Raw genomic sequence first — 40,516 nt, forward strand, 5'->3', positions numbered from 1 at the left:
TTGTATCTAAATTTTCATGTGCATGCAAGTAGTCGTAGCTGCCTCGCAGTTCAACACCGCTTGGAACATTTAATGTTGTTGAGATTTTGTACGAACCTGGAGGTAGAAATACGGTTCCTCCTCCGGCATTGCCTGCGTCAGTTAGCGCAGTCTGAATCGCTGTGCGGTCATCGGTGATTCCGTTCCCCGCAGCATTGTAGGGCGCATTTTTTACATTATAAAAATTCGTATCGCTTGTGGGCTTTTTGGCGGGAGCAAACGTATAATGCTGTCCACGAGCTTGCCACACCTGGTCGAGGTTGAGAAACTCGCCAACCTCCGGACGCAAATAATCCTGCTGCACGGAAGCGTTTATTTTCGACATTGCTCCATAAGAACCGTTAGAGGTGGGTGGACCCTGCTCCATCAAAATCCCCATTTTGGCATCATTAACGCTAATATCGTACATCGTTAAACCATCGTTTTTCCACAGCTTCATCCCATACAAATATGAATTTGTGTAAGTTTTAATATATCCAGCTTGTGTGCTGTCCGGTTTATTGGTGATCGCTGAAGGCGCATTTTTCCATATTCCCGTGTCCATAAACACATTCGTCACATACGAATATTCATAATTGCCATCCATCGTAATGCCTTGAAACAGAAAGGTACCATAAATATTACTGATATTCGTGCCGCTAGCTGATGCAAAATTGATACCTTTAAAAGAATTATAGAACGTCACATTCGCCACATTCGCCGCAAAAGAATTCGAATCAATCGTGTACGGATAAGTGGTAGGCGTAAACACGCCGCCCGCATAACTGCCTTGATTCGGATACCAAATACTGAGATTGCGCACGGTCGTATTCGGCGCATTCAAAGAAATCGCGGATGTTGTTGTGCTGTAAGCAGCCAGTATCGTACCTGCTGCAGGTGTGCCGTCCAGAGGACTTTTCCAATCACCGCGCAATGTTACATTGGTTGGAATCGTTAAGCCTCCGTTCAATCGATACGTCCCTGCAGGTAGGAAAACAACACCGCCGCCCATTTCCCGCGCTTGATCAAGAGCCGCCTGAATCGTTGCTGTCGCATCGTTCGTCCCCGTAGTATCCGCGCTTACCGTCACATTGGCTACAACCACCTCGTCAGAGGTTAGCAAGCCGGTTTTAATCGCTGGAGATGGATACGTCGGCGCAGTCCCTCGCTTCGTAAACGTAATGCTGTCCAAGTATGTCGCCGGATCCGGACCACTGAATTCAATCGTCAGCACATGTGTGCCTGTGCTCAAATTAATAGGCATCGGCACCGTATAGTCTTGGAAGGTTGTACCCGTTATCGCAGACGTCGAACCAAGCTGAATCCCATCTACAAGAGCAGTTATCGTCGATTTCGTTGTCCCGCTGCCCATTTTGGCACGGAATTTAATATCGTGCCAGCCAGCATTCGCGCTGCTGACATTCACCGTATATTTCAGATATTCGCTTACATACCCCGCTGTTGGCGACCCGCTGACCTGATCATTGGAACTCACTACGTAGCGGTAGGTTACTGAATTAATCACTTCTTTAAAAAGATCGACATTCTGCACATCCCGATAGGTCGTATCGCGAGTAATTTGCGTGGACGGATGCGCATAATAAACATCATTTATTGCGCCACTATTAAAATCCTCCGCCTCGAACGTCCCAGGTACATTGATCGTCGAAAATGGCGTTCCATCCGAAGCATGCGCGACTTGCGGCATCATCCATGGAAACAAACTCAAAACCAAAAAGAAACTCAAAACAACAAGACAAATTCTATATTTCTGACTAAACATGATATCAATTCCTTTCGACATTTTATGGTTCATTATTCATGAATTAAGTTGCAGCAAGAAGATCAGATTTAACGCTAAGAGAAATTTGGGTCTAATTACCTATGAATATATTACCACAAACAAACGGGATGTTTAATAAAAAACTACAAATTTCGCATTTAATCTAAATAGGGTTGTGGGCTTTGAATATTTCTTGTCGTACAGATATTCCTAATAAACAAGACTATCCCCTAATAGATAGTCTTGTTTACTCGTCATTTTCATCGGTGATATAAAATGGATATTAATGTCATTAATTCGATTCCTTGTCATTTATGTTTAACACTAAATTGCCCTCATATGTCTTTGACAACTCTTTTTTGAACCCAAACTCTAAATTGAATACGCTCTCCGCTGGAACCGGTCTACTTACCAGATATCCTTGAATACGATCACATTGGTGCTCATGAAGAAATTTTAATTGTTCTGTGGTTTCCACACCTTCTGCGACTACGATTAAATCAAGACTATGAGCCAAATCGATCATTGCCGAAAGAATAACTCGATTTCTACTATTATCGCTTAAATGATCTATAAGTGATTTATCAATCTTCATAATCTGTATCGGAAGCTGACACAAATATTTCAACGATGAATATCCTTCTCCAAAGTCATCGATAGAGATCGTAAAACCCATGCAGCGCAACTCTGTCAAGATATCGATCACCTCATCAAAATTAGTGATCGCGACACTTTCTGTTACTTCGAATTCAAAATGAACCGGGTCAATCTTTTCTTCCTCAAATATAAGGCGGACTCGTTCTAAGAAATCAGAATGCAACAATTGTGCTCCCGATATATTAATAGATACGCTCAGCGTGTTTTCAACATTCTCTTTCTTCCACTGAAGGTATTGATGGCAAACCGTGCGGATGATCCATTCCCCGATATCATTGATGATACCTGAACTTTCTGCGATGGGGATGAACTCAGCAGGAGAAATATTCCCTAATTGAGGGCTGTTCCAACGTAACAGTGCCTCAACCCCCGTCATCATATTGCGTTTTAAGTCCCATTTAGGCTGATATAGTATCAGTAATTCATCACGCTCAATAACTTTGTGAAGCAAATCTTCCAAAATCATTCGTCTTTTTCTTTCCATATTGATGGCTTCTGAGTACCAACGATAATTTCCTCTACCCAAATCTTTTACATCAAGCATAGCTGCATCGGAATGCTGCAGCAAATTCTCACTATCAGTACCATGATCCGGATATTTGCTAACTCCTATGCTAGCTGATAAAGCTACAATGTGCCCTTCTAGCTCAAATGGACCTTTAAGTGAGATTAAAATATCTCGAACCATCCTATCAGTTTGACTCTGATCATGAACATTTGAAGAAATGATACAAAATTCATCGCCACCTAGCCTACATAAGAAATCCCTCTCGCTCAAACAGCTTTGTATTTTACTCGCTGCCTCTATCAGGAGCAAATCTCCTATATGATGACCAAGTGTATCATTCACTAACTTAAAGCGATCCAAATCAATGAATAATACGACAAAGCTAGAATTATCACTCCTGCTATTCTTGATCTGGTTATCTAATTTCGTAAAGAATGCTTTACGGTTAGCCAATCCAGTCAATACGTCATGATTTGCTTGATGTACAACTTCTTTTTGCGCCTTATCCAGGGAAATCATCATCCGGTTAAAAGATTTTTCCAATTCCGTCAGTTCGTCATCACCTGACTCTAAGATCCGTAAGGAAAAGTCTTTTTCCATTTCAATATTTTTCATCCCAGTAATCGCCTTGTTCAACCTTCTAAAAATCGTTTTCTGTAGAAACAGACTGATCAGGACAAAAAAGGCTAATCCAGAAACACCAAGATATAGCAAATAAAACTGGATACTTTTCCGTGTTTGCCTCGAAAAATCTCGCGGCATGGTATATTCCAGCATAAGCGCAGGATGATTATCGATGTCCTTAATCAAAGCAAAACTGTGAATGCTTGAAGAATCGATATTTGTCCAAAAGGGCAATACCTGATCTCCAAAAGATATTGTTGTCGCTTGAGACGGAAGCGAGAAGGTTGAATTGACGACTTTATATGACACAGACGCGTCCGCTTTTTCTGATACATATCGAACGAAATCATCATCCACAAAGCGAGCAAATACCAACGTACCGTGTATAGGGCCTTCATTGTTACTTGTTAGAATCGGATAAGATGTGGCAATAATTGGTTGATTACCAATAACAAGTAAACCTTTATTTCTCGATGACGGATCAGAATGTTTAATAAAGGAACTATGCTTAAGAAATCCATTGATCAGGTTGGACGGATCATCTATCCTTTTTTTATGGATAAAATCATAGGCTTTACCAAAGTAGACTTGACTTTGATTGTTTAACAAAAGGGTCAAATTAACCCTGCTGGATTCATATAAGGAATCAGTGTAATTCACCTTTAAATAAGGATCATCTTTTGGAGGGATAATTGATCTATCTATAAAATTGTATGTATCGTCCCAGCCTGCATAATTAATTGTGATTGCACCGAGATTTTTATACTCATCAAAAAACGAGAGTAGTATCCGCTTTAATCCTTCCCTTGAGTAATTTAGTTCTAATGATTTATCGTTATTAATAAGTGCCCTCTCGGAAATTAGATAAAGGATCGAGAGCAGAATAAATGTGGTTATTCCCACATAAATTATAATTTTTTTACGAAGTGTCATTGAATGTCGACTCCCTTTAGAGCAAGCAAGGCCATCAGAGTTGAGTGTTATTTAACGGATTTTATACTTAAATTATCATCCTGTAATTCGACAACATCATGCACGTCCCCTTTTTTTAAAATGATATAATGGTAATCATTTATTTACCTGAATCCGTGACGCGACTTCTTTCAGGGGTTATAGAATCCCGTCCTTCATTGATTTGTACACAAGCTGGGAGAACAAGCTGTTCGACCACGCAAACCAATGGCGAGTGAAGTTCGTTGGATCATCTGCATGAAAGCCTTCATGCATGTAACCCGTATCCCCATCCGTTGCTTCCAGCTTCGCGAGCATAGCAAGCTTCTCTTCTTTCGTCGTAGCCGTTAGCCCCTGCATCGAGTACTTAAAAATGAGAAAGTACAATAGGCCAGGGAGAACCATGAAATAAAGCCATCGGTATTTGAAAAAGCAGCGATTTGAAACTCGCTGCTTTGTTTTATCGTTTTTGTTTGTACCATTCATGAAACAATTTCATTACCCGATTTGAGTATATCTATGGGTGTAATTTCGTTTCCTTCTTTCGATTTAATAACCCCAAATGTTTCTTCTTTGAAATTCAACATAACTGCCTTTTACTCCAGCAAACCCAAAAAGGAGCTGCTAATAAGCAACTCCTCAACTATCGGTTCCCGTTAGTAGTTTTAATTAAACAAGTGGTGCTTGAATCAATGTTGCGAAGTTAAATTCATGTATATGACCATCATTAAGTGTAGTTTGACCTGTAACAAAATGTACATGTTTTCCATTTCCTACTGAAATAGCCGGTCCCGTTCTAATTTTCTTCAGATTATGAAAATGGTTTAAGAAATCAGTTTTCGTGAGATCAATTTCATGGACATGACTTTTTCCCACCCGAATCGCTTGACCTGTAACACCTGCAAAGCGATGGTTATGTCGATCTGCGCCTTCTTCAGCCAGTTTAGTGCTACCTTCAAATTCATGTACGTGCCTTTGTGCCTGAGATGGTGTGTTCTTCTTTAACGTAGGTCTTTTCTTCTGCATCCGTTACATTACCTCCTTATGATTATGTGATTTCACAACATCCTATTAAGGCATACTTATATAAGTTCTAGGCAAATCATAAACGGTCCTAATAATATTTTTTTGTGTTTATACAAGTACATACCCGATAAGGTAAGTTTCATCTCACAACAGCATCAAGGCTTGCCAGTACAACGATGCTACCATTACTGCTTTGTTTGTTCTGTTTTACGGAACTTTAAATCTAAGCGTACTGCTCCGGTAAAGCTTTAATAATCTCTTCATATTTTAGAGCGATAGTAATTTCCAAAATATGAACTGGATTTTGATGAGCGTAGGCTAACAGCAGTTCTTTATTGAACTCATCATCGTTCATTTTCAAGCTTTTTCGGATTAACTCCATCATTGCTTTTTGACTTCTCGTATTCAATTGCTCAATTTTCTCCACAGCCAATTCAATTTCACTCTCCATAGTTACTCTCCTAAGTCAGATTCGTTTGAGTTCTAGCATAGTAATTCGGCGTTGTTCCGCGCTTTGTGGCGAGGGGCACCGTCGAATCCACTTATCAGTTTACATGTAATCCCTTCTATCATATTGGATGAAATATTGCTTCAATAAGCGTCCCTTGTCATTTAAAATTACTGCCCATTAACACAGTAGGTTGCCGATCCGTTGCTGTCGGCAGTCTCCTCAAGATGTTTATTGAGTTCTACTTTTCATTTGAATCATTCATATCATTAATAACAAAAAAAGCCGCGATTTACGCGACTTTTGTCATTGTATCTACGCTTAAAGGGTGAATACGTGATTACCAATGGTAATCTTGGCGGGTCTTTTTTTGCTCCAAGATGCCTGGGCAATATCAGGATTGTAAAAATAAAGGGCTCCAGTTGTTGGATCCAAACCATTCAAAGCGGCTTTGGCCGCGCGGTAGGCTGACAAATTTGGTTTAAGGTTAAACTGGCCATCATCAACGGCTGAAAATTGACCTGGTTGATGAATAACCTCAGTGATGGAATCAGGAAATTTTTCGGACTGCACTCGATTAAGTACGACAGCTCCCACGGCAACTTGTCCTAAAAAGGACTCCCCTCGGGCTTCGGAATGAATTATTCGCGCCATTTCGTCCAGCACCGACTGTTTGGGTGAAATCGTATTTTTTAGTTTAGACAGAGTTAAGGAATCGGCTTCACCATCAACTGACAAGCCATAGCTGGCTTGAAATTTCTTTACCGCATTCTTAGTCTGGTTACCGTAATAACCGGTAATTCCTGTGTTAAAGTAACCAAGTGCGCTTAATCGTTCTTGCAAATCCAGTACTTGGTCACTTTGTGTGCCCTGTCCTAACGATTGAGCACCGACCGGTGCGGCCATCCCCATTACACCAAGGGAACAGACACAGATAAGAGCTTGTAGTTTCTTCTTCATGTTTCAAGATAACCTCCTCTTCCTTTTACGCGCCGCACATAGCAACGAATGCAGCATTACAAATTTAAGGGTGTTGATCCGACTCAAGATGTCGTCTTACACGCTGGAATAATAGGGAACAGCACCAAGCTGTCCCTATAAACTTCGGGAGAAACCCCAATTAAGGGTCGCAAATCACAAAAAGGAGCTTTGCAAATATGCTAGCTCCATTTATCAAGATTTGCTTGCCCGCCATAAAATTGCCCATTGATTTTACCATTGATTAGTTATTTCAGTTTAGACAATAATGTTGTTGTTGTTTATCCTGTTTTACTTACTTCTTTTTTGTCTGCTGGTGACATAATTACTAACCCTCAACAATGGTGCCATTATTATTTTACTTCCGAGCTGGGCGGCTATTTTTTCTTGATTTTTTCAAGAGGATTTACATTTCCAAAAACAGGTGCGGCTCCATGACCAGATGCTGCCCAATGTACAGCGTTTGCAATGACTCTCAAAATATTTTTATCATAGAAGATGGGATAGGTTTCATGTCCTGGTTCAAAATAGAATATTTTTCCTTGTCTGCGATGATAGGCGCACCCGCTGCGGAATACTTCCCCGCCTTCGAACCAACTAATAAATACGAGTTCTTCAGGAGCAGGAATATCAAAAAACTCTCCGTATGTTTCGGATTGTGTCAATTCAAAGTATTGGCCTAGACCTTCCGTGATCGGATGCGCAGGATCTACAACCCAGATTCTTTCCTTTTCACCGCCTTCTCTCCATTTGATATTACAGCTTGTGCCCATTAATTTTCTGAATATTTTTGATCCCTGTCCTGAATGCAGCACAATGAGTCCCATCCCTTGTAATACCTTGCTATATACTTTGTCGACAATCGCATCCGCTACTTTCTCATGGGCCGTATGCGCCCACCAAATTAAGACATCGGTCCGATTCAATACTTTTTCCGTTAAGCCATGCTCCGGTTGTTCAAGTGTTGCGGTTTGAATCTCGAACCCATAAGGCTGAATACCTTGCGCAATAGCAGCATGTATGCCGTTTGGATAAATTCGGGCTGCAACCGGATTCGTCTTCTCATTTTCATACTCATTCCAAATTGTTACTTTTATCTTGTTCATCTCAAAATTTTTATTACCAAGGAATACTTTTATCAATACAGCCTCTCCCTTTTAATTTCCTGATTTTTTAAACACGGTTTTCTTACTTGTGTTAACGGAAAACTTGTTGCTATATCCATGGGAAGAATCCCACGCTAATCCTCGCGATATCCATGAATGGAATCGTTAATTGCTGCCTGTTAACAGTATAGATGTGATCAAGGAGAAGTTGTGCTACATTCAAGCCTTTTAACTATTGATAATTTTATTTCAGTTGCTCGATAATATAGTCCGCCGTTCGAATGGCCATGGCAACCGTAGTCAGTGTGGGATTGGATGCTCCGATGGGAGGCAGCATACTGTTATCGGCAACATAGAGACCGTGAACGCCATGGACTTGACCATACCGATTGCTTCCGGAGGTTGAAGGATCATCCCCCATGCGGCATGTTCCGGTTTCGTGGATGCTGCGTCCCGGAATCCAAGTGCATATGTCGGGCCGACCGTCCTTGACCAATATGGGGGCTTTCATTGCTATGGAAGCCTGATGCAGAGCCGACGCCATTTGTTGAATCACCGCTACATCCTTGTGGCTATAGGAGTAATTCACCTGCATCATCGGTACACCATACGAGTCCCTAAGGCGGGTATTCAGACTGACCCTGTTTTCAAACCGCGATTCAACTTTGCCGAAGGCGAGCATGAGGTATGTCCACATATCTTTCGCGGCAGGTTTATTTTCGTAATGATACGCAAAATATTTCCAATCTTCCGGTCCGTGCATCTGTATCATATAAGGACTGTTTTCCGCAGAAGGGACAAATAGGCCGAGCGCGCCGACCGCCTCGGGAAATTGATTGGTGCTTACAGCGCCTCTTGCCGTCACGCCGGAATGGTCCGTAAGATAATGACCGATCGCCTGTCCCTGAATTCCTGAGTTCAGCAAAATTCTCGGCGTCTCGAAAGCGCCTGTCGATAAAACGACGGTCTTCGCTTTGAGAGAATACGATTTCATCTCGGGACTCATCACCTGAATGCCAACGGCTTTTCCGTTTTCGGTGATCACCTGAACGGCCCGGGCCTTCACAGCTAAATCGAAGGGTCGTACATTCAAAGCCCTGGCAAGAAAAATGATGGAGCTGAAGACAACGTTGGAATGGAGTTCTCCATACTTCGTCAGGTTCAAATCGACAGCCATCGGAAGATAGGTCGCTTCGGAAAAGCCGCCTTCCCAAAGTCGGTTAAGCATCTTTTCCGCCAGGGAAGACCCTTTTGCATAGGCATTGTTCACGTACATCGCCTCTTCAGCGATATTGTAATATGCTTCGATTTCTTTGAGAGGAACAGGCCACGCCTAAATAATGTTCTTCCTCCTAGCGCCAAAAGCTGTCTCCACGCAGGGTATTCGGGCAAGATTTGCCCAATCAGATACGATACGCTCACATAATAATTCCAAACGCGATCTATATTCATGGTCGGAATGTTCCAAGTATGGGTCGGCAGTAAAAGATCTCCCGCTTCAATGACACCGACTCGCTTTCCATTTTGTCTCCAAATGTCGCATAATCTCCAGAGAACGGCTCCTCCCCCCGCCCCTGTTCCGACAATAAGTACATCATAATCCGTTTGCGCCATTTGATCCAAAAGCGTAAGTGGAATCCAGTGGTCCATTCTCAACCTAGGAGCATCCGGAGGACAAAAAGGAGGGATCAGCGGTCGGTTTCCGGACTCTCTATCAGCGATATAAACTCTCATGATTTCGCCCCATTTCAAAAAGAATGCATAGCATTCATATCTCACATGCTATCAAATCACTGATGAGATAGTGTTCGACATTGCGGTTAAATTGCTCTTGCACATATTTCTGATGGAGGGGATGAACCTGGTTTTAACGAAAATAACACCTTCGTTTATAATTGCCGGATTAAATGATCTGCAGTGCGAATCGCTAGAGCTACAGTAGTCAGCGTTGGATTGGCTGCTCCGAGAGAAGGCAGAACACTGTTGTCGGCGACATAGAGGCCGGAAACGCCATGGACTTGACCATACTGGTTGGTTGTTGAAGTCGCAGGATCATCCCCCATACGGCACGTTCCGGATTCATGGTAATCGCGACCCGGAAGCCAGGTACACAAGTCAAGATGACCATCCTTCACATTTAGGGGTGCTTTCATTGCCTCCGAAACCTTAATGAGAGCTGGCGCCAGTTCCTGCATCACCGCAAGGTCTCGATCGCTATAGGAGAAATTGACTTGTATCATAGGCACGCCATACTGATCCCGAAGGTGGGGATTTAAGCTGACCCTGTTTTCAAAACGCGATTCAACTTTGCCGAATGCCCACATAATGTAATTCGAGTGATCGCGTATGGGTTGTTCTACACTATATTGATACACCGATGGATAGGAGGGATACCATCCTCCATCAGCCCAAGACTGAATCTGTATCTGATAAGGACGGATCTCCTTAGATGGAACTAAAAGGGAGAGAGTGCCTGCGATCTCGGGAAAACCGCCAGTGTCGATAAGACCCTTCGCTTCTACGCCGGAATGATTCGTAAGGTAATGGCCAATCGCTTGTCCCTGAATACCTGAATTTAGCAAAATCCTCGGGCTCTCCAAAGTGCTTGTCGATAAAATGACTGACCTTGCTTTGAGAACATAGCATGTTTTGTCGGGACTTACCACCTTAACGCCAACTGCTTTCCCGTTTTCAGTAAGGACCTGAACGGCTCGGGCCCTAACCGCTAAATCATAAGCACGCAGATTCAAGGCCCTGGTTAGAAAAATTAAGGAACTGAAATAGACGTTGGAATGGAGCTCGCCATACTTCGTAGGAGTCAGATCTGCTGCCATTGGAAGATGTGTGGAGTCGGGGAAACCGCCTTGCCAAAGGCGGTTGAGCATGATTTCCTGGAGGGAACCCCCTTTTGAAACGGCATTGCTGACGTACATGGCCTGTTCCGCAATATTGTAATATTTTTCCATTTCATCGACCGGAACAGGCCAATGCACACATAGGAACTCTCCCCGTTAAAATCCAACCCCTCGCCATTCAGCCAAGTTACCCCTGTTCCGATCAAAGTGCCGTTCCTATTGTTGCCTGATGAACAAGATTGGAAGTATTCTTTTTTCCAATATTTTTCTATTCCTCTTTTCTCCAAAAATAGTGTAAGAGTTCCTTATACTGCCAATATAGTATAATTTTAAAACGCTTACACTATTTAATAAATAGAATTTCTTGCGTATTTAGTTTGAATTTTTAATATTTTCGATTTATAATCTCCCTCTCTGCGTTTTCTTTTGTAAAAATATGATATTTAGTCAAATTCTAAGCCTTTTCGAGTTCCATCAACCTTATGATGATAATATCTTTCCCAGCACTCATCATTCCTTCATATAAACCAAAAACAAAAAAAATAAAACCATCACTAGTGCGATGGTTTTACATGGTTAACTTTGAAACGTATAAATCAACGTAATCCTAAATTGCTTTAACGAGCTGCTCCCCAAAATATCGGCGTCAAGAATCGGATCGCGCAGCGTGCCGCCAAGCCTGTTGATGCTCTGCAATTCCCTAATACAGCTGGAAATCAAAAGCGGATCAACGGCCTTAATGAGCGTGTCCAACGGAAAATTCAACTGCTCAAGGAATTCCAGGATTTCATTGCCTTCACAATGGAACCAGTCATTGACGAAAAGTTTCTCCAATTCCCGGTAGAGATTAGGGGTTGCAGGGCGAAATAAGATATAGGAATTTTTTCTGCTGTAAGCAGCCTTCCGTCCAAAACAATCTCCGAATTGCTTCTAAAAAAAACAAAGGCATAATTCCCAGCCCCTGTCGGACGATTAATCGTGATCCCGTCCCTATGGATAAAATGATATCCGCAGCAATCAAATGAATCATATTGTATCTCCATAAAAAGCACGATAGGTAAGTTTTTAGCCATTATAAATGATTGTTTCCGAATGAACAAGCACTTAAAATATAATAATAAAGAAGTAAAGGAGACGAAAAAGCGATGAAAGAACAAGCAACGTTACATATATATACACAAGAGCGGGGGGCAGAATTAGGCGACTTGTTTGGCATTTTTTTCGAGGATTTGAATCATGCAGCGGACGGAGGGCTTTATGCAGAGCTCGTTCAAAACCGTTCTTTCGAATTTGACCCGATCGATCGTGCAGAGTACCATGACTTAACGGCCTGGGAGAAAGTCGAACGAGGCAACGGCACGGCAGAAATCACTGTAGAAGACAGCTATCCTTTAAACACGCGCAACCCGCATTATGTTGCCATTGATATCTTATCGGAGGGCGATGGCGTCGGGATTATGAATTTGGGATTTAATAGCGGAATTCCTGTAAAACAAGGAGAAAAATATCAGTTTTCGGTTTATGCCAGGCGGGATGCCAGTTTTGACGAGCCAGTTAAAGTAACTGTTGAGAGTGTGGATGGTACCGTTCATGCCGAAGCATCGATCACGGTACATTCATCCGAATGGGCCAAATACGAAGCGACATTTATAGCAATTGCCACAGATAACAGCAGTCGTCTTGTGATAGCTGCCAAAGGAAAAGGAAAACTTTATCTTGATATGGTATCGCTTTTTCCGGAAAAGACATATCATAACCGGCCAAACGGCATGCGGGAAGACATTGCAACGCTGCTCGCGGACTTGAAGCCGAAGTTTATGCGTTTCCCTGGCGGCTGTCTGATCCATGACGGTTCTTTAAATCCTGATGATAGAGATTCGATGTACCGATGGAAAAACACATTAGGCGATATTGCGCAAAGACCGGCGAGACGAAACAATTGGAGCTACAATCAGACATTAGGTTTGGGTTATTATGAATACTTTCTATTCTGTGAGGATATTGGCGCAAAACCGATTCCAATCCTGCCGGGCGGATATGACCCGCATCATAAACGTATCGTACCCCTTGAGGAACTGGGTCCCTGGATTGATGACGCGCTGGATTTGATCGAATTTGCGGTCGGCGACCCTTCAACACGGTGGGGGGCAATACGAGCTGAACTGGGTCACCCAGAACCGTTTGGCCTGGAATATATCGGCATCGGAAACGAAGAAGTGGGAGAACCGTTTTTTGAGCGTTATCCTTATTTCCACAGAGCAATCAAAGAGAAATACCCTGACATCAAAGTCATCAATTCTAGTGGTCCCTTTGCAGCTGGAGGGGAATATGAGCGCGGCTGGAATTCCGCAAAAGAACATAAATCGGATCTTGTGGACGAGCACTATTATCAATCGCCGGAATGGTTTCTGGCAAATTATAACCGATACGATTCATTTAAAGCCGATGAGCCAAAAGTCTTTTTGGGCGAATATGCTTCATGGGGAAACACGTATTATAACGCACTTGTAGAAGCTGCTTTTATGACGGGCTTAGAAAAAAATGCCCATGCGGTTGGATTGGCATGTTATGCGCCGATGCTTTGCAATGTCGATTATGTCAACTGGAAACCGGACATGATTTGGTTCAACAATCACGAAGTATTCGGAACGCCAAACTACTATGTGCAAAAGCTGTTTATGCATCACCAGGGAGATGACATTTTAAAAATTGATGCAAATGGATTTGAGAAAAAACAGGAAAAAACGATAAAGCCGATTAACGGCGCATTTGCGCTTGGGACAGACCGTTGTTCCATTCAATTTTGGGATATTCAGATTGTTAACAATGATACTGGAGAAGTGCAAGATTTGAACATCTCGTCTGCTGAGCTTTCAGATACGCAGGAGGATCGTCTGGCCGGAACGGCAAAGCAAACGCTGGAACTGGGAGAAACCGATTGGGAGAACTATACGCTGAGTCTGAAAGCAAGGAAAATCAGCGGGCCAAAAGGTTTCAATCTATATTTTGGAAAACGTGACGATAACAATCAGTTGATCTGGGAAATTGGTGGGTGGCAGAACCAGGATTCCATGCTGTGCTCCAGCGTGAATGGCAGGACCTCTTGCCTGACTCAAAGCATATTTAATTTGGATCCCGACATTGAATACGAATTTACATTAGAAGTGTCCGGAAGACAGCTCCGTACCTACATCGACAACGTGTTATTCAATGAAACGGAAGACAAGCTTCCGGTAATCGAACCTTTGTACTATTCAGCAAGTTTCGAACGTTCCACAGGGGATATCATCGTCAAGGTTGTAAATGTGCAGGAGAATAGCGTTCATGCACAGGTTGTTTTGGCGGATTTGCAAAAAACGTCTTTGACAGCTGATATATACGAGATGTCCAGCCATGCGCTGGATGACGAAAATAGTTTTTCGTCGCCTGAGCGGGTGTTGCCGAAACAGAAGAAATTCAGTGCAGAAGGCTGCAGTTTTTCTTACGATTTTCCAAAGCATTCGATTACTATATTTAGAATAAATAAGTGAAGTGAAAGTGAAGATGTGATAATGAAGAGTTTTACGAAAAACAAGAAATCTCAAACGATGATCAATGACATGATCGAAGGCGAGATCAGGAGTATGCCACGTTAATCCGGTACTGCAGCCAGACCAGATCGACGAGTATTTAAGCGGAAAATAGACCTATGGGTCTAAACAGTTTGAGCCCGGTAATTAACCGGGCTCAAACTGTTTAGACGGTTATTTCGATCATTTTCATCTTATCAATAAGTTAAAAAACGTTTCGCCGTTAATGAACGTATAATCGCTACCGACCACACGAGCCGTCGTTATCGTGACCTTATCAAAATATAACCGCTTAATCTATTGCAATATCATTCAATGATTTCCTGATTGATCATGAGATGCCTATTGTATTGCGGCTATCTCGCCGGCAGTAAGAGCTTTGCTATAAATACGGAAGTCATCCACTCGTCCATTGAGATATGGATCGGCGTATTGGGAGCGGCCGATCCAATTTTGCGTAGTGGCACCCAGATCGGATGGTTTAATGGTCATGGCGCTATTTTGCCCTGCTACAGCACCGTCAACGTAGAGGATGCCTGTTGCGCCACTTAACGTGACGGCTACATGATGCCAACCTCCTGTTGCCAGCGCGGACCCCCCATCAATGATTTGTTCACTCGAACCATTGTTCTTGATGGCAAATCTGATTTTGCCGTTAGCTCCATTTTTCGGTGTGAGGAACATATAGGTAGCAGTTCCGGAACCAAAATCAAATATACGTGTCCAGTTACTCACGGCATCCAGATACACCCAAGCTGCAACAGTGCAAGTGGAAGCACTAGAGACAATACTAGCAGGAAGAGCAACATAGTCGTTTGTTCCGTCAAAATCCACCGCGTTGCCGCTCTTACCGGCAACCCATAATGGGCCGCCCACAAGAGTAGCGTTCCAACCACTGCCTGTGGCATCGGTTGCCGTTGTTCCGCTTGTCTCGTCAAATTTAAGCTGCGCTATAGGCAATGTTGCCATGACTTCCGTAGAATTAGCACTTTCATGACCAGGATTAACAGCGCTCACGACGTAATAATACACTGCACCGGCGGTTAGACCTGTATCCGTATAGCTGGTTCCAATTACGCCTGTGGCAATGGTTGTATACGGACCTCCGCTGGCAGAAGCGCGCTTGACGTTATAGCTGGTGGCATTAGAAGTAGCCGTCCAGTTCAAGCTGATTGTCAAACCGCTTACGACCTTGGCTGACAAACCTGTCGGTACTGTCGGTAGTGCTACTGTTTTCCCATTCATAACACTGGCAACTTCTGACAAGCTTAAAGCACGGTTATAGATTCTGAAATCATCAACCTGCCCTTTCAGATATTTATCTCCTGTCCATTCCGATTTCCCTATAAAGTTTCCGCCGGTAGTTGGGGCCAAATCGGAAGGTTTAAACGTCATACCTGTATTTCTTGCTGCCTCCATACCGTCTATATATAAGATACCCGTGTTGCCGGATAACGTAACTGCAATGTGCTTCCAGGTGTTGGCCGTTAAATTGCTGCCCTGTGTAATATTCTGTTCTGCTGAAGATCCATTCGCGGTAATCGTAAATCGGCTTCCCTTAAGAATCATCATCATGTAATCAGTTGGAGTAACGGCAGCTGCCGGACCGGCCGTAAATAAGCTAATTTGATCAGATGTATTACTGCAATTAACCCAAGCAGAAACGGTCATGCTAGTTAAATTATCTACGATATTGCCTGGCAACGCTACATAAGTCGCAGTAGTATTAGCTCCTCCAAAGTTAATGGCATTTCCGTATTTACCTGTTGTCCATGTTGCATTGCTGCCGCCATTAATAGTCCCGCTATTGCCATATCCAGATGAGTCTGCAGCTGTAGTCCCGCTTGTTTCGTCAAATTTATACCAGGTTATTAGATTAGCATCCGGCATTCCATTCGGTGTTGCTGCTGAAGCAATGACCGATATACCTGATTCTCCTAATGCATTTACTGCTGTTACTTTATAATAGTAGGTTGTATTAGCCTTTAACCCCTTGCTGCTAAAAGTTGTTCCGGTAATAGCATCCGTATTTACCTTTGTATAGATAGCGTTCACTGCGGAAGAAGTAGACACGTATACCTGATAACCGGTTGCTCCCGTTACGGCTGACCAACTTAGGTTGATCGAACTGTAGTCTGCTGTTGTTGCCGTTACTCCTGTTGGAGCCGTCGGCACGGTTCCTATCGTTTGCCCATTCATCACACTGGTAATTTCAGACGAGCTTAAAGCGCGGTTATAGATTCGGAAATCATCAACCAGCCCTTTTAAATATTTATCCCCTGTCCATTCGGATTTGCCTATAAAGTTTCCACTGGTAGTCGGCGCTAAATCGGAAGGTTTAAACGTCATGCTTGTATTTTGTGCTACTTGCACTCCGTCTATATATAGAGTGCCGGTGCTGCCGGATAACGTTACAGCAACGTGCTTCCATGTGTTGGCCGTTAAATTGCTGCCCTGTGTAATATTCTGTTCGGAAGAAGCCCCACTGGCAGTAATCGTAAATCGGCTTCCCTTAAGAATCATCATCATATAATCCGTTGGAGTTGCGGCAGCTGCCGGACCGGCCGAAAATAAGCTGATTTGATCAGAAGTATTGCTGGAGTTCACCCAGGCAGCCATTGTCATACTGGTCATATTATCTACGAGATTGCCTGGCAGCGCCACATAAGCGGCCGTGGTATTCGTTCCCGAAAAGTTAATGGCGTTGCCATATTTGCCTGTCGTCCATGTTGCATTCGTACCTCCATTGATCGTACCGCTATTCCCATATCCGGATGAGTCTGCGGCTGTAGTCCCGCTTGTTTCGTCAAATTTATACCAGATATTTAAACTGGCATCAATGATTACTTTTACTGTGGCATTATAAGTTTGTCCGTTATATGTGGCAGTAATCGTAGTTGTACCTACACTTATCCCCTTAATTATACCTGCTGGATTCACTGTTGCCATGGCCGGGTTTGATGAAGTGTAGCTAGCTTGAGATGAAAGATCCTGACTGATCCTGTCCGGATACATGACCGTTAATACCGTATTATGCGTATCATTGACCATAAGGGTATAACTGGTTGCATCCAAAGCTGGAATGCCCGTTCCTCCTGTTGATGCCGAACCAACACCTGACGTCGATCCTCCAGCTACGCCTACCTGATAATAGTAAATCGTATTCGGATCTAACCCTGTATTGCTATAAGATGCAGCTGTAATGGGCGCACTGTTAATCTTGGTATAAACTCCATCTGCTGCTGTGGATCGATAGATGTTATACCCCAGTGCTCCTGATACCCCCGTCCAGCTTAAGTTGATCGTATTCGAGCCTGCCGCCGTTGCTGTCAACCCTGTTATTCCGCCCAAAGTTTTCTGGTTGCTCAAGCCTACATTCTTTGCAGCATCAGGTGTGTACAACAAAGTAGCAAGCGGATAATCCTTTCCTGCAACTTCCGGCATTCTCGTTTCATAGGCATAGGCCAAGTATTTATATTTTTCCTGGGTCATGTCCTTTTGTTCGATATATTTATAATAGTTATATAAAACACTTAAGAAAGAATCGATCCTGCCTCTGCCATCTGCGTTGATCGTATTATAATATTGATGAGTACTATCTTGGTTTGCCCATGCAGGTGTCCATAAAACATCATAACCCAGATGATACTTTAGAACATATGTGGTACCTGCTAACAGCCGGTCATCCAAGAAATTGAATGCATTCACCGCATTGGCAGCAGATGACATCGTGCCATTTACCGGGTCAATTTTCGTGCCTTGGGCATTGATCATTTGCGCCAATGTAGACAATCCGGCGACATCGTCATAAGAATGACCCACATCGCGCCCCATTTCTACTTCCTGCACATGATAATCAGCTGGATCCAAGGCTGCTCCTGTTACTTCATTTGTTGTCATCATTCGCATCTGATACTTAATCGAACCATTTCTTCCGCCTTGATCACCTGCGGAATTAACAGTCGCTGCTTCTACGGCCTCTGCATAAAGCTGCAAGTCATTGGTAAAGATCGCTCTTGCCATCGTTCCCCCAGCCGTAAATTGATGCTGATTCATAAAAAAGGTATGAGCATTATAAGTAACCGTAAAAAGGTTCATCACATTGGTAAGATTCGTCGTATCCGTAGTCGTCCAATCCAAACTGGACGTTGGCGTATCGGCATAGCGTAAAATTTCTGCCGCTGCCCCCAGCAAATAAGTCATCGTGGCAAAACGGAAGCTCGTATGTGTAACAACATCCTGTATGGCAGAATAATCTCTGATGATCGTCATGGCATTGGAACGATACGTTTCATCGCCGGTAATATACCACATAATGGCCTGCATAAAAGCGGTTTCGGAATCCGTATTGCCACGCGTTCCTACATAATCACTAGGGTTACTGTAAAAGACACCCGTGTTAGGGTCGGTAAACCCCCAAGGTCCTTGAATATGTACAAAGATGTAATTCCCTTCGTAATAAATTCTTGGCGTTTTACTGGATCGGGAATCACTGGCAAAAGCATTAAAAGCCGTATTCCAAGGCTCATCCCCTGCTCTTACATGATCACGCATATTGTCTAAATCAGCCATCGACATGACAATGCCCGGATGGTGAATGGTTCCTGAAATCGTGTTCCCATTAGAATCCGTATAGGAAACATTGGCATCCGCATTTACTACCTGTGGTTTGTATGAAGTAATCAGCGGTGAAATAGCCGCTGTCGCTGTCTGGCTGCCAAAACCGATAACGCTCGTCATTGCCAGCATAAAACAAAGAATACTAGAAACAATCCTTTGAAAGCGATCGCAGTTCTTAAAGAGATTCATTTCATTTTCCTCCTTTTTTTTGAACACTCATAACTGTTTTTAGCCGCTGCGGTTTTACCCGCGTTTACACAGTCACATCCCCCCCCCTGCATAATATAAATATCACCTTACAGCGATCCTGTAACTATAAAAAATCCCCTCTCATGCATTAGGAAAATTTATTTCCATACGATCTGCAAAAGAGGGGTTAATGGACAAATGGCTGTTAAATTACGCAGCTTGATACGTCATTGGCAAATACCATCTTACTGTTTGGACAACAAATACTGGACATCCCGAAGCAAGTAGCCTGCGGCTTTCGCAGAGATATGCTTGCCGCTTTGCGCCTGCACTTCGTTTACAAAAGCGGACAGATTGTTATTTGCCAATTTGTTTTGCAAGCTGTTTGCGATGCCAGCGTTATCGATCCATCCGGCAGTCTTAAATCGTGTGACCAAGTCCTGCAAGGAGTGGATACTGGTCGTAGTCTGGAGCATGATCGTCTTGCTGCTCGTATTCCCTGCAAGGTCGCTTGCCGTCACGATCAGCGTGTGCGAGCCGAGAGGCAGCGTATAGAGCGGAATAGTCGCTCCTTGCTGTACGCCATACGTATCCAGCGTAACCGTCGTCTTGCTGCTGTCAATCCCGGAAATGTTATCCCTCAGCTCTATGTTCGGAGTCATATCCCCGGAATCGTTGAACGTTCCGTACACCACGCCGGATACCGTAATCGTCGGTGCAGTCGTATCCAGATTGAAGCTAATTGTTTTGGCCTCTTCCGCATTGCCGGCATTGTCCGTCGAACGGTAGCTAATCGTATACTTGCTGTCCTGACTCAACGTTAACGGCGTCGTGTAGGCTAGCCAAGTGCTGCCGCCGTCCAGACTGTACTCGGTTGTGGCTGCGCCCGACAGATTGTCATAAACGCTAAGGCTAACTGTTACAGCGTGTACATACCATCCATTCTGACCATCCAGCTGAGACTGTGTAACGACAGCCGTCGTCACAGGCGGCGTCTTGTCGATCTGCAGCGCCTTCAGCGCAGCAATCACATCTGCGGTAGCCGCATCAATGATCTCCTGAGACGCATCAACCGGAACAGCATTCATTGTGTCGAGTGCTCTCTGTAGGGCTTTCCATTGATCCGCCGCATACTGCGTGCCGTTCAACGCTTTGGCTTCCGAACTCAAGACATCGATCAAGGTTCGGTCGATCGGCTTCTCGTAGAACTCGAGCTCAGCGACGTTCGAGTTCCCGCTCGGAGAATAGAAGCGCAGATAACGGAAGGCCGTCGTATTCGTGATCGCGCCTGAATTCCATGCCAACGCACTGATGCCGTTAATCGTATAAATATCGGTCCAGTTCGTTCCATCGCCCGAACCTTGAATGATCGAGCCGTTGATCCGAGACACATAATTGCTTCTCGGATAGAACCTGACGCTGCCGATGAACTTGGCATTGCCTTCACCCAAATCGACGAGAATCCAGCTTGGGTTGACCGTGGTATCGGTATTGGTGCCCGTATTGCCATCAAACGCCCGCCATCCGTTCACTGCGGCCGACCCTGCGCTGGCGTTAGGCCAGGCTACAGTGGAAGCAGCGACCATCGAAGACGTCACGTCAACTTTCGGCGCAGTGAGCGTGATTGTTGACACCAGCGCCGCTTCGGCTTGAGCGAGCTGCGCGACAAGCGCCGCTTTATCGGCACCCGGCAAAGCGAGCGCAGTTTGGATCCGGTCGAATTCCTTCTGATACCGGTAATAGCTGCCCTTGGTGAAGCCGTCCGGCTTCAACATGCCGAGTTTGACCTTAAAATCAACCGTTTGGCTGACCGTAAACAATCCGTTGCTCACTCTAAAGGTGACAAAGTTGTCGCCGTAATTCGCATGAGCCGGAGTCCATGTGAAGATACCCGTGACCGAGTCGAGCGCCGCGCCCGAAGGCAGCTTGGCAGCGCTGTAAGTCAGCGTCGCACCCGTCGGATCCGCCCCTTTCACCTGATACGTAAACGGTTGCCTTGACGTAAGCTCCACAGTTTCACCCGAGGCGATGACCGGTTGACCTTTTACGGTGAGCTTTACGGTACGGGAAGTTGCCCCTCCGTTCGCTGCAGCGGTTAAGGTTACGGTATAGACACCTCCCTGCGTTTTGTCCGGCGTCCATACGACCGTACGCTTATCCGCATCGAAAACCGCTCCTTGCGGCAGTCCGCTGGCACTGAATACAGTGCCGGCAACGGAGTTCAATTGATGAAGCTTGAAGGTGAGCTGATTACCAGCTATAACGGTTTTGTCCGCTACAGGAGCGATCGCCGGAACGCCCGGCAGATAGACCAGACCCTCGTAGGCCGCTCGTAAGCTATCGGCTGCGGCATCAACCTGAGCCTGACTTGCGCCGGTGTCGGAGGCGACAACCTGCGCTGCGGGTATTGCCTGCTGTAAAGCTTGCACACTATCAGCCGTATAAATGCCGGCATTGCCTGCTGCAGCAGCTTGATCCAGCAAGTACGTAAGCAAGCTTTTGTCAGTCCCATATCCAGTTTGGTTATACACGGCCCCAATCTCGGCATCACTTAAGACGCGATTGTACACGCGGAAATCATCGATCATGCCGTTAAACAGCGGATCGGCAAACTGGCTTTTGCCGATGTAGTTCAAGCTAGGCTGGAAATCGCTCGGTTTGATCGTGACACCGCTCGCCGTTGCCTTCAGCGCGCCACCCACATACAGCTTCGCCGTACCGTTCCCCAGCGTTACCGCTACATGCACCCATTGATTGGCCGGCAATTGCGCAGTTTCTACGGATTTTTCGCTGCTGCCGTTCTTGATATCGAAAAGAAGCTTATTACTGCCCGATCTCGGCGTAAGGAACATGTATTGACTGGTGTTGTTGCCAAAGTCGAAGATCCGCTGCCACTGGCTGCTTCCCTTCCAATATACCCAGGTTGAGAGGGTGATCTCGTTGTAAGCGGACATAGGATGCGAGGCCGGCAGCATAACGTAGCTATCCGTGCCGTTCAGACTGATCCCTTGCCCGACCTTTCCTGGTGCGTAAGCTGCGGTTCCAAAGACGGTTCCGTCCGTTGACGAAGAAAACCCGAACGTATTCTTTGCGTTTCCTTCGAACGAATACAGCGACGTGGTGTACGGTACCAACAAACTGCGGGCATCATAAATTTCGTTAATCAGCTCTTGCTCGGTATAATCAGGATTGCCGACGGCGTTCTTCACATATCCCAATTCTTTCTGGAACAGATAATAGCTTTGTTTCGTATAATTTTCGGCAGGCAGCGTCGCCGCTTCCGCCAACGCATCAGCGATAGTGCTTGCTTTTTTGATTACAGATTCGTGGCGCTCTCCAAAGATTCTAACTTCGGATAATTCAATCATGGTGCTTGACGGCTGAATCATTTGAATTTTCAGGTAGCGAAACTGCTGATTTTTGAGATCATCTTGTACCTCAAGTGTTTGCATATCTTCTGTAACCGTTGTCAGGCCTGGCGTTAACCGGGTCCAATTCACTCTATCATTGGATCCAAAAATGGCAGTACCGCCAATCCGTTCGGGGAAACTGGCTCTTACCTGAAGCCCGAAAGCATTGGCCGACACTTTGAAGCTAGGCCCTAAGTCCATGAAATAACTCAAATTCTGAGCTAAGTAATATCCTGCAAAACTGCCTGCATAATTATCCAGAAGGTTAGGTAATTGAGTTCCAAAGGTTGAACTAACAAACATATTGGCATAGTTCATGCTTCCGTCGCTTAACAATGGCGTCAATAATTGAAGACCTTGGGCTGCATTGTTCAAGTCCGATAATTTCTGATAGAAATCATCATCGGATGCGCTGGAGATCAGATTCATAACGTCTGCATACGCTCTTGTATAATTATCAAGGGTTGACGAAATATAACTAATATTGGCATTATACGGAGCGATTACTGCGCTTACTGCCGATTGCCTGTCATTGGTTACTACAACTGTAACATCCTTCGCTGTAACCGTGGTTCCGTCCGACGCCCCCACTACGAAGGAATAGGTTCCGGCTTGTGTCGGCTTCCACGAAAATGCGCCGGTGCTCTCATCGAACACTGCACCCTCAGGTTTATTATCAATCTGATATGTAACTACATCGGTAGCACTCGCGTCTGTTGCAGAGAAATCGTAATTGATCGTTGCCTGAGACCCGGCATAGGTAAATAAGTGTAAAGTTTTATTTCCTGCCGAAAATACCGGAGGCGTCAGCAATGTTCCTGCTTGATAATTAAGGTGGTCAATGTCAACCGTAGTGCCGGCTCCAATTACTTTGAAATACGCAAGGTCACCCAAGCCCTGGAAATCATTCATCGTATAAGTCACATATCTCCACTGCCCCTTCGTATCCGGCAGCGTCAACGTGTCGTTAATACTATAGCTCATTTCCAGTTTAGCTACCCCATTGGTCCGAATCTTGAAGCCAATCGTTTTCTGGCCGGTGCCGGAACCAACAAGCGCAATTTTGCTTCCCGCTTCCGTCGCCTTGATCTGGACGAAGGAAGTATCTCCCTCTTGCTTTGTCGTAGAATTACTGTCAAACGCCGTGTAGCGATCTTCAATTTCTCTCAATGGTTCTGTTATTGTTTTTACAAGATACTTTGTACCCTCAGCCTCAGCTGCTTTAGGTATGAAGAGCCAGAAATCTCCTCCTCCATCTACGCCATCCCAATTGTAAAACACTCGGTCAGCGAACATTTGGGTAAAGTATGGGGCTCTTTCTTCCATATTGATTCCCTTGACATACTTATAGTAATAGAACAGCTCCCACGTATTTTGAGTCAATCTTCCTCTGTATTGCTGTGATAGTTCTTTATAAATGATCGTTGGATTTCCATTGGCATCGGTATGTGCCGCCACAGGAATCCATGGAGTATCATAACCGATCATGAACTTGGCAAAATACTCGGCAGCGTCCAGGATTCGATCATTCAGAAATTCGTATGGGCTTACAGCATTCGGCGCTGTGGAAACCGTCCCCTCTACCGGATCGACTTTGGTTTCCTGGGCAAGCAATAAACGTGCTAATATTTCCATATTGGTGACGTCTCCGGCGCCGTGCGCCTGATCCCGGCCCATTTCCACTTGCTGTACTACCGGAGGATCAACAACCTCACCTGTCAAGTCATTTTTCGTCACCAATCTGAATAATTGCTTGATGGAGCCATTTTGCCCCTGGTCTACAGCGGTCTTGTTAACGGTAAACCACTCTACTCCCTCATTGTAGCGTTCTCTGTTGCCTGTGAAGATATAACCTGCCATAGCTCCAAGCAGCGGATAGAGATGCTGGTTCATAAAATAGTCATTACGATGCTGAAGCGTTTCTATGACCGGGGTAATCAGGTTCGTCGTAAAATCGGCCGTATCTTTGTTCGTCCACTGCAGTCCTTCTGTTTGATAACTGGAATATCTCAAGATTTCCGCAGCGGTAACCATACGGTTGAGAGGTATCCCCGAGTGAATATGCGCATCGGTATAATACGCGTATTGTGCAGGGTCCATTTGGGACCAAATGCGGATCATATGCATGGCATTTGCCCGATAAGTCTCATCACCGGTTACAACATACAAAATAGCTTGCGTATAAGCCTTCAAAGCATCTGCAATAAATTTCGATTCAACGCCTTGACTATTAAAAGCAACCGTGGCCGGTTTCGCCCAATCGGTGCCGCTCTGATTGCTGGACGTGATAGTCTTTGAAGCGGCAGAAGATAATAGCATTTGATTAAAATAGGTATTCCAAGGCTCCTTTTGCGCCCGTACCTCTGTCCTCACATTTTCAAGCATATCCTTGGTAAGTCCGACACCAGGATGTTTGAATCCACTTGCATCGATGACCTCATTGATCATTGGTTGATAATCCGTAATCATGGATTGAGCTGTTGTATCCGCTGCAGCTACTCTCGCAGCTAAAGGCAGGATCGTTGCCATTAAACAAATGGAAACAAGAATAGCCATCTTACGCTTAAGACTATTTCCAAATCTAAGCCTTTTCCGAAGCTTCATTATGTACTCCTCCATTTAATTAGAACACCAACGGGAAACTGAAATTCAGTTGCGTTGTGCCGACATACCACCTTTCGATGATGTAGGACCTGCAGTAGAGGAGGTTTCTCATGCCGTAAGAAATGTTCTTCATAAGCCTGATTTTGATGAAGATTTATTGAAACCGAGAGGAAGACATGAATGCCTTCCTTCCGGTTTCATGTGATTCTTCTTATTAATGGCTGGATTGATCGTTAGGCACGGTGACAGTTACCGTCCTAACCGTTTTGTTGCCCGCTTTATCAGTAGCCGTGTACGTGATGTTGTAGATATGTCCTTTTTCCGCACGCACGCTGAAAGAAGTTGCGGCTGTACCGAAATTGGCTAGAATATCGCCTTGACCACTATCCGGCTGATTGCTCGTGATGGAGGTCAACACCACAGATTCAACGCCTGAACCGTCGTCACTCGAAGTCAGAGCGGCATTGATAGGTACCATCTTATGATTCGGCGGCCAAATCGACGTTTTATCCAACTGGACAGATAATACAGGGGCTGTCTTGTCTACTTTGAACTCAATCGTTTTGAGTTGTTCTATATTGCCGGCTTCATCCGTACTGCGGTAACCCAGCTTATAAGCTCCATCACCAAAGGCAGGAATGGAACCGTTGTAATTGATCCAAGCACCGTCATTCACTTGATATTCCGTTTTCACTGCTCCTCCATATACACTAGCGTATACAGATAAGCTAACGGTAACATCCGCCCAATACCAACTATTCTTACCGTCAGGTGAAACAGGGCTTAATGTTGCGGTGGTGACAGGAGCAATCTTATAGATGTTGCTGACAATAAGGCTAGTTACATTTGATACATTACCTACAGCATCCATTCCTCTTGCATATACGGTGTCATTGTCTGAGACAACAACGGGATACGTATAGGCTGTCCACGGGCCGCTTTCGCCCACTTTGTATTCCTTCACCACCGCATCGGCCGGATAGGTGATCGTTACGGTGACACCTTGATTGGTTGGAGCTGTGGTATCTATGGCCAAGATTGCGTCAGCTGGTGCAATACGGTCGATATTGACGACCACATATTGCGTGACGTTCGAGACGTTGCCCGCAGCATCCGTACCTTTTGCATACACCGTGCTATTTTCGGAGATAACCACAGGAGCGCCGTACGCGGTCCAAACGCCGCTTTCGCCCACTTTGTACTCCTTCACCGCAGCATCGTCCGGATAGGTGACCGCTACAGTGACATCCTGGTTAGTCGGCGCTGTCATGTCGGCGGACAAAACAGCATCCACAGGCGGCATCCTGTCGATATTGTTGACGGTATAGTGGGTCACATTCGATAGATTGCCTACAATGTCCTTGCTTTGTGCATAGACGGTAACATTCTCCGATATGTTCACAGGCGAAGCATATGCTGTCCATGTACCGTTATCTCCTACTTTGTACTCCTTGACCGCCACGTTGTCCGGATAGCTGATCGTCAAGATGACATTACCATTGGTCGGATCTGTCATATCAGCTGTGAAGATTGCGTCCGAAGGTGCTGTCTTGTAAATGTTGCTGACCGTGTAGCTCGCAACGTCCGAGACATTGCCGGCAGCATCCGCACTTCTTGCATACACCGTTACGTTGTCGGAAACAGTTACAGGAGCCGTGTACACGGTCCATACGCCGTTATCGCCCACTTTGTACTCCATCACCGCCGCATCAAGCGGATAGTAGATGGTCACATGAACATCTTTGTTGGTCGGTACTGTCATATCTGCATACAAACCGGCCACAACAGGCGGAATAGTATCGGCGATGTTTACAGTGACGGTATGCTGTGGCTCCACATTGCCTGCCCAGTCCACGCTCCAATACACGATCGTATGCGTTCCCTCGGTAGTCAAGGTAACCGTATTCCCGGTTTGCTGCGCGCCGCCGTCTACTTTGAAGTAAGTTGCTGCAACACCGGAGCTTGCATCAACGGCATTAAGGCTTACCGTCGCATTATTGTTGACCGATCCCTGCGTTGCATTATCGGTTGTTACCGGAGGCGTCACGTCTGCTGCTTTCACAACCCCATGGAATCTCACTTCAGCCATATTCCCAAACCACGCGTTTCCGTTATAAATGCGGATATAACGGTATGGTACTTTGCTGGCAATCGCCAAGGTTTGCCAATCCATCGTTTTTCCCGCTGCTGCTGTGAGCGTCGTCCATGTCGTATTATCGTTGGAGCCTTGAATCACGGTACCATTAATTCTCGTATAATTGGTATCTTGTCTTGCAATCAACTCCACACTCGTCAGCGTAGCTTGATTGCCTGTCTTAAAGTCAAAGGTGATGTAACTTCCCGTTCCGGAGTTGTTGCTGCCTATACGGAAATCGGATATCGTACCTAAATTGCTGTCAAACAAACTATTCACCTGTGATAAGGTTGTTGCTGCAGATCTTCCCGAAGTGGAATCGATTAAATTGGCGATGCTGGTCACATTGCGAATCACATCCGACTCGTTAACAATGTATAGCGAAGTACCGTCACTTGTAGAAGTGGCCGGGTATCCGTCCTTTCCATTTTGCAGCTTGTAGTTAATGGCGAATTTCACTGCACCTGCTGCTGCGCTTTGATCCATGGTCGCCGTGGCCGTAAAATTGATATTGTCTGTCGTACTTACGGTTGCAGCCTGACCTTGAATTGTAACATTGGCGTTATTGATCGCTTCTTTTGCCTTGAAGATTACTTTGACCGTGTTGCCCGGAACAATCCTTTTATTAAGGCTCTGAGCCGAACTGATCGAAGCCGACTCAATTTTGTTAAAGGATTCAACCACGCCATGGAATCTTACCTCAGCCATATTCCCATACCAGGTGTTTCCATTGTAGATGCGGATGTAACGGTACGCTGTAGTATCGCTAACCGCAAAGGTTTGCCAATCCGTTGCAGAGGCCGCTGCTGTTGTGAGCGTCGTCCAAGTCGTATTGTCATTGGAGCCTTGAACCACGGTGCCCCCAATTCTCCCATAATAACCATCTTGTCTTGCAAGCAGTTCTATACTCGAAAGCGTAGTTTTGTTGCCTTCCTTAAAATCAAAGGCAATGTACGCTCCAGATCCGCTGGAACCATTGCGGAAATCAGAAATCGTACCCACGTTGCCGTCAAATAACGAATTGACGATGGACGAAGTTGTTGCTGCCGTTCTTCCCGAAGTCGGATCCAATAAAGTGGCAATACTGGCCGCATTAATCACATCGGACTCGTCAACAAGATACAGTGTGGAGTTATCTGTTGTAGTCGTGTTCGGGGATCCCTCCGTTCCATCCTGCTGTTTGTAATTAATAGCGAATTTCACAGTTCCCGCTGCTGCGCCTTGGTTCAAGGTAGCCGCTGCCGTAAAGTTGACATTGTCTGTCGTGCTGACCGTTGCAGGTTGGCCTTGAATCATGACATTGACATTATTGATCGCTTCTTTTGCTGTGAAGGCTAATTTAACTGTGTTCCCCGGAACAATCCTCTTATTAAGGCTCTGATCCGAACTAATCGAAGCCGCCTGGATTTTGTTAAAGGATTCCGTCACGCCATACAATCTCAGTTCAGCCATATTTCCATACCAGTTGTTCCCGTTGGTGATGCGGATATAACGGTAGGGTTGTGTGCTGTTGATGGTTAAGGTTTGCCAAACATCTGTCTTTCCTGCTGCGTTAGAAATGGTGGTCCAATTCGTATTATCGTTGGAGCCCTGAACCACGGTACCGCTGATTCTGGTGTAGTTACTATCTTGCCTTGAGATGACGTCGACCTTCGAAAGCGTTGCCTGGCCACCTTCCTTAAAGTCGAAGGTGATATAGGATCCGTATCCGCTGCCATTTAGCCGAAAATCCGTCACAGAGCCTAAATTGCTGTCAAACAATGCGCTTGCCGTTGCCAGCAGATCTGCCTGGTTTCTTCCACTAGAATCTATTAAGGTGGTAATATCAAACAGATTGCTGATCAGCCCTTTCTGGTCGGCAATGAACAAGGAAGAGCCGTCGGTTGTGAAAATGGCTGGTGCGGCATCCATACCTGCAGCCGTTTTGTAGTTGAGGTTAAAATTAACTGTACCTGCTGCAGCGCTGCTATCGACCACCCACGCAGCTGTCCAGTTCAAATTGTCGGCAGTAGTAACCGTTGCAGGCTGCCCTTGAATCGTTACATTCACATGATTAATCGGTTCTGTCGACTGGAAGGACAATTTCACCGTATTGCCTTCAACAATTCGGTTTTTCAAGCTCTGATCCGAGCTGATGGAAACCGACGAAAGCTTGTTTACCGCCTCATGACGTTCTCCAAAGATTCTGAATTCAGCCACTTCAAGCATGGAACTCGATGGTTGAATCATTTGCACTTTCAAGAAGCGGAACTGCTGATTTTTGAGGTCATCTTGCACCTGAAGTGTTTGCATATCTTCCGTAACCGTTGTCAGGCCGGGTGTTAAACGGGTCCAATTCTCTTTATCATTGGATCCAAACATGGCAACACCGCCGATACGTTCCGGAAAACTGGCTCTTACCTGAAGCTCGAAAGCATTGGCCGACACTTTATAGCTAGGCCCAAAATCCATGATATGACTCAAATTCTGAGCTACACAATAACATACAAAGCTATCAGGAGTATTATCCAAAAGGTTTGGTACTGCAGTGCCGAAGGTTGAAGAAACAAACATATTGGCATAATTCATACTTCCATCGTTTAATAACGGGGTCAATTGTTGAAGTCCTTCAACTGCACTATTCAAGCTCGCCATTTTCTGATAGAACACATCATCGGATGCGCTGGAGATCAAATTCATCACGTCAGTATAAGCTTGATTATAAGTATCAACTGTTGACGAAACATAACTGATATTAGCATTATACGGAGCGATAACTGCGCTCACTACCGATTGCCGGTCACTGGTTACTACCTCTTTAACGTCCTTTGTGGTAACCGTAGTTCCGTCTGACGCCCCCACTACAAAAGTATAAGTTCCGGCTTGTGTCGGATTCCAGGAGAAAGCGCCGGTGCTCTCATTAAACACAGCACCCGCAGGTTTATTATCAATCTGATAAGCGACTACATCGGTTGCACCTGTGTCTGTTGCGGAGAAATCGTAATTGATAGTGGCGGTAGACCCTACATAGGTAAATAAATGGACATCTGCATTTCCCGCCGTAAATACCGGAGGCGTCAGCAGTGTTCCAGCTTGAACATTAATGTGGTCAATATCAACCGTCGTACCGGCGCCTTTAATCGTGATATAAAGGAGATCGCCCAAGCCTTGGTAAGCATTAAACGCATAGGTCACATATCTCCACTGCCCCTTGGTATCAGGCAGCGTCAATGTATCACCGAACGCTTCCATTCTAGCTACGCCATTGGTCCGAATCCTGAATCCAATGTTTCTCGTCCCGTTGCCGGAACCAACAAGCGCAATTTTACTTCCTGCTTCCGTTGCGTTGATCCGGGCGAAGGAAGTCGTTCCCTCTTGCATGGTAGCAGAGTTGCTGTCGAGCGCCGAGTACCGGTCTTCCATTTCCCGATATGGGTCTACTATAGGCTTCACAAGGTACTTGGTGCCCTCAGCCTCGGCTGCCGGAGGGATAAAGAGCCAGAAATCTCCGCCTCCATCTACGCCGTCCCAATTGTAAATCACCCGATCAGAGAACATTTTGGTAAAATAAGGAGCCCTTTCTTCCATATTGATTCCTCTGACATACTTATAGTAGTAGAACAGCTCCCACGTATTTTGTGTCAGCCTTCCTCTATAACCGCCTGCCAGTTGTTTATAAATGATGGTTGGATTGCCGTTGGCATCGGTATGTGCCGCAGTAGGAACCCACGGTGTATCGTAACCCAACATGTAGTTGGCAAAAAACTCAGAAGCGTCCAGGATTCGGTCATTCAGAAATTCGTATGGACCAACAGCATTCGGCGCTGAGGATACCGTCCCTTCCACCGGATCTACCTTGGTTCCCTGGGAAAGCAATAAACGCGCCAAAAGTTCCATATTGGTGACGTCTCCGGCGCCGTGCGCTTGGTCCCGGCCCATTTCGACGTGCTGAACTACCGGTGGATCAACCGTCTCACCTGTCAAGTCATTTTTCGTCACCAATCTAAATAATTGCTTAATGGAGCCGTTTTGTCCCTGGTCTACAGCCGTCTTGTTAACGGTAAACCACTCTACGCCCTCATTATACCGGTCTCTGTTTCCGGTAAAGATATAACCTGCCATAGCTCCTATCAACGGATAAAGATGCTGGTTCATAAAGTAACCATTATAATGCTGTAAGGTTTCGATGACCGGCGTAATCAGATTGGTCGTAAAATTAGCCGTATCTTGATCTGTCCACGCAAGTGATGTTGTTTGATAGCTGGAATATCTCAACATTTCCGCAGCTGCAACCATACGGTTGAGCGGGATTCCCGAGTGAATATGCGCATCGGTATAATACGCATATTGCGCAGGATCCATCTGGGACCAAATACGGATAATATGCAGAGCATTGGCCCGGTAAGACTCATCACCGGTTACAACATACAAAATCGCCTGAGTATACGCTTTCAAAGCATCTGCAATAAATTTGGATTCAACGCCCTGACTATTAAAAGCATAAGTGCCCGGTTTCGTAGAGTCAGCGCCGCTCTGATTGCTGGACGTGACAGTCTTAGAAGCGGATGAAGAGGTAAGCATTGCGTTAAAATAGGTATTCCAAGGTTCTTTTTGCGCCCGTACCTCTGTCCTCATATTTTCAAGAATATCCTTGGTAAGTCCGATACCGGGATGTTTGAAACCACTCGCATCGATGGTCTCAGTAATCGTTGGTTGATAATCCGTCATCATCGAGTCCGCTGCAGCTACTCCGGCCGCAAAAGGCAGGATCGTGGCCATAAAAGTAATGGAAACAACAATAGACAAAATGCGCTTAAACATATTCCTGAAAGTAAGCCCTTTCATTTGTACTCCCCCATTCATTCAGTTATAACTTGGTGCAAACAAACTATTCCGAATCTTTATCTTTATTCACCTCCACTGAACCCCTTTTTTTACAACAATCAAAATAAGCATCTTTCAGCACTTTCACAATGAATCCTATCAAAATGTAAGCGCTCTATCCATTGTAAAATTATTCAATTTCATCAGATTTTTTTAAATCCGCCCTGCAAAATCTGTAAAAAGGGAGGATGGCAGGTTCTCCATCCTCTAAAATATCCATATTGCTTCCACTCATCACTTACATTTTTGAAATCACCTTGACATTTTGAACAAAAGACCCTATGAGGATATCCTCCGAATCTAATTCCAATGGTCGGCCGTTTACAATAACATTCTCAAAGGTTACGCCGTCCACAACCCGGGTTTCATCGAACCCCTCAATACGGGACGGATTTTCGCAAATACCATTAAACACGATATCTTTAAAATATATATCCTCCACCCGGTTTCCTGGATGCGGATTATATTTCGGATTATGCACGACCCGAATGTTAATAAGCTCTCCGAGTTCAAATTGTTCGACCCGGATATTCTCGTACCTGATGTTTCGGACTGTATTATTGTCCCCAGGATTGATAGCCATACATCCCCAATAGTCGCGCTGCGGTTCGTGATGCTCCAAAATGTCGATGTTCTCAAACACGATGTTTTCTATGACATTTCCACCGTTTTCGGAATCTCCATGGGTGCCTATATTCATGGGATGGGCGACATCCGCCCAAAGGGTCGAGTTTCGAACCGTCACGTTCCGGCTGTCTCCGTCAAACTCTCCCCGGTGTCCGTATATAGCGATACAATCATCGGAAGTTCTCAGAAAGACGTCGTCGATATTAATGTGAGAACAGGACATCATGTCGATGCCGTCCGACCATCCTCGAGTACTGAACGTCTTAAGGTTGCGGATTGAGATATGTTCGGATTGTCCAATCAGTACGGTATAGTGTGGTGGATCAACCGTAATAATTCCTTCTATCGTGATGTTCTTTGAGAAGGTGATCTGAACTCCACGATAATAAGTGGTTTTTTCAAAATCCGACATATAGAGCAGCCCCCTGCCCCTTATCGTCACATCATGTACATGCTCGCACACTAACGCCCCTACAACAACGGCACCTCCAGCGATATAAACCGTTTTCCCGGAGGGAATGCGGAATTGGGGCTCCTCCAGAATATGCATACCCGGCCCGAAGAAAATCACATCGGGATCAGCCGGATCCGGAACGTTCTCTTCCAACGGGTTTGCAAAAATATGAAGATTGTGGAACCGATCCCCGTTCACTTCCAACGATAATTTACGCGGACGATCAAGCATGAAGGTCACCCGATTACCGCTATAAGTACATTCGTGCCCAGAAGATAAGGGGCGAATTATCGCTTCCTCTACCTCCCCTACATTCTTTATCACTTCAATTTCAACAGGTCCTGAGCAATCAAAATACACCATCGACGCATTCCGCACGTCATGCATATCGACCTTCACGTTATAACAAAACAACTCCTGCCATTCGCCCTGCAACGAACGGACCCGTACCTTGAAATCGGAATTACCGGTTGCTTCTACTGGCGTGGGATATGTCATCAAATTATTTTGAACCGTATTCACTCGACTTCTCCTCCAAAATCACTTTTGTTCGTAAAATAAAGGGCCGGGAAAGGCCGGAACTTAACTTGATGTTCCGCCTCCCCGGCTCAATAATGAAGCGGTATTATTGAAAGTTACTATTTCTTATTCCGCTCTGCGTACACCTTATTGACTTCGTCCGTCAATTCTTGACCGCCAGCTTTCAGCCATTGCGCCTTGAAATCGTCGAACCCTTTGTCCGTATCCGCTTCGCCGGTGACGGATTTAATCAAATATGCGTCCTGGAGCGTCTGCAGATTCGCCCCATATTTCGACTTGTTGGTCAAAACGGCCGGTCCCAAAATGTCCTTCAAAGGCTCATAACCGACATTTACCTTCGCCTTCAGGTCCAGCACTTCCTTGCTCGTGTTATATTTCGCCATGGAAGTAACTGCAGCGTTGAGCGGATTGTAGAAGCTGCCGGCGCCGGCTTTGATAGCAGCGGCCTCCGGTGTCGTCTTCGGAACAACCAAGTCGCCGTTCATATCATAGTTGACGTCCTTCTGACCGTAAACCGTCAGCAACCACAAATCCGGATTTGTTGCAACGGCATCGAGAATTTGCTCAATCTTGGCCCTTTTCGCTTCATCCTTCTCGAGCTGTGCGCCCAACAGAACAGGAGCTTGACGACCGCCGTAAGCGAAGCTCAACGATTTACCGGCCGGGCCGACAACCGGCTTACCGGCAACGACAGTCTGGCCCTTATCCGATCCGGGTTTCGTAATAAATCCGGAGTTCTTGTCGAAATTGCCCCACTTCATGTTGTCGACCATACCGATCTTTTGGTTGGCGAATTTCTCGTTGAGCTGATTGTTGTCGGTTGTAATAAACTCCGGATCGATCAGTCCGCTCTTGTACCACTTGTTCAGAAGCTTGAGCGCGGAGCGGGTTTCTTCCGTGAGCCCGCCGTACACGACTTTGCCATCAGCACCCAGCTTGAACTGATATGGCGATACGCCGTAAGCCGAGAATACGGAGGTGAACATTTGGATCGGGAGCTTGCCTCGACCCGACATGCCGTACGTATCCTTCTTGCCGTTGCCGTCCGGATCGTTATTGGCGAATTTGGTGAGCACATCCTCCAGCTCCGCGAGCGTCTTCGGAGGTTCGTTGTAGCCAATCTTCTTCAGCCAGGCATCGTTATAACCGGGAATGAAGCCAGCCTCTCCGTCCGGCCATACCTTAGGAATCCCCCAGTTCTTCCCTTTGTAGTTGCCTACCCCCCAGCTACCTACGTCAACCGATTCCAGCGATTTTATATAATTCGGCATATTCTTTTTGACTTCATCTGGGGAAATGCTGGCAATGACGCCTTGATCCGCCCACGTGGCCATATCGGTTTCGTTCGCATCGATCGGGAATATGTCAGGAACTTGTCCGGAGGCAAGCAAAACTCCGAATTTATCCTTCCATGTCGTACGTTCAAATTTGACATTCTTGATTTTTACGTTGAATTTTTGCTCCAACTGCTTCTGCACGTAGTTGTCGTCAGCTTCAGGCGCATTGAAGTTGTTCGCCCAAGTAATTTCAATCGGCTTTTCTGCTACCCCCGGTTTATTGGAAGCTGCCGGCGTTTGTTCGGCCGATTTCCCTCCACTGCATCCTGCCGCCAAAAGCGACATCGATAAGACGATAGAAGTCATACCCAACATTTTTTTATTAATCTGTTTCATTCTTTTTTGCCTCCCTTTTTGTTATACAAGTTATATTTAGACGGAACACTACAAGAGCAATCCATTTAAATCAGGTGATATATGCTAACCCTTTAGCGAGCCAACCAAGACGCCTTGGACAAAATATTTCTGAAGAAACGGATAGACGATGAGGATCGGCAACGCAGTAAACATGATGATTGCGGCCTTGAGGGTTTCCGGCGCCTGTTCCTCGATAGGCACGGCCAGCAAGTTGTCTCCCTCCGCGGTAATCACGATTCTTCTTAGCAATATCTGAAGCACAGTCTTCGATTGATCCTGAATGTACAGCATCGCATCGAACCAGGCGTTCCAATGCCCGACAGCGGACCAAAGCGCAAGGGTGGCCAATATAGGCTTGGACAAGGGTATCACGATGGTGAACAAAATTCGCAGGTCGCTTGCTCCGTCGATTTTGGCGGAGTCCTCCAACTCCTCCGGAAGGCTCATGAAGAAGTTTCGAAGAATCAGCATCGAATATGTGCTGATCAAGCCAGGGATAATCAAGGACCAACGAGAATCGATGAACCCTAGCGATTTGATCAAGAGGTAGGTGGGAATAAGCCCTCCGCCAAAAAACATCGTTACAACGATAAACATCGTGTAAAAATTGCGATGCGGAAGATGCTTCTTCGAGAGCGGGTAGGCCCCCATCGCCATAAATAGCAGCGTTAGAAACGTCCCCACTACAGAGCGAAACACCGTGTTCCCGAAAGCAATCCAAACCGAATCGGTCTTAAACACTCTCTCCCAAGCACCGAGCGATATCTCATGCGGATACCAGTGCAATCCCGGCCTTAGCGCCTCGGCGCTCGTACTAAGGGAGATGGCAAGAACGTGAAGAAACGGGTAGATCATGCATATACAAACACAAGCAAGAAATGCGATTACGAAAATTTGAAACACTTTTTCACCTAAGCTTAGTCTCACGGCCGTTCTCCTTTCTGAACCCTTGTTACGTAATTCCTTCTTGCCCCATTTTTTTCACGATATAGTTGGTCGCTAACACCAGCACTACTGCTACGACATTTTTGAAAAGACCGACTGCTGCCGTCAAACTGAACTGGAAGTTTTGCAAGCCTACGCGGTACACATACGTATCCAATACATCAGCTACGCCATATACGGCTGGAGAATATAAGGTCAGGATCTGGTCGAAGCCCGCGTCCAGAACCCCGCCAACCCGCAAGATCAATAGAATAGTAATAACCGGGAGGATGGAAGGAATCGTAATGTGCAAGGTTTGCTTCCAGCGGTTTGCTCCGTCAAGTACGGCTGCTTCGTACAACTGCAGATCCACTCCCGCCAAAGCCGCCAAATAGATGATGGTTCCCCAGCCAATTTCTTTCCAGATGGCAGATGAGACCATCGTGAACCGGAAATACGATTCGTTGCCCAAAAAATAGATCGGTTTAAACCCAAGCTCTTGGATGATATAATTGACAACCCCGGTGCTCGGAGACAGCAGCGTAATCAGAATCCCGCCAATGACGACCCAGGATAAAAAATGGGGCAAATACGAGATCGTTTGGGCAATCTTCTTGAATACCGAATTCCGCACTTCGTTTAACAGCAATGCCAAAATGATCGGGGCCGGAAATCCGAATACGATGTGATAAAAGCTGATCACGACCGTATTTCGCATGATTTTCCAAAAGTCGGGTGACATCGCAAATATATAATGAAAGTGCTTGAACCCAACCCAAGGGCTTCCCCATATTCCTTTCATAATGTAAAAATCTTTAAAAGCCAATTGAATGCCATACATGGGAGCGTAATGAAAAACGGCATACCAGATCAGCACAGGAGCCAGCAACAGGAACAGATACTTGTTCTTTTTATATTGTCTCCAATTGTACGCCAATCTCGATTCCGTTTTTTGGCTTACTTCTTTGACAACGCTTAATTCAGAGGCGTTTGCCGGATTCATGTTTCTAGACTCCTTTCGTAGTTGAGTAATGAGGCCTCGTTTTCTTAACCCAACTTTATACGAATGAAAGCGTTTTTTCTATTGTAATATCATTCGAATTCCTATGAATTCTTTCAGATCAGATTGCATTTTCTTTAATGAATCATGGTTAAAGGGCTTCCTAACAAAAAAATCAGCCTGCATAGGCTGATTGATGAGTATTTCTACTAGCTAGATTGTTTGCACATCTGTATTTTTCGCCTGCCGATATTGAACCGGCGTGATGCCGAAGCGGGATTTAAATTTGTTATGGAAATATTGAGGGTTACGATACCCGACCAGGTTGGCGATTTCTGCAACAGATAGTCTTGTGTCTTCACACAGCAAATTTGCGGCTTTGTTTAAACGGGCCCGAGTTACATATTCGGTAAACGATTCCCTCATGACTTCACCGAACAAGGTTGATATGTAAGCTGGAGCCAGAGAGGCCACTTCTGAAAGAACATTGAGCGACAGCTCTTCGTGCAAATGTTCATCGATATACGCTTTCAATTTTAATATGACATCCGCATGCGCATGATTGCCCGATTCGCTTACATGAACGGCTATCTGCCTCGAGAGGCTGCGAATCGCGTCCATCGTGGCCGATAGTGTATCTTTTTTCAGTTCATCAAACAGATTGGAAGGAGGAACCAATTGTTGTAAATCCAACTCGATAACGACCTGATAAAGCGTGGAAACCAACTGAAGCAACGCCAACTCCACTGCTTCGAGCTGCAAGCTCTGTTCCTCCAGAATATTGGCGAATTCATCGATAAACTGACTCGCACCGTTCACATTCCCGACCTTCAATGCATTTTTATAGAGATCGAACGAAAACATGTATGGCGTCGGGTTCAATGCAGAAATCTTCGAGTGCAGAACAATCGCTTCCTGACCATAAAAAAAGCAATAGCGATAAGCTTGCTTCGCCAATTGATAGGAGAGTGGGATTTCTTCGAGCGATTGAACACAAGAACCGATCGCAGCCCCGAAACGGATCTCGTCGCTAATGACCTCTTTTACCCGAACTAAATCTGAAGCAATCAACTCATCATCGACTGTGTCGCGGGAATCAAAGAAGAAGATGATAGCTGCTTCCTTCAAGTTCAAGCAGACAATCTCATTGCGTACGGAGTGGTCTATCTGTTCATAACGCCGCTTGAACTCGTTACTATTACCTTCGATGAGCGGAATATACGCGACAAGAAAGTAGCAGTCCTGAGGCAAGTCGTCCATATTCTCCAGTCCGAGGCTGGCGCCCAAAACAAGATTTTTCATCTCGTTCGTTTTCGCCAGGGATTCCAGGGTCTCGATTTTTTGTCCCATGATATTCAGCGCGTTGCCGATGATTGCATATTCGTTCATTTGGGACTGTGCCGAATTAGGTTGATGCAGGCTGCGGATATGCTGTACAAGCCTTTTCATTGGAATATAAAATCGTTTTGAAATCATGTAGGAAATGACAAACCCTATCAAGAGCACCAAACTGCAGCTTACAAATATTTTGGTTTTGATTTGTTCAGAAGCCAGTACAAACGAATTCATCGGACGAACCATCGCATAGGTCCAACCGTTCCCCGACTTCGATTTGTCGAGGTACGACATAACAATTTTGCCGTTCTTGTCATCAGCGAGCTCCCGAACGGTCTCACCGGATCCAATTACGTTCTGAAGAAGGCGAATTTCATCCGGATTCGAATCCGTTGTTTGAACGATCACATTCCCGGCCTGATCGAATATATATAGCCTTTCTAGCGGGGAGCTCATGATTTTGGCGACAGCCTGTTTCACATATTCCAGATCGACATCAACAAACAAGTATCCTTTAGGTGTGGCGTTTGGAATGCCATACGGAAGCTTAACGACATAAGTCATCACTTGCTTCCCTTCAATAGTGCTGGAAGTTGCGTCCGGCATTATTCGGGTCAACCATCGGTTCGGAACAGTTTGCTGCAGCTGCCCGATGAAAGCGGCGTCTGTAGAGTTATCCGGCTTCATAAAAAAGGAATTATTGTCAACGACATAATTTCCCGTACGAAAATAGGCCGTCATTTTAGAAGCACCTTCAATCGCCAATTTATAATTATCGAGATCCTGGCGAAACGACGCAATGCGGCTGAGATTGCCTTCCCATCCGTTGTCCAACAAATAATTCAAATTGGAATTATTCTGAATAAAAATGGTGGATAACGCCTTATTCTGTAGATTGTCTTCGAATCTTCTAAGCAGTGTCTGTTCGACATAATCCTTTGCGGTAGCGAGTCGGTTTCGGCTGTCCTTGGCGATTTCGTCAACCATCAATCGATTGGCCTGAGAATATAGATAACCTCCAGTAAGCCCAATCAGGACGACGGCCAAAATCGTATAGGATAAGATAAGACGGGTGAAAAAGGTATCTCTGTACTTGGGCAGTACTCTCATAACAAGCCCCCTTTAACCTTATCGGATCATTCATCCGGTTCATAAGTATACGCTTTCATTATTGTAACTTATATTGTACCATGTTTGCATGATGCCTTGCACTTAGGTTTTTAAAGGGAGCACATGTAAGTCTACCTATCCGTGCAAGAAAAAGCTTGTTGGGATCCGATACTGTATTGTCAAACGAATCATTCCAGTTATTGTCAAGACCGTAAGCATATACATAATTGTCGAACGTAATCGTAGTGAAGGTATGATTGTTAAACATCGGAGCTGCTGTGTTCCATGTCCAAGTCACAATGTGATCTGTCGATTTCTCGATCGTCGCATTCGGCGCAAGAGAAACTAATACTAAAAAGCCCTACGATTTCTCGTAGGTGGTATTATCCCCTTTAAGTAGACACTCAAAAAAAACCTTATGGTATCATAAGGAAATGAGAACAACTTGGAGGGGATTTTTCTATGGCTAAAAAAGGACAAACATTTAAT

19 protein-coding genes and 1 pseudogene (1 of these 20 running past the window's edge) are annotated in these 40,516 nt (G+C 45.3%); 1 reads left to right on the forward strand and 19 read right to left on the reverse strand.

Annotated elements, in window-relative coordinates; translation table 11 throughout:
* The 11 genes and pseudogenes from AC58P7_RS18750 to AC58P7_RS18800 form a co-directional block, all read right to left on the reverse strand.
* Window positions 1–1,801, reverse strand: partial view of a galactose-binding domain-containing protein gene (locus AC58P7_RS18750; RefSeq protein WP_497345468.1) — the beginning only. It extends 2,066 nt beyond the left edge of the window; 1,801 of the gene's 3,867 nt are visible here — the first part of the coding sequence; its start codon is at window positions 1,799–1,801; the stop codon falls past the left edge of the window.
* Window positions 1,802–2,093: 292 nt separating this feature from the next.
* Window positions 2,094–4,523: an EAL domain-containing protein gene (locus AC58P7_RS18755; RefSeq protein WP_497345470.1), complete on the reverse strand. Its 2,430-nt coding sequence runs from the start codon at window positions 4,521–4,523 to the stop codon at window positions 2,094–2,096.
* Between the two features lie 177 nt (window positions 4,524–4,700).
* Window positions 4,701–4,904: pseudogene (locus AC58P7_RS18760) on the reverse strand (glycoside hydrolase family 125 protein); the annotation flags it as partial.
* Window positions 4,905–5,210: 306 nt separating this feature from the next.
* A complete protein-coding gene (locus AC58P7_RS18765) occupies window positions 5,211–5,567 on the reverse strand; it encodes a YmaF family protein (RefSeq protein ID WP_497345472.1) in 357 nt (118 codons plus the stop codon).
* A 223-nt stretch (window positions 5,568–5,790) separates the two neighbouring features.
* The gene (locus AC58P7_RS18770) at window positions 5,791–6,018 is read right to left on the reverse strand and encodes a hypothetical protein (RefSeq protein ID WP_377526855.1); all 228 of its coding nucleotides are present in this window, start codon (window positions 6,016–6,018) and stop codon (window positions 5,791–5,793) included.
* Window positions 6,019–6,336: 318 nt separating this feature from the next.
* The gene (locus AC58P7_RS18775; protein ID WP_497345474.1) at window positions 6,337–6,975 is read right to left on the reverse strand and encodes a cell wall hydrolase; all 639 of its coding nucleotides are present in this window, start codon (window positions 6,973–6,975) and stop codon (window positions 6,337–6,339) included.
* A 395-nt stretch (window positions 6,976–7,370) separates the two neighbouring features.
* Entirely contained in the window at window positions 7,371–8,099 is a 729-nt protein-coding gene (locus tag AC58P7_RS18780; protein WP_497345503.1) for a ThuA domain-containing protein, read from the reverse strand.
* Between the two features lie 244 nt (window positions 8,100–8,343).
* The gene (locus AC58P7_RS18785) at window positions 8,344–9,327 is read right to left on the reverse strand and encodes a GMC oxidoreductase (protein WP_497345476.1); all 984 of its coding nucleotides are present in this window, start codon (window positions 9,325–9,327) and stop codon (window positions 8,344–8,346) included.
* Window positions 9,328–9,365: 38 nt separating this feature from the next.
* Window positions 9,366–9,833: a hypothetical protein gene (locus AC58P7_RS18790; protein WP_497345478.1), complete on the reverse strand. Its 468-nt coding sequence runs from the start codon at window positions 9,831–9,833 to the stop codon at window positions 9,366–9,368.
* 155 nt (window positions 9,834–9,988) lie between these two features.
* Complete coding sequence (locus AC58P7_RS18795; RefSeq protein ID WP_497345480.1) at window positions 9,989–11,092, reverse strand: GMC oxidoreductase; 1,104 nt, start codon at window positions 11,090–11,092, stop codon at window positions 9,989–9,991.
* Between the two features lie 438 nt (window positions 11,093–11,530).
* A complete protein-coding gene (locus AC58P7_RS18800) occupies window positions 11,531–11,788 on the reverse strand; it encodes a hypothetical protein (RefSeq protein WP_497345481.1) in 258 nt (85 codons plus the stop codon).
* Window positions 11,789–12,099: 311 nt separating this feature from the next.
* On the opposite strand from AC58P7_RS18800, the gene AC58P7_RS18805 reads away from it, so the two are divergent.
* Window positions 12,100–14,484: an alpha-L-arabinofuranosidase family protein gene (locus AC58P7_RS18805; RefSeq protein WP_497345483.1), complete on the forward strand. Its 2,385-nt coding sequence runs from the start codon at window positions 12,100–12,102 to the stop codon at window positions 14,482–14,484.
* A 381-nt stretch (window positions 14,485–14,865) separates the two neighbouring features.
* On the opposite strand, the gene AC58P7_RS18810 is transcribed toward AC58P7_RS18805, so the two are convergent.
* The 8 genes from AC58P7_RS18810 to AC58P7_RS18845 all read right to left on the reverse strand — a co-directional run bounded on the left by AC58P7_RS18810 (window position 14,866) and on the right by AC58P7_RS18845 (window position 40,027).
* Window positions 14,866–19,332, reverse strand: coding sequence for a LamG-like jellyroll fold domain-containing protein (locus AC58P7_RS18810; protein ID WP_497345485.1), 4,467 nt, complete (start codon window positions 19,330–19,332; stop codon window positions 14,866–14,868).
* A 245-nt stretch (window positions 19,333–19,577) separates the two neighbouring features.
* Window positions 19,578–25,346: a LamG-like jellyroll fold domain-containing protein gene (locus AC58P7_RS18815; RefSeq protein WP_497345487.1), complete on the reverse strand. Its 5,769-nt coding sequence runs from the start codon at window positions 25,344–25,346 to the stop codon at window positions 19,578–19,580.
* Between the two features lie 214 nt (window positions 25,347–25,560).
* Entirely contained in the window at window positions 25,561–32,280 is a 6,720-nt protein-coding gene (locus AC58P7_RS18820) for an OmpL47-type beta-barrel domain-containing protein (protein ID WP_497345489.1), read from the reverse strand.
* A gap of 301 nt (window positions 32,281–32,581) precedes the next feature.
* Window positions 32,582–33,946 (reverse strand): glycosyl hydrolase family 28 protein, encoded by a 1,365-nt coding sequence (locus AC58P7_RS18825; RefSeq protein WP_497345491.1) that lies wholly within the window; start codon window positions 33,944–33,946, stop codon window positions 32,582–32,584.
* Window positions 33,947–34,062: 116 nt separating this feature from the next.
* Window positions 34,063–35,637: an extracellular solute-binding protein gene (locus AC58P7_RS18830; RefSeq protein ID WP_497345494.1), complete on the reverse strand. Its 1,575-nt coding sequence runs from the start codon at window positions 35,635–35,637 to the stop codon at window positions 34,063–34,065.
* 84 nt (window positions 35,638–35,721) lie between these two features.
* The gene (locus AC58P7_RS18835; RefSeq protein WP_497345496.1) at window positions 35,722–36,585 is read right to left on the reverse strand and encodes a carbohydrate ABC transporter permease; all 864 of its coding nucleotides are present in this window, start codon (window positions 36,583–36,585) and stop codon (window positions 35,722–35,724) included.
* Between the two features lie 25 nt (window positions 36,586–36,610).
* Window positions 36,611–37,585, reverse strand: coding sequence for an ABC transporter permease (locus tag AC58P7_RS18840; protein WP_497345497.1), 975 nt, complete (start codon window positions 37,583–37,585; stop codon window positions 36,611–36,613).
* 210 nt (window positions 37,586–37,795) lie between these two features.
* Entirely contained in the window at window positions 37,796–40,027 is a 2,232-nt protein-coding gene (locus tag AC58P7_RS18845) for a helix-turn-helix domain-containing protein (protein WP_497345499.1), read from the reverse strand.
* Between the last annotated feature and the right edge of the window lie 489 nt (window positions 40,028–40,516).

Source organism: Paenibacillus sp. J22FR5, assembly GCF_059691975.1.

Excerpts from the sequence above, each read along its gene's own strand:
- AC58P7_RS18755 (WP_497345470.1), bottom strand. The coding sequence starts at position 4,523 with ATGACACTTCGTAAAAAAATTATAATTTATGTGGGAATAACCACATTT.
- AC58P7_RS18765 (WP_497345472.1), bottom strand. The coding sequence starts at position 5,567 with ATGCAGAAGAAAAGACCTACGTTAAAGAAGAACACACCATCTCAGGCA.
- AC58P7_RS18770 (WP_377526855.1), bottom strand. The coding sequence starts at position 6,018 with ATGGAGAGTGAAATTGAATTGGCTGTGGAGAAAATTGAGCAATTGAAT.
- AC58P7_RS18775 (WP_497345474.1), bottom strand. The coding sequence starts at position 6,975 with ATGAAGAAGAAACTACAAGCTCTTATCTGTGTCTGTTCCCTTGGTGTA.
- AC58P7_RS18780 (WP_497345503.1), bottom strand. The coding sequence starts at position 8,099 with ATGAACAAGATAAAAGTAACAATTTGGAATGAGTATGAAAATGAGAAG.
- AC58P7_RS18785 (WP_497345476.1), bottom strand. The coding sequence starts at position 9,327 with ATGCTTAACCGACTTTGGGAAGGCGGCTTTTCCGAAGCGACCTATCTT.
- AC58P7_RS18790 (WP_497345478.1), bottom strand. The coding sequence starts at position 9,833 with ATGAGAGTTTATATCGCTGATAGAGAGTCCGGAAACCGACCGCTGATC.
- AC58P7_RS18805 (WP_497345483.1), top strand. The coding sequence starts at position 12,100 with ATGAAAGAACAAGCAACGTTACATATATATACACAAGAGCGGGGGGCA.
- AC58P7_RS18810 (WP_497345485.1), bottom strand. The coding sequence starts at position 19,332 with ATGAATCTCTTTAAGAACTGCGATCGCTTTCAAAGGATTGTTTCTAGT.
- AC58P7_RS18815 (WP_497345487.1), bottom strand. The coding sequence starts at position 25,346 with ATGAAGCTTCGGAAAAGGCTTAGATTTGGAAATAGTCTTAAGCGTAAG.
- AC58P7_RS18820 (WP_497345489.1), bottom strand. The coding sequence starts at position 32,280 with ATGTTTAAGCGCATTTTGTCTATTGTTGTTTCCATTACTTTTATGGCC.
- AC58P7_RS18830 (WP_497345494.1), bottom strand. The coding sequence starts at position 35,637 with ATGAAACAGATTAATAAAAAAATGTTGGGTATGACTTCTATCGTCTTA.
- AC58P7_RS18840 (WP_497345497.1), bottom strand. The coding sequence starts at position 37,585 with ATGAATCCGGCAAACGCCTCTGAATTAAGCGTTGTCAAAGAAGTAAGC.
- AC58P7_RS18845 (WP_497345499.1), bottom strand. The coding sequence starts at position 40,027 with ATGAGAGTACTGCCCAAGTACAGAGATACCTTTTTCACCCGTCTTATC.